This window comes from Pseudomonas sp. 02C 26 (genome assembly GCF_002843585.1).
Lineage (GTDB): Bacteria > Pseudomonadota > Gammaproteobacteria > Pseudomonadales > Pseudomonadaceae > Aquipseudomonas > Aquipseudomonas shirazensis.
On sequence record NZ_CP025262.1, the window covers coordinates 1,192,182 to 1,248,178 of the forward strand.

60 protein-coding genes (2 of these 60 cut by a window edge) are annotated in these 55,997 nt (G+C 61.5%); 50 read left to right on the plus strand and 10 right to left on the minus strand.

Translation table 11 applies throughout. The features are described from left to right. The 16 genes from rseP to ispD all read left to right on the plus strand — a co-directional run. Positions 1-162: the 3' end of a sigma E protease regulator RseP gene (rseP, locus tag CXQ80_RS05415; RefSeq protein ID WP_101317250.1), read on the plus strand. Its footprint begins 1,191 nt before the window's first position; the window shows 162 of its 1,353 coding nt (coding positions 1,192-1,353); its start codon lies beyond the left edge, outside the window; it ends in the stop codon at positions 160-162. Between the two features lie 73 nt (positions 163-235). Further along, complete coding sequence (gene bamA / locus CXQ80_RS05420; RefSeq protein ID WP_101317252.1) at positions 236-2,584, plus strand: outer membrane protein assembly factor BamA; 2,349 nt, start codon at positions 236-238, stop codon at positions 2,582-2,584. A 45-nt stretch (positions 2,585-2,629) separates the two neighbouring features. Further along, positions 2,630-3,133, plus strand: a complete 504-nt coding sequence (locus CXQ80_RS05425) for an OmpH family outer membrane protein (protein ID WP_101317254.1) — start codon at positions 2,630-2,632, stop codon at positions 3,131-3,133. Position 3,134: 1 nt separating this feature from the next. Then, complete coding sequence (lpxD, locus tag CXQ80_RS05430) at positions 3,135-4,190, plus strand: UDP-3-O-(3-hydroxymyristoyl)glucosamine N-acyltransferase (RefSeq protein ID WP_101317257.1); 1,056 nt, start codon at positions 3,135-3,137, stop codon at positions 4,188-4,190. A 115-nt stretch (positions 4,191-4,305) separates the two neighbouring features. Further along, positions 4,306-4,746, plus strand: coding sequence for a 3-hydroxyacyl-ACP dehydratase FabZ (gene fabZ / locus CXQ80_RS05435; protein WP_101317259.1), 441 nt, complete (start codon positions 4,306-4,308; stop codon positions 4,744-4,746). Further along, entirely contained in the window at positions 4,743-5,519 is a 777-nt protein-coding gene (gene lpxA, locus CXQ80_RS05440) for an acyl-ACP--UDP-N-acetylglucosamine O-acyltransferase (protein WP_101317262.1), read from the plus strand. The genes fabZ and lpxA overlap by 4 nt, the downstream gene beginning before the upstream one ends. Position 5,520: 1 nt before the next feature. Next, complete coding sequence (gene lpxB, locus CXQ80_RS05445; protein ID WP_101317264.1) at positions 5,521-6,648, plus strand: lipid-A-disaccharide synthase; 1,128 nt, start codon at positions 5,521-5,523, stop codon at positions 6,646-6,648. Further along, positions 6,649-7,272, plus strand: coding sequence for a ribonuclease HII (gene rnhB, locus CXQ80_RS05450; RefSeq protein WP_101317266.1), 624 nt, complete (start codon positions 6,649-6,651; stop codon positions 7,270-7,272). It begins immediately after the preceding gene. A gap of 112 nt (positions 7,273-7,384) precedes the next feature. Continuing rightward, positions 7,385-10,909, plus strand: a complete 3,525-nt coding sequence (gene dnaE, locus CXQ80_RS05455) for a DNA polymerase III subunit alpha (protein WP_101317268.1) — start codon at positions 7,385-7,387, stop codon at positions 10,907-10,909. Between the two features lie 106 nt (positions 10,910-11,015). Next, on the plus strand, positions 11,016-11,963 hold the full coding sequence (locus tag CXQ80_RS05460; RefSeq protein ID WP_101317270.1) for an acetyl-CoA carboxylase carboxyltransferase subunit alpha: 948 nt from the start codon (positions 11,016-11,018) through the stop codon (positions 11,961-11,963). A 56-nt stretch (positions 11,964-12,019) separates the two neighbouring features. Beyond that, positions 12,020-13,315 (plus strand): tRNA lysidine(34) synthetase TilS, encoded by a 1,296-nt coding sequence (gene tilS, locus CXQ80_RS05465; RefSeq protein ID WP_101317272.1) that lies wholly within the window; start codon positions 12,020-12,022, stop codon positions 13,313-13,315. Positions 13,316-13,585: 270 nt separating this feature from the next. After that, complete coding sequence (locus CXQ80_RS05470; protein ID WP_101317274.1) at positions 13,586-15,214, plus strand: CTP synthase; 1,629 nt, start codon at positions 13,586-13,588, stop codon at positions 15,212-15,214. 3 nt (positions 15,215-15,217) lie between these two features. After that, on the plus strand, positions 15,218-16,063 hold the full coding sequence (gene kdsA, locus CXQ80_RS05475) for a 3-deoxy-8-phosphooctulonate synthase (RefSeq protein ID WP_101317276.1): 846 nt from the start codon (positions 15,218-15,220) through the stop codon (positions 16,061-16,063). A 154-nt stretch (positions 16,064-16,217) separates the two neighbouring features. Next, entirely contained in the window at positions 16,218-17,507 is a 1,290-nt protein-coding gene (eno, locus tag CXQ80_RS05480) for a phosphopyruvate hydratase (RefSeq protein ID WP_101317278.1), read from the plus strand. Between the two features lie 158 nt (positions 17,508-17,665). Further along, complete coding sequence (ftsB, locus tag CXQ80_RS05485) at positions 17,666-17,947, plus strand: cell division protein FtsB (protein WP_101317280.1); 282 nt, start codon at positions 17,666-17,668, stop codon at positions 17,945-17,947. Next, complete coding sequence (gene ispD / locus CXQ80_RS05490) at positions 17,944-18,651, plus strand: 2-C-methyl-D-erythritol 4-phosphate cytidylyltransferase (RefSeq protein ID WP_101317282.1); 708 nt, start codon at positions 17,944-17,946, stop codon at positions 18,649-18,651. Before ftsB ends, ispD begins: the two co-directional genes overlap by 4 nt. A gap of 4 nt (positions 18,652-18,655) precedes the next feature. Here ispD and CXQ80_RS05495 read toward each other — a convergent pair whose 3' ends face one another. Next, complete coding sequence (locus tag CXQ80_RS05495; protein ID WP_178080817.1) at positions 18,656-19,552, minus strand: LysR substrate-binding domain-containing protein; 897 nt, start codon at positions 19,550-19,552, stop codon at positions 18,656-18,658. Between the two features lie 108 nt (positions 19,553-19,660). Between CXQ80_RS05495 and CXQ80_RS05500 the strand changes: the two genes are divergently transcribed. From CXQ80_RS05500 to rpoS, 8 genes are all read left to right on the plus strand, one after another. After that, positions 19,661-20,773, plus strand: coding sequence for an S-(hydroxymethyl)glutathione dehydrogenase/class III alcohol dehydrogenase (locus tag CXQ80_RS05500; RefSeq protein WP_101317286.1), 1,113 nt, complete (start codon positions 19,661-19,663; stop codon positions 20,771-20,773). A gap of 8 nt (positions 20,774-20,781) precedes the next feature. Continuing rightward, entirely contained in the window at positions 20,782-21,636 is an 855-nt protein-coding gene (gene fghA / locus CXQ80_RS05505; protein WP_101317288.1) for an S-formylglutathione hydrolase, read from the plus strand. A gap of 93 nt (positions 21,637-21,729) precedes the next feature. Beyond that, complete coding sequence (gene ispF, locus CXQ80_RS05510) at positions 21,730-22,203, plus strand: 2-C-methyl-D-erythritol 2,4-cyclodiphosphate synthase (RefSeq protein WP_101317291.1); 474 nt, start codon at positions 21,730-21,732, stop codon at positions 22,201-22,203. Then, positions 22,200-23,258 carry a tRNA pseudouridine(13) synthase TruD gene (gene truD, locus CXQ80_RS05515; protein WP_101317293.1) on the plus strand — a complete coding sequence of 353 codons (1,059 nt, stop codon included), beginning with the start codon at positions 22,200-22,202 and terminating at the stop codon, positions 23,256-23,258. Before ispF ends, truD begins: the two co-directional genes overlap by 4 nt. Further along, positions 23,246-23,995, plus strand: a complete 750-nt coding sequence (gene surE / locus CXQ80_RS05520) for a 5'/3'-nucleotidase SurE (RefSeq protein WP_101317295.1) — start codon at positions 23,246-23,248, stop codon at positions 23,993-23,995. Before truD ends, surE begins: the two co-directional genes overlap by 13 nt. Before the next feature lie 38 nt (positions 23,996-24,033). Further along, positions 24,034-24,672 carry a protein-L-isoaspartate(D-aspartate) O-methyltransferase gene (locus CXQ80_RS05525; RefSeq protein ID WP_178080818.1) on the plus strand — a complete coding sequence of 213 codons (639 nt, stop codon included), beginning with the start codon at positions 24,034-24,036 and terminating at the stop codon, positions 24,670-24,672. A gap of 201 nt (positions 24,673-24,873) precedes the next feature. Further along, positions 24,874-25,728: a peptidoglycan DD-metalloendopeptidase family protein gene (locus CXQ80_RS05530; RefSeq protein WP_101317299.1), complete on the plus strand. Its 855-nt coding sequence runs from the start codon at positions 24,874-24,876 to the stop codon at positions 25,726-25,728. 108 nt (positions 25,729-25,836) lie between these two features. After that, the gene (gene rpoS, locus CXQ80_RS05535) at positions 25,837-26,844 is read left to right on the plus strand and encodes an RNA polymerase sigma factor RpoS (protein WP_101317301.1); all 1,008 of its coding nucleotides are present in this window, start codon (positions 25,837-25,839) and stop codon (positions 26,842-26,844) included. Between the two features lie 499 nt (positions 26,845-27,343). On the opposite strand, the gene fdxA is transcribed toward rpoS, so the two are convergent. Both fdxA and mutS read right to left on the minus strand, forming a co-directional pair. Continuing rightward, positions 27,344-27,667: a ferredoxin FdxA gene (gene fdxA, locus CXQ80_RS05540; RefSeq protein ID WP_101317303.1), complete on the minus strand. Its 324-nt coding sequence runs from the start codon at positions 27,665-27,667 to the stop codon at positions 27,344-27,346. Positions 27,668-27,807: 140 nt separating this feature from the next. Beyond that, positions 27,808-30,384: a DNA mismatch repair protein MutS gene (gene mutS / locus CXQ80_RS05545; protein WP_101317305.1), complete on the minus strand. Its 2,577-nt coding sequence runs from the start codon at positions 30,382-30,384 to the stop codon at positions 27,808-27,810. Between the two features lie 176 nt (positions 30,385-30,560). Here mutS and CXQ80_RS05550 point away from each other — a divergent pair, with 176 nt between their 5' ends. From CXQ80_RS05550 to recX, 21 genes are all read left to right on the plus strand, one after another. Next, positions 30,561-31,298 carry an XRE family transcriptional regulator gene (locus CXQ80_RS05550; RefSeq protein ID WP_101317307.1) on the plus strand — a complete coding sequence of 246 codons (738 nt, stop codon included), beginning with the start codon at positions 30,561-30,563 and terminating at the stop codon, positions 31,296-31,298. Between the two features lie 462 nt (positions 31,299-31,760). Beyond that, positions 31,761-32,108 carry a phage holin family protein gene (locus CXQ80_RS05555; protein ID WP_101317309.1) on the plus strand — a complete coding sequence of 116 codons (348 nt, stop codon included), beginning with the start codon at positions 31,761-31,763 and terminating at the stop codon, positions 32,106-32,108. Between the two features lie 2 nt (positions 32,109-32,110). After that, positions 32,111-32,611 carry a hypothetical protein gene (locus CXQ80_RS05560; RefSeq protein ID WP_101317311.1) on the plus strand — a complete coding sequence of 167 codons (501 nt, stop codon included), beginning with the start codon at positions 32,111-32,113 and terminating at the stop codon, positions 32,609-32,611. Then, entirely contained in the window at positions 32,608-33,168 is a 561-nt protein-coding gene (locus CXQ80_RS05565; RefSeq protein ID WP_101317313.1) for a phage baseplate assembly protein V, read from the plus strand. The genes CXQ80_RS05560 and CXQ80_RS05565 overlap by 4 nt, the downstream gene beginning before the upstream one ends. 100 nt (positions 33,169-33,268) lie before the next feature. Further along, entirely contained in the window at positions 33,269-33,595 is a 327-nt protein-coding gene (locus CXQ80_RS05570; protein WP_101317315.1) for a GPW/gp25 family protein, read from the plus strand. Beyond that, positions 33,592-34,473 carry a baseplate J/gp47 family protein gene (locus CXQ80_RS05575; RefSeq protein ID WP_101317317.1) on the plus strand — a complete coding sequence of 294 codons (882 nt, stop codon included), beginning with the start codon at positions 33,592-33,594 and terminating at the stop codon, positions 34,471-34,473. The genes CXQ80_RS05570 and CXQ80_RS05575 overlap by 4 nt, the downstream gene beginning before the upstream one ends. A 1-nt stretch (position 34,474) precedes the next feature. After that, positions 34,475-35,083 (plus strand): phage tail protein I, encoded by a 609-nt coding sequence (locus CXQ80_RS05580; protein WP_101317320.1) that lies wholly within the window; start codon positions 34,475-34,477, stop codon positions 35,081-35,083. Next, entirely contained in the window at positions 35,076-37,517 is a 2,442-nt protein-coding gene (locus CXQ80_RS25240; protein WP_101317322.1) for a phage tail protein, read from the plus strand. Before CXQ80_RS05580 ends, CXQ80_RS25240 begins: the two co-directional genes overlap by 8 nt. A 13-nt stretch (positions 37,518-37,530) precedes the next feature. Next, positions 37,531-37,962 carry a phage tail assembly chaperone gene (locus tag CXQ80_RS05590; protein WP_101317324.1) on the plus strand — a complete coding sequence of 144 codons (432 nt, stop codon included), beginning with the start codon at positions 37,531-37,533 and terminating at the stop codon, positions 37,960-37,962. A gap of 85 nt (positions 37,963-38,047) precedes the next feature. After that, the gene (locus CXQ80_RS05595; protein WP_101317326.1) at positions 38,048-39,214 is read left to right on the plus strand and encodes a phage tail sheath family protein; all 1,167 of its coding nucleotides are present in this window, start codon (positions 38,048-38,050) and stop codon (positions 39,212-39,214) included. Positions 39,215-39,227: 13 nt separating this feature from the next. After that, positions 39,228-39,737, plus strand: a complete 510-nt coding sequence (locus CXQ80_RS05600) for a phage major tail tube protein (RefSeq protein ID WP_101317328.1) — start codon at positions 39,228-39,230, stop codon at positions 39,735-39,737. 10 nt (positions 39,738-39,747) lie between these two features. Then, positions 39,748-40,050 carry a phage tail assembly protein gene (locus tag CXQ80_RS05605; protein WP_101317330.1) on the plus strand — a complete coding sequence of 101 codons (303 nt, stop codon included), beginning with the start codon at positions 39,748-39,750 and terminating at the stop codon, positions 40,048-40,050. Between the two features lie 125 nt (positions 40,051-40,175). Continuing rightward, the gene (locus CXQ80_RS05610) at positions 40,176-42,410 is read left to right on the plus strand and encodes a hypothetical protein (protein ID WP_101317332.1); all 2,235 of its coding nucleotides are present in this window, start codon (positions 40,176-40,178) and stop codon (positions 42,408-42,410) included. A 9-nt stretch (positions 42,411-42,419) separates the two neighbouring features. Then, positions 42,420-43,265, plus strand: a complete 846-nt coding sequence (locus CXQ80_RS05615) for a phage tail protein (RefSeq protein WP_101317334.1) — start codon at positions 42,420-42,422, stop codon at positions 43,263-43,265. Further along, positions 43,240-43,449, plus strand: coding sequence for a tail protein X (locus CXQ80_RS05620; RefSeq protein ID WP_101317336.1), 210 nt, complete (start codon positions 43,240-43,242; stop codon positions 43,447-43,449). The genes CXQ80_RS05615 and CXQ80_RS05620 overlap by 26 nt, the downstream gene beginning before the upstream one ends. A gap of 21 nt (positions 43,450-43,470) precedes the next feature. Beyond that, a complete protein-coding gene (locus CXQ80_RS05625) occupies positions 43,471-44,505 on the plus strand; it encodes a phage late control D family protein (RefSeq protein WP_101317338.1) in 1,035 nt (344 codons plus the stop codon). Positions 44,506-44,588: 83 nt separating this feature from the next. Beyond that, positions 44,589-45,137, plus strand: a complete 549-nt coding sequence (locus tag CXQ80_RS05630; protein WP_101317340.1) for a glycoside hydrolase family 19 protein — start codon at positions 44,589-44,591, stop codon at positions 45,135-45,137. Further along, a complete protein-coding gene (locus CXQ80_RS05635; RefSeq protein ID WP_101317342.1) occupies positions 45,134-45,631 on the plus strand; it encodes a lysis system i-spanin subunit Rz in 498 nt (165 codons plus the stop codon). The genes CXQ80_RS05630 and CXQ80_RS05635 overlap by 4 nt, the downstream gene beginning before the upstream one ends. A 59-nt stretch (positions 45,632-45,690) precedes the next feature. Further along, a complete protein-coding gene (locus CXQ80_RS05640) occupies positions 45,691-46,173 on the plus strand; it encodes a CinA family protein (RefSeq protein ID WP_101317344.1) in 483 nt (160 codons plus the stop codon). A gap of 102 nt (positions 46,174-46,275) precedes the next feature. Beyond that, on the plus strand, positions 46,276-47,337 hold the full coding sequence (recA, locus tag CXQ80_RS05645) for a recombinase RecA (protein ID WP_101317346.1): 1,062 nt from the start codon (positions 46,276-46,278) through the stop codon (positions 47,335-47,337). 3 nt (positions 47,338-47,340) lie between these two features. Continuing rightward, a complete protein-coding gene (gene recX / locus CXQ80_RS05650) occupies positions 47,341-47,811 on the plus strand; it encodes a recombination regulator RecX (protein ID WP_101317349.1) in 471 nt (156 codons plus the stop codon). Between the two features lie 10 nt (positions 47,812-47,821). Here recX and CXQ80_RS05655 read toward each other — a convergent pair whose 3' ends face one another. Continuing rightward, the gene (locus tag CXQ80_RS05655) at positions 47,822-48,940 is read right to left on the minus strand and encodes an LOG family protein (protein ID WP_101317351.1); all 1,119 of its coding nucleotides are present in this window, start codon (positions 48,938-48,940) and stop codon (positions 47,822-47,824) included. A gap of 235 nt (positions 48,941-49,175) precedes the next feature. Between CXQ80_RS05655 and CXQ80_RS05660 the strand changes: the two genes are divergently transcribed. Beyond that, positions 49,176-49,364, plus strand: a complete 189-nt coding sequence (locus CXQ80_RS05660; RefSeq protein ID WP_101317353.1) for a hypothetical protein — start codon at positions 49,176-49,178, stop codon at positions 49,362-49,364. A 19-nt stretch (positions 49,365-49,383) separates the two neighbouring features. On the opposite strand, the gene CXQ80_RS05665 is transcribed toward CXQ80_RS05660, so the two are convergent. After that, positions 49,384-49,803: a quorum-sensing-regulated virulence factor family protein gene (locus tag CXQ80_RS05665; RefSeq protein WP_101317355.1), complete on the minus strand. Its 420-nt coding sequence runs from the start codon at positions 49,801-49,803 to the stop codon at positions 49,384-49,386. A 191-nt stretch (positions 49,804-49,994) separates the two neighbouring features. On the opposite strand from CXQ80_RS05665, the gene CXQ80_RS05670 reads away from it, so the two are divergent. The 3 genes from CXQ80_RS05670 (at position 49,995) to CXQ80_RS05680 (ending at position 51,867) form a co-directional block, all read left to right on the plus strand. Next, entirely contained in the window at positions 49,995-50,705 is a 711-nt protein-coding gene (locus CXQ80_RS05670) for a tRNA-uridine aminocarboxypropyltransferase (RefSeq protein WP_101317357.1), read from the plus strand. 76 nt (positions 50,706-50,781) lie between these two features. Beyond that, positions 50,782-51,432 carry a response regulator transcription factor ErdR gene (gene erdR / locus CXQ80_RS05675; protein WP_101317359.1) on the plus strand — a complete coding sequence of 217 codons (651 nt, stop codon included), beginning with the start codon at positions 50,782-50,784 and terminating at the stop codon, positions 51,430-51,432. Positions 51,433-51,504: 72 nt separating this feature from the next. Then, positions 51,505-51,867: a diacylglycerol kinase gene (locus CXQ80_RS05680; RefSeq protein ID WP_101317361.1), complete on the plus strand. Its 363-nt coding sequence runs from the start codon at positions 51,505-51,507 to the stop codon at positions 51,865-51,867. Here CXQ80_RS05680 and finR read toward each other — a convergent pair. Further along, entirely contained in the window at positions 51,864-52,790 is a 927-nt protein-coding gene (gene finR, locus CXQ80_RS05685; protein WP_101317363.1) for a LysR family transcriptional regulator FinR, read from the minus strand. The genes CXQ80_RS05680 and finR overlap by 4 nt on opposite strands. Before the next feature lie 121 nt (positions 52,791-52,911). On the opposite strand from finR, the gene fpr reads away from it, so the two are divergent. Beyond that, positions 52,912-53,691 carry a ferredoxin-NADP reductase gene (gene fpr / locus CXQ80_RS05690; RefSeq protein WP_101317365.1) on the plus strand — a complete coding sequence of 260 codons (780 nt, stop codon included), beginning with the start codon at positions 52,912-52,914 and terminating at the stop codon, positions 53,689-53,691. 75 nt (positions 53,692-53,766) lie between these two features. On the opposite strand, the gene tsaA is transcribed toward fpr, so the two are convergent. The 4 genes from tsaA to CXQ80_RS05710 all read right to left on the minus strand — a co-directional run. After that, positions 53,767-54,462 carry a tRNA (N6-threonylcarbamoyladenosine(37)-N6)-methyltransferase TrmO gene (gene tsaA / locus CXQ80_RS05695; RefSeq protein ID WP_101317367.1) on the minus strand — a complete coding sequence of 232 codons (696 nt, stop codon included), beginning with the start codon at positions 54,460-54,462 and terminating at the stop codon, positions 53,767-53,769. 6 nt (positions 54,463-54,468) lie between these two features. Continuing rightward, positions 54,469-54,930 (minus strand): DUF1456 family protein, encoded by a 462-nt coding sequence (locus CXQ80_RS05700; RefSeq protein ID WP_101317369.1) that lies wholly within the window; start codon positions 54,928-54,930, stop codon positions 54,469-54,471. A gap of 49 nt (positions 54,931-54,979) precedes the next feature. Continuing rightward, the gene (locus CXQ80_RS05705) at positions 54,980-55,690 is read right to left on the minus strand and encodes an rRNA pseudouridine synthase (protein WP_101317371.1); all 711 of its coding nucleotides are present in this window, start codon (positions 55,688-55,690) and stop codon (positions 54,980-54,982) included. Between the two features lie 79 nt (positions 55,691-55,769). Next, positions 55,770-55,997: the end of a GNAT family N-acetyltransferase gene (locus tag CXQ80_RS05710; RefSeq protein ID WP_101317373.1), read on the minus strand. The gene runs 255 nt beyond the window's last position; 228 of the gene's 483 nt are visible here — the last part of the coding sequence; the start codon falls outside the window, past its right edge; the stop codon is at positions 55,770-55,772.

Genomic DNA, 55,997 nt, shown 5'->3' on the forward strand with positions numbered 1-55,997 from the left:
ATTCCAGTACTGGATGGGGGGCATCTGTTGTTCTACCTGATCGAGTTGGCACGCGGCCGTCCGCTGTCGGATCGGGTGCAAGGTTGGGGGGTCCAGATCGGTATAAGTTTGGTCATAGGGGTGATGTTGCTCGCCCTGATCAACGATCTGGGTCGACTATAAAGCTTCGCTCAATTGCAAACCTGCCGCCTTTTTGCGGCGGGTTGTTTATTGCCAGTTGGAATAAAAGGACTTCATGAAACGTCTGCTGCTAACTGCGGTCCTCTCCGCACTGATGATCGCTGAAGTTCACGCTGAGTCCTTCACAATCTCCGATATCCGCGTCAACGGCCTGCAGCGGGTTTCCGCCGGCAGCGTGTTCGGCGCACTGCCTCTGAACGTGGGCGATCAGGCTGACGACCGTCGCCTGGTGGATTCCACCCGCTCGCTGTTCAAGACTGGCTTCTTCCAGGATATCCAGCTGAGCCGCGACGGCAACGTCTTGATCATCAATGTGGTCGAACGTCCGTCGGTAGCCAGCATCGAGATCGAAGGCAACAAGGCGATCAGCACTGAAGACCTGATGAAAGGTCTGAAGCAGTCTGGTCTGGCCGAAGGCGAGATCTTCCAGCGCGCCACCCTCGAGGGTGTGCGTAACGAACTGCAACGTCAGTACGTGGCCCAGGGCCGCTACTCGGCCGAGGTCGAAGCTGAAGTCGTGCCACAGCCGCGTAACCGGGTTGGCCTGAAGATCAACATCAACGAAGGCACGGTTGCCGCGATCCAGCACATCAACGTGGTGGGCAACACCGTGTTCGATGATGACGAACTCGGCCAGCTGTTCGAGCTGAAAACCACCAACTGGTTGTCGTTCTTCAAGAACGACGACAAGTATGCCCGCGAAAAACTCTCCGGTGACCTCGAGCGTCTGCGCTCCTACTACCTGGACCGCGGCTACATCAACATGGACATCGCTTCTACCCAGGTGTCGATCACCCCGGACAAGAAGCACGTCTACATCACCGTCAACATCAACGAAGGTGAGAAGTACACCGTTCGTGACGTGAAGCTGTCCGGTGACCTCAAGGTTCCGGAAGACCAGGTCCAGTCGCTGCTGCTGGTGCAGCCAGGCCAGGTCTTCTCGCGCAAGGTGATGACCACCACGTCTGACCTGATCACCCGTCGTCTGGGTAACGAAGGCTATACCTTCGCCAACGTCAACGGCGTGCCGCAGGCGCACGATGAAGACCACACCGTCGACATCATGTTCGTGGTCGACCCGGGCAAGCGTGCCTACGTCAACCGCATCAACTACCGCGGCAACACCAAGACCGAAGATGAAGTGCTGCGTCGCGAAATGCGCCAGATGGAAGGCGGCTGGGCTTCGACCTACCTGATCGACCAGTCCAAGACTCGCCTTGAGCGTCTGGGCTTCTTCAAGGAAGTCAACGTCGAGACCCCGCCTGTGCCGGGTACCGATGACCAGGTCGACGTCAACTACAGCGTTGAAGAGCAGGCCTCCGGTTCGATCACCGCCAGCGTCGGTTTCGCCCAGAGCGCCGGTTTGATCCTCGGTGGTTCGATCAGCCAGACCAACTTCCTCGGTACCGGTAACAAGGTTTCGATCGGCCTGACCCGCAGCGAATACCAGACCCGCTACAACTTTGGCTTCGTTGACCCCTACTGGACTGCCGATGGCGTCAGCCTGGGTTACAACGCCTTCTACCGCAGCACCGACTACGACGACCTCGACGTCGACGTGGCCAGCTACGCAGTAGACAGCCTGGGTGCCGGTGTCAGCGTCGGTTACCCGATCAGCGAGACATCGCGTCTGACCTACGGCCTGAGCGTGCAGCAGGACAAGCTGAAGACCGGTCGCTACACCGTTGACGAGATCTTCGACTTCGTCGACAAAGAGGGCGACAACTTCCTCAACTTCAAGGCGTCTGTCGGCTGGTCCGAATCGACCCTGAACAAAGGTGTACTGGCTACCCGTGGTCACTCCCAGAGCCTGACCCTGGAAAGCACCGTGCCGGGCAGCGACCTGTCGTTCTACAAGCTGGACTACCGTGGCCAGCTGTTCAAGCCGCTGTCCAACGATTACACCCTGCGTCTGCACACTGAGCTGGGTTACGGTGACGGTTATGGCAGTACCTCTGGTCTGCCGTTCTACGAGAACTACTACGCCGGTGGTTTCAACTCGGTACGTGGCTTCAAGGACAACACCCTCGGCCCGCGCAGTACGCCGAGCAAGGGTAACCGTCCGGGTACCGCGGCTGACCCCGATCAGGATCCGTTGGCCTTCGGTGGCAACGTGCTGGTCCAGGGTGGTGTCGAGTTGCTGTTCCCGCTGCCGTTCGTCAAGGACCAGCGCTCGCTGCGCACCTCCGTGTTCTGGGACGTGGGTAACGTGTTCGACACCAACTGCGGTTCCAAGCCTGATTGCACCAAGGTCGGCTTCTCGGACATGGCCAGTTCGGTTGGCCTGGGCGTAACCTGGATCACTGCGCTGGGCCCGTTGAGCTTCAGTTTGGCAATGCCGATCAAGAAGCCGGCGGAAGCCGAAACCCAGGTGTTCCAATTCTCTCTGGGGCAGACCTTCTAAGGTCGGCCCCGTGCTTAACGACAACGGATTCTCCAGGAGTGCATCGTGCGTAAGTTGACCCAACTGGCCTTCGTGGCTGCGGCGCTGGTCGCCACCCCCGCTTTCGCCGAAATGAAAGTGGCTGTGCTGAACTATCAGATGGCACTGCTCGAGTCGGACGCCGCCAAGCGTTACGCCGTCGATGCCGAGAAGAAGTTCGGCCCGCAACTGACCAAGCTCAAGGGCCTGGAAAGCAGCGCCAAAGGCATCCAGGACCGTTTGCTCAAAGGCGGCGACAAGATGCAGCAGCAAGAGCGTGAGCGTCTTGAGCTCGAGTTCAAGCAAAAAGCCCGTGACTTCCAGTTCCAGTCCAAGGAACTCAACGAAGCCAAGGCCGTTGCCGACCGTGACATGCTCAAGCAGCTCAAGCCGAAGCTGGACGGTGCTGTTGAAGAAGTGATCAAGAAAGGCGGCTTTGACCTGGTACTCGAGCGCGGCGCAGTGATCGATGTCAAACCGCAGTACGACATCACTCGCCAAGTCATCGAGCGCATGAACCAAGCCCGTTGATATGACCGTGACCATGACGCTCGGCCAATTGGCCGAGGCGCTCGGCGCTACCCTCAAGGGGCCCGAGGCGCTGCAGATTACCGGGCTGGCCACCTTGCAGGAGGCCGGTCCCGGGCAATTGAGCTTTCTCGCCAACCCGCAGTACCGCAAGTATCTGGACAATTCCCAGGCTTCTGCGGTTCTGCTCAAGGCAGCAGACGCCGAAAGCTTCGCCGGCAACGCCCTGATCGTCGCCGACCCGTATCTGGCTTACGCGCGCATCTCTCACCTGTTTGATCCAAAGCCCAAGGCTGTAGCGGGGATTCATCCCAGCGCCGTGGTTGCTGATGACGCTCAGGTCGATGCCAGTGCCAGCATTGGGCCGTTTGCGGTGATCGAGAGCGGTGCGCGCATCGCTGCCAATGTCACCGTGGGTGCGCACTGCTTCATTGGTGCGCGCTGTGTGATTGGCGAAGGCGGCTGGCTGGCCCCGCGGGTCACGCTGTATCACGACGTGACCATTGGTGCGCGGGTGACGATTCAGTCCGGTGCGGTGATCGGCGGCGAGGGCTTCGGCTTTGCCAACGAGAAGGGCGTCTGGCGCAAGATTGCCCAGATCGGCGGTGTGAGCATCGGTGATGATGTCGAGATCGGCGTCAATACTGCGGTAGACCGCGGTGCATTGGCGGATACCCAGATCGGCAACGGGGTCAAGCTCGACAACCAGATCCAGATCGCGCACAACGTGCAGATTGGCGATCACACGGCTATGGCCGCGTGTGTCGGCATCTCTGGCAGTACCCGCATTGGCAAGCATTGCACCATTGCTGGCGGTGTCGGCATGGTTGGCCATATCGATGTCTGCGACAACGTGTTCGTCTCCGGCATGACCATGGTTACCCGTTCGATCACCGAGCCGGGTGCCTATTCTTCCGGCACGGCCATGCAGCCGCTGGGTGATTGGCGCAAGAGTGCGGCGCGGATTCGCCAGCTCGACGATATGGCCAAACGCCTGCAGCAGATGGAAAAACGCTTCGAGACCGTGACCTCAGGTGGCCAGCCGACATCAGAAGGCTGATACCATTTCCTGAGCCAAGAGTGATCCGTTGCTAGCTGGCTCCTCTATTGGATTGCTAAAGGAGCGTGTGGTCAGCACCTGCGCTCCCTATTCTTACTACAGGCTTCCCCCCGAAATGATGGACATCAACGAGATTCGCGAATACCTGCCTCACCGTTACCCGTTCCTGCTGGTGGACCGGGTCACGGAGCTGGACTTCGAGGCCCAGAGCATTCGTGCCTACAAGAATGTCAGCATCAACGAGCCGTTCTTCAATGGCCACTTCCCGGCCCACCCGATCATGCCAGGCGTGCTGATCATCGAAGCCATGGCCCAGGCAGCCGGGATTCTCGGGTTCAAGATGCTCGATGCCAAGCCGGCAGACGGCACGCTGTACTACTTCGTTGGCTCCGACAAGCTACGCTTCCGTCAGCCAGTGTTGCCAGGCGACCAGTTGGTCCTGGAAGCCAAGTTCCTCAGCCGCAAGAGCATGATCTGGAAGTTTGAGTGCCGTGCCCTGGTTGACGGCAAGCCGGTATGCTCGGCGCAGATTACCTGTGCGGAACGCTCCCTATGAATTCAATTGATCCGCGGGCTATCGTCGATCCTTCTGCCAGGCTGGCGGACGGTGTCGAGGTGGGCCCCTGGTCGATCATTGGTCCCGATGTCGAAATCGGGGAGGGCACAGTAATCGGCCCACATGTGGTACTCAAAGGGCCGACCCGGATCGGCAAGAACAACCGTATCTACCAGTTTTCCTCGATTGGCGAAGACACCCCTGACCTCAAGTACAAGGGTGAAGCGACGCGTCTGGTGATCGGCGACCACAACGTGATCCGCGAAGGCGTGACCATTCACCGCGGAACCGTTCAGGACCGTGCTGAAACCACCCTCGGCGATCACAATTTGATCATGGCCTATGCCCACATCGGCCATGACAGCGTGATCGGCAACAATTGCATTCTGGTCAACAACACTGCGCTGGCTGGCCATGTGCATGTGGGCGACTGGGCAATTCTGTCTGGTTACACCCTGGTTCATCAGTACTGCCATATCGGCGCTCACGCGTTTTCCGGCATGGGCACCGCGATCGGCAAGGACGTACCCGCGTTCGTCACTGTATTTGGCAGCCCGGCCGAAGCCCGCAGCATGAACTTCGAAGGCATGCGTCGGCGTGGATTCAGCGATGAAGTCATCCTCGCGCTGCGCAAGGCCTACAAAATGGTCTATCGCCAGGGCCTGACGGCTGACGAGGCTATTAACGAGTTGCAGGAGTTGGCTGCATTGCACCCTGAGGTCGAGCTGTTCCGTGCCTCCATCCAGAGCTCTGCTCGCGGCATCACCCGCTGATATGAGCGAGCTTTGTGTAGCGTTGGTCGCAGGTGAGGCCAGCGGCGATATCCTTGGCTCCGGTTTGATGCGCGCACTCAAGGCGCGCCATCCTGGTGTGCGCTTTATCGGTGTCGGCGGCCCGTTGATGGAGGCCGAGGGCATGCAGTCCTACTTCCCCATGGAGCGCCTGGCAGTGATGGGGCTGGTTGAGGTGCTCGGGCGTCTGCGTGAGCTGCTCAAGCGACGCAAACTGCTGATCGAGACCCTGCTTGACGCGAAGCCCGATGTGTTCATCGGCATCGATGCACCCGACTTCACCCTCAATATTGAACTGAAACTGCGCCAGCACGGCATCAAGACCGTGCACTACGTCAGCCCGTCGGTCTGGGCCTGGCGGCAGAAGCGGGTGCTGAAGATCCGCGAAGGCTGCGACCTGATGCTGACCCTGCTGCCATTCGAGGCGCGCTTCTATGAAGAGCAGGGTGTACCGGTGCGCTTTGTCGGCCATCCGCTGGCCGATACGATTCCGCTGGAGGCTGACCGTCAAGCCGCTCGTGCCGAGCTGGGCCTGCCCGCCGGGCCGCTGGTGGCATTGATGCCCGGCAGCCGCGGCGGCGAAGTCGGCCGGCTGGGTTCGCTGTTCCTGGAGGCCGCCGAGCGTTTGCAGCAGTTGATCCCGGGTGTGCGGTTTGTCTTGCCCTGCGCCAACCAGACCCGCCGTGAGCAGATCGAGCAGATGCTGGCAGGTCGCGACCTGCCGCTGACTCTGCTTGATGGTCAGTCACATCAGGCACTGGCCGCCTGCGATGCAGTGCTGATTGCGTCGGGTACCGCTACGCTGGAAGCGATGCTGTACAAGCGGCCAATGGTTGTCGCCTATCGCCTGGCGCCGCTGACCTACTGGATTCTCAAACGCATGGTCAAAAGCCCCTATGTGTCGCTGCCTAATCTGTTGGCGCAGCGCATGTTGGTGCCGGAACTGCTGCAGGACGCCGCCACCAGCGAGGCCCTGGCGCAGACCCTGGCACCGTTACTTGCCGATGGTCAGCATCAGACTGACAGCTTTGATCAGATTCACCGCACCCTCCGCCGTGACGCCTCGAACCAGGCGGCGGACGCAGTGCTGGCCTTGTTGGAGCGACGCTAGATGCAGCTGGGACTGGATTTCAACCTGGTCGAAGAACTCGTTGCAGGCGTCGACGAAGTTGGCCGCGGGCCACTCTGCGGTGCGGTGGTCACGGCAGCGGTGATCCTCGATCCACGGCGGCCGATCCTCGGCTTGAACGACTCCAAGAAGCTCACCGAAGCCAGGCGCGAAGCGTTGTTCGACGAAATCTGCGAAAAAGCCCTGAGCTTTTGCATTGCGCGGGCTGAGGTTGATGAAATCGACCGGCTGAACATTCTCCATGCCACCATGCTGGCCATGCAGCGCGCGGTCGAGGGCTTGAGCATCACGCCCAAGCTTGCCTTGATCGATGGCAATCGCTGCCCGGTGCTGGCTGTGCCATCCGCCCCAGTGGTGCAGGGCGACGCCAAGGTGCCTGCGATCGCTGCCGCGTCGATCCTGGCCAAGGTCACCCGCGACCGCGAGATGAGCGCCTTCGAGTTGATCTACCCCGGCTACGGCATGGGTGGTCACAAAGGCTATCCCACCCCCGTGCACCTTGAGGCACTTGCCCGGCTTGGGCCTACGCCGATCCACCGGCGCTCCTTCGCGCCGGTGCGGGTGGCCTGGGAAGCGCGCGCGGGCGTGCCTACCTCACTGATCTGATCGCCTGCGCGGGTCGCGCTGCGACCCTGCAGGCCGTCACGTGGCAGCGCAGCCGTTCACATTTGCGGTACAATCCCGCGCTTGTCCGCTGCTCTGCTATAGGCCCCCTTACATGTCGGTTTCTTTCGTTCACCTTCGTGTGCACTCCGAATTCTCCCTGGTCGATGGCCTGGTGCGGATCAAGCCGCTAGCCAAGGCCTTGGCCGGACTGAACATGCCGGCAGTGGCGATTACCGACCAGAGCAACATGTGCTCGTTGGTGAAGTTCTACAAGAGCGCGATGGGCAGCGGCATCAAGCCGATTTGCGGCGCCGATTTGTGGCTGGCCGGGGCTGATCCGGAAGCGCCATTGTCGCGTATCTGCTTCCTGGCGATGAACCCCAAGGGTTATCGCAACCTCACCGAATTGATTTCGCGCGGCTGGGTCGACGGCCAGCGCAATGGCTTGGTGGTCATCCAGCGCGACTGGATAGCCCCGGCCAGCGAAGGCTTGATCGCGCTGTCTGCCGCCCGCGAAGGGGATATCGGCATGGCCCTGCTCAGCGGCCGAAGCGCAGAGGCCGAAGCCTTGCTGCGCGACTGGCTGGGCATGTTCCCCGGGCGCTTCTACGTCGAGCTGCAGCGCACCAATCGTCCTGGTGATGAAGACTACCTGCACGCCGCTGTAGCACTGGCAGACCGGGTTGGCGCGCCGCTGGTCGCGACCAACGATGTCCGCTTCATCAAACAGACTGATTTTGACGCCCACGAAACCCGCGTCTGCATCGGTGAGGGCTGGACCCTCGACGACCCGCGCCGACCGCGCCTGTACAGCGATCAGCAATACCTGAAAAGCCAGGAAGAGATGGTCGAGCTGTTCAGCGACCTGCCCGACGCCGTGGCCAACACGGTGGAAATCGCCAAGCGCTGCAACATCGAGGTGCAACTGGGCAAGCACTTCCTGCCCGACTTTCCGACGCCCAATGGCATGGGCATCGATGACTACCTGCGCCACGTTTCCCACGAGGGCCTGGAAGAACGGCTGACGGTGATCCTGCCCAAGGACACTACCGAGGACTACGAGGCCAAGCGTCAGGTCTATCTGGACCGGCTCAAGTTCGAGCTGGATATCATCATCCAAATGGGCTTCCCCGGTTACTTCCTGATCGTTATGGACTTCATCAAGTGGGCCAAGAACAACGGCGTACCGGTCGGCCCTGGCCGGGGGTCGGGTGCCGGTTCGCTGGTCGCCTACGTGTTGAAGATCACCGACCTGGACCCGCTGGCCTACGACCTGCTGTTCGAGCGCTTCCTCAACCCTGAGCGGGTATCGATGCCCGACTTCGACGTCGACTTCTGCATGGATGGCCGCGACCGAGTCATCGAGTACGTCGCCGACGCCTATGGGCGTAACGCGGTAAGCCAGATCATCACCTTTGGCACCATGGCTGCGAAAGCGGTGGTGCGCGATGTGGCGCGGGTGCAGGGCAAGTCCTACGGGCTGGCTGATCGTCTGTCGAAGATGATCCCGTTCGAAGTCGGCATGACCCTGGAAAAGGCCTACGAGCAGGAGGAGGTGCTGCGCGACTTCCTCAAAAGCGACGAGGATGGCCGCGAGATCTGGGACATGGCCCTCAAGCTCGAGGGCGTCTGCCGCGGTACCGGCAAGCACGCGGGTGGTGTGGTTATCGCACCGACCAAGCTCACCGACTTTTCGCCGATCGCCTGTGACGAAGAGGGCGGCGGCCTGGTAACCCAGTTCGACAAGGACGACGTCGAGGCGGCGGGGCTGGTCAAGTTCGACTTCCTCGGCCTGCGCACCCTGACCATCATCAAGTGGGCGATGGAGACGATCAACCGCGAGCAGGCCAAGGAAGGCTTGCCCGATCTGAACATCGACTTCATCCCGCTGGACGACAAGAAAACCTACGAGCTGCTGCAAAAGGCCGAGACCACTGCGGTATTCCAGCTCGAGTCGCGCGGCATGAAAGAGCTGATCAAGAAGCTCAAGCCCGACTGCCTGGAAGACCTTATCGCATTGGTGGCGTTGTTCCGCCCAGGCCCACTGCAGTCGGGCATGGTTGATGACTTCATCAACCGTAAACACGGTCGCGCCGAGCTGGCCTACCCACACCCGGACTACCAGTACGAAGGCCTGCAGCCTGTATTGGCACCGACCTACGGCATCATCCTGTATCAGGAACAGGTGATGCAGATCGCCCAGGTCATGGCCGGCTACACCCTCGGCGGCGCTGACATGCTGCGTCGGGCGATGGGTAAGAAAAAGCCCGAAGAGATGGCCAAGCAGCGTGGCGGCTTCATCGAGGGTTGTGCCAACAACGGCATCAGTGCGGATCTGGCCGGTAACATCTTCGATCTGGTAGAAAAATTCGCCGGCTACGGCTTCAACAAGTCGCACTCGGCCGCCTACGGCCTGGTTTCTTATCAGACCGCCTGGCTCAAGACGCACTACCCGGCGCCGTTCATGGCGGCCGTACTTTCTGCGGATATGCACAACACCGACAAGGTGGTGGTGCTGATCGAAGAAGTGCGCACCATGAAACTGCGCCTTGACGCCCCGGATGTGAACGCCTCCGAGTTCAAGTTCACAGTCGACGACGATGGCCGCATCATTTATGGCCTGGGCGCGATCAAGGGTGTAGGTGAAGGGCCGGTGGAGGCCATTGTCGAGGCGCGTAGTGCCGGCGGGCCGTTCAAGGATCTGTTCGACTTCTGTGAGCGCATCGACCTCAAGCGGGTCAACAAGCGTACTCTCGACGCACTGATCCGCAGCGGTGCGCTGGATCGCCTCGGGCCGCACTTCCACGACGAGATCAAGGCCTACCAGGCCAACATCGACCGCAACCGGGCAGCGCTGATGTCGGCGCTCGAAGAGGCGGTGAAGTCGGCCGAGCAGACCGCGCGGACCGCCGATAGCGGCCACATCGACCTGTTTGGCGGGCTGTTCGTCGAAGCCGATGTCGACGTTTATGCCAACCACCGCAAGGCGCGCGAGCTGACCCTCAAAGAGCGCTTGAAAGGTGAAAAGGACACGCTGGGGCTGTACCTGACCGGCCACCCGATCGACGAGTACGAAGGCGAAATCCGCCGCTTCGCCCGCCAGCGGATCATCGACCTGAAACCGTCGCGCGAAGTGCAGACGGTGGCCGGGATGATCATTGCCTTGCGCGTGATGAAGAACAAGAAGGGTGACAAGATGGGCTTCGTCACCCTCGATGACCGCTCCGGACGCATCGAAGCCTCGCTGTTCGCAGACTCGTTCATGGCCGCCCAGGCACTGTTGCAGAACGATGCCATGGTCGTGATCGAGGGCGAGGTCAGTAACGATGATTTCTCTGGCGGCCTGCGCCTGCGCGTCAAGCAGGTGATGACCATGGAAGACGCGCGCACGCGGCTGGCCGAGAGCCTGCGCCTGAAGGTCGCCCATGATGCACTCAAAGGTGACCGCCTGCGCTGGCTGGGTGAGCTGATCACCCGCCATCGTGGCGGTTGCCCGATCACCCTTGAATACACCGGTAACGACGCCAAGGCCATGCTGCAGTTTGGTAATGACTGGGCGATCGACCCGGCGGACGGGCTGATTCAAGCCCTGCGTGACCAGTTCGGGCGTGAGAACGTCTTCCTGCAATACCGCTAATGCGATGAATTTTTAATCTCGACCTGAATGCGCCTGATCCTTTAAGGTAGGGCGCCAAACGGATCAACCGGCCGGCCGCCTGGCCGTAGACCCAAGACGGATGCCTATGAACCCGAATTTCCTCGATTTCGAACAGCCGATTGCCGACCTGCAAGCCAAGATTGAAGAGCTGCGTCTGGTTGGCAATGACAACTCGCTGAACATCAGCGATGAGATTGCCCGTCTGCAAGACAAGAGCAGCACCCTCACCGAAAGCATCTTCAGCAATCTGACCAGCTGGCAGATTGCGCGCCTGGCTCGTCACCCGCGCCGGCCGTACACACTGGACTACCTGCAGCACATCTTCACCGAGTTCGAAGAGCTGCACGGCGACCGCCACTTCTCCGACGACGCTGCCATTGTTGGTGGTACTGCGCGTCTGGACGGCAAGCCGGTGATGGTCATCGGTCACCAGAAAGGCCGCGAAGTGCGCGAGAAGGTGCGTCGCAACTTCGGTATGCCGCGTCCGGAAGGCTACCGCAAGGCCTGCCGCCTGATGGAAATGGCCGAGCGCTTCAAGATGCCGATTCTGACCTTCATCGATACTCCGGGTGCCTACCCAGGCATCGACGCCGAAGAGCGCAACCAGAGCGAGGCTATTGCCTGGAACCTGCGTGTCATGGCGCGGCTGAAAACTCCGATTATCGCCACCGTGATTGGCGAAGGTGGTTCGGGCGGTGCGCTGGCCATTGGTGTCTGTGACCAGTTGAACATGCTGCAGTACTCCACCTATGCGGTGATCTCGCCGGAAGGTTGCGCTTCGATCCTGTGGAAAACCGCCGACAAGGCTGCCGATGCAGCCGAAGCGATGGGTATCACTGCCGAGCGCCTGAAGAGCCTGAATATCGTCGACCAAGTGATCGAGGAGCCGCTGGGCGGCGCCCATCGTGATCCAGTCAAGGTTTCGCAAACCATTCGTGGCGAGCTGATTCAGCAGCTGGATATGCTCAGTGGACTGGACCATGACACGCTGCTCAAGCGTCGTTATGACCGCCTGATGAGCTACGGTCTCTGATCTGAGTTGATGCCGTCGGGGTCGCGCAGCGACCCCAGCTTCTCAGTGAGTCACACATGATCGACCTCACCCACAGCCTTTCCCCCTGGCAGCACGCTCCCGCCTGGTATGTCGCCCTCTCCGGCGGCCTCGACTCCAGCGTCCTTCTGCACCTTCTCGCTGACTATACCCGCCGCCACCGCGCGCCCCCCCTGCGTGCCATCCACATCCACCACGGCCTGCAAGCCGCCGCCGACAGCTGGCCAGCCCATTGCCAATCCCTGTGCGACAAGCTCGCCATCGAACTGCAGGTCATCCACGTCACGGTCGCGCCCGGCGCCAGCCTCGAGCAAGCCGCGCGCAATGCTCGCTATCACGCCTTTGCCGACATTCTGCGCCCCGGTGAAGTCCTGTTCACCGGCCAGCACCGCGACGATCAGGCTGAAACCCTGCTGTTCAGGCTATTGCGCGGCGCCGGCTTGCGTGGCCTGGCGGCAATGCCAGCAGCCAGGCCGCTTGGCCAGGGGCAACTGGTCAGGCCATTGCTGGCCCTGTCGCGGCAACAATTGCACAGCTATGCCGAGCAGTCCCAACTGCGCTGGATAGAAGACCCGAGCAATGCCGACACCCACTACGCCCGTAATTTTCTGCGCGGCGAGGCTTTACCGCTGCTGCACCAGCGCTGGCCGCAAGCCAGCCACAGCCTGGCGCGCAGTGCCGATCATCTGGGCGAGGCGCTGAGCCTGCTCAACGAACTCGCCGCTGACGACCTGGCGCTGGCAGGGCAGGGCGCTCCGAGCGCATGGCCTGGGCTGGACTCACTCGCTCTGGAAGCGCTCAAGGCACTCTCGCCCGCCCGTCAGCGCAATGCTTTGCAGTACTGGTTAAGCACTCGCACGCGGTTGCCGGATAGCCGCCATTGGGTCGGTTGGGAAGCGTTGCGCGACGCCGCCGATGACGCGCAACCCATCTGGCACCTGGCCGACGGTCAGTTGCAACGCAGCCACGGCCGCATCTGGTGGCTCGGCGGCGATTGGCTGGCCGCCCCTTCAGGCGAGCTTGCCTGGCCGGATCATGGTCGGCCGCTAGAGTTGCCGGGCAACGGCCGCGTACGCCTGTGCGGTACGTTGCCGCAGGCAGCGCTGCGGATTGCCTATCGTCAGGGCGGCGAACGGCTGGCGCTGCCTGGCCGCGGCCACCGCGACCTCAAGCGCTTGCTCAACGAATATCAGGTGCCACACTTCATTCGGCCAAGGCTGCCGCTGCTGTGGCAGGGCGAGCGCCTGCTGGCAGTGGCCAACCTGCCGCAACTGGCCCAGGGCGACTGTACCTTGGAGTGGCGGATGCCGAGCAACGCGCAAGGTTTGAGCTGAGGATTAGATTCCGGTAGACTACCCTCCCTTCTTGATACAACTTCTGTGGCTTCATCGAAAACACAGCAGTTGCCGATTACCAAGCAGTTTTTTGCTGGGCTGATTTCCTAAAATGACGAGCGAGCTCCATGCCGGGTATGCACCTGGTCTGTACAGACGCGGCAGTTTTTCGAGATGCACTGTGATTGACGCAGGTGATCGGGGGCTTCGGCCTTCCTTCGCTTTCTCCGGCGGCGCTAGCCGCTTTAACGCAGACTTCTAGGGTTTTTCATGACGCGCTACATATTCGTCACGGGCGGTGTTGTTTCTTCATTGGGGAAAGGCATTGCCTCGGCTTCCCTGGCGGCCATCCTGGAAGCGCGGGGGCTTAAGGTCACCATGCTCAAACTGGATCCGTACATCAACGTCGATCCAGGCACCATGAGCCCGTTCCAGCATGGTGAGGTGTTCGTCACCCATGACGGCGCCGAGACCGACCTTGACCTGGGCCACTATGAGCGGTTCATCCGCACCACGATGACCCAGAACAACAACTTCACCACTGGCCGTGTCTACGAGCACGTGCTGCGCAAAGAGCGCCGTGGTGATTACCTGGGCGCGACCATTCAGGTCATCCCGCACATCACCGACGAAATCAAGCGCCGCATCATCAAGGGTGCTGGCGACGCTGACGTTGCCCTGGTCGAAATCGGTGGCACGGTCGGCGACATCGAGTCGCAACCGTTCCTCGAGGCGATCCGCCAGTTGCGCTTCGAAGTCGGCGCCAAGCGCGCGATGCTGATGCACCTGACGCTGGTGCCGTACATCGCCACTGCTGGCGAGACCAAGACCAAGCCGACTCAGCACTCGGTCAAGGAACTGCGCTCGATCGGCCTGCAGCCTGACGTGCTGGTGTGCCGCTCCGATCACCCGATCGACAACTCGTCGCGCCGCAAGATCGCCCAGTTCACCAACGTTGAAGAACGTGCGGTGATCGCGCTGGAAGACGCCGACACCATCTACAAGATCCCGGGCATCCTGCATGCACAGGGTCTGGACGACTTCGTCACCGAGCGCTTTGGCCTGCAGTGCGACAGCGCTGACCTGTCCGAGTGGGACAAGGTGGTCGACGCCAAGCTCAACCCTGAGCATGAAGTTACCATCGCCATGGTCGGCAAGTACATGGAGCTGCTGGATGCGTACAAGTCGTTGATCGAAGCGATGAGCCACGCCGGTATCCAGAATCGCACCAAGGTCAACCTGCGTTACATCGACTCCGAAGACATCGAGAACCAGGGCACCAGCCTGCTCGAAGGTGCTGATGCCATTCTGGTCCCGGGCGGCTTCGGTCTGCGCGGTGTCGAAGGCAAGATCAAGGCGGTCCAGTTCGCTCGCGAGAACAAGGTGCCGTACCTGGGTATCTGCCTGGGCATGCAGGTTGCCGTGATCGAGTTCGCTCGTAACGTAATGGGCTGGGCCGACGCCAACTCCACCGAGTTCGACCGCAACAGCGAGCACCCGGTGGTGGGTCTGATCACAGAGTGGGCCGACAACACCGGTTCCGTCGAAACCCGTACCGAAGCCTCCGATCTGGGCGGCACCATGCGTCTGGGCGCCCAGGAATGCCAGCTGATCGGCAACTCCAAGGTCCACGATTGCTACGGCAAGGACGTCATCGTCGAGCGTCACCGCCACCGCTACGAGGTCAACAACAACCTGCTGCCGCAGATGATTGAAGCTGGCCTGCAGATTTCCGGGCGTTCCGGTGACGGCGCGTTGGTCGAAGTGGTCGAGTCGAAGGACCATCCGTGGTTCGTTGCTTGCCAGTTCCACCCCGAGTTCACATCCACCCCGCGTGACGGTCATCCGCTGTTCAGCGGCTTCGTCAAGGCGGCACTGGTCCAGAAGAACAAGGCCTGATCCATGACCCAGAAGATCATTCGCGTCGGTAACATCGAGATCGCCAACGACAAGCCGTTCGTTCTGTTCGGTGGCATGAACGTGCTGGAGTCGCGTGATCTGGCCATGAAGGTTTGCGAAGAGTACGTGCGGGTTACCGAAAAGCTCGGTATCCCTTACGTGTTCAAGGCCAGTTTCGACAAGGCTAACCGCTCTTCGGTCAGCTCCTACCGCGGCCCGGGCATGGAAGCAGGGCTGAAGATCTTCGAAGAGATCAAACAGACCTTCAACGTGCCGGTCATCACCGACGTGCACGAGCCGTATCAGGCTGCACCGGTTGCCGAAGTCTGCGACATCATCCAGTTGCCGGCCTTCCTCTCGCGTCAGACCGATCTGGTCGTGGCGATGGCCAAGACCGGCGCAGTGATCAACATCAAGAAAGCCCAGTTCCTTGCACCTCAGGAGATGAAACACATCCTGGCCAAGTGCGTCGAGGCGGGTAACGATCAGTTGATCCTGTGCGAACGTGGCTCGAGCTTCGGCTACAACAACTTGGTTGTGGACATGCTCGGCTTTGGCCTGATGAAGCAGTTCGAGTACCCGGTGTTCTTCGACGTGACCCATGCCCTGCAGATGCCGGGTGGTCGCTCGGACTCTGCCGGCGGCCGCCGCGGCCAGGTCACCGACCTGGCCAAGGCTGGCATGAGCCAGGGTCTGGCCGGGTTGTTCCTGGAAGCACACCCGGACCCGGACAACGCCAAGTGCGATGGTCCATGCGCGCTGCGCCTGGACAAACTGGAGCCATTCCTGGCCCAGCTCAAGCAATTGGACGACCTGGTGAAAAGTTTTCCGACGGTAGAAACCGCGTAACACTCATTTCTCGGGTAAAGTACCGCCCGTTCTACCCCTGACCCTCGGGTCAGGGGCTCCCCTTCGCCAGGTCTGCCCTCTGCATATTCGCCTGGTGAAAGGCTCGAATTCCCTAAGCTGCGTTGTTTTCGTCAATTCTGGAGTGCTTACAACAATGGCAAAGATCGTCGACATCAAAGGTCGTGAAGTTCTCGATTCGCGTGGCAACCCCACCGTGGAAGCCGATGTACTGCTCGACAACGGCATCATCGGCAGCGCGTGCGCGCCGTCCGGTGCTTCCACCGGCTCGCGCGAAGCGCTGGAGCTGCGTGATGGCGACAAGAGCCGTTACATGGGCAAGGGCGTACTCAAAGCCGTTGCCAACATCAACGGCCCGATCCGCGACCTGCTGCTGGGCAAGGACCCGGTTGACCAGAAAGCCCTCGACCGCGCCATGATCGAACTGGACGGCACCGAGAACAAGGCCAAGCTGGGCGCCAACGCTATCCTCGCCGTGTCGCTGGCAGCTGCCAAAGCCGCCGCACAGGACCAGGACCTGCCGCTGTACGCGCACATTGCCAACCTCAACGGCACTCCAGGCCAGTACTCGATGCCAGTACCGATGATGAACATCATCAACGGCGGCGAGCACGCCGACAACAACGTCGACATTCAAGAGTTCATGGTCCAGCCGGTTGGCGCCAAGACCTTCTCCGACGGCCTGCGCATGGGCACCGAAATCTTCCATCACCTCAAAGCAGTGCTCAAGGCCCGTGGCCTGAACACCGCAGTCGGTGACGAAGGTGGTTTCGCACCAAACCTGGCCTCCAACGAAGACGCTTTGGCAGCCATCGCCGAAGCCGTTGCCAACGCTGGCTACAAGCTGGGCACCGATGTCACCCTGGCCCTGGACTGCGCTGCCAGCGAATTCTACGAAGACGGCAAGTACAACTTGTCCGGTGAAGGCAAGTCGTTCGACTCCGAAGGCTTTGCCGAGTACCTCAAAGGCCTGACCGAGCGCTTCCCGATCATCTCCATCGAAGACGGTCTGGACGAGTCCGACTGGGCTGGCTGGAAGATCCTCACCGACAAGATCGGCGAGAAGATCCAGCTGGTTGGCGATGACCTGTTCGTCACCAACACCAAGATCCTCAAGGAAGGCATCGACAAGAGCATCGGTAACTCGATCCTGATCAAGTTCAACCAGATCGGCTCGCTGACCGAAACCCTCGAAGCCATCCAGATGGCCAAGGCTGCCGGCTACACCGCAGTGATTTCGCATCGCTCCGGCGAAACCGAAGACTCGACCATCGCTGACCTGGCTGTCGGCACTGCCGCTGGCCAGATCAAGACCGGCTCGCTGTGCCGTTCCGACCGCGTCTCCAAGTACAACCAGCTGCTGCGCATCGAAGAGCAACTGGGCGCCAAGGCGGTGTACCGTGGTCGCGACGAGTTTCGCGGCTAAGCAAGAGATGGTAAAAAGGCAGCTGCCGAGGCTGTCTGAGCGTTCTTACTGAGCTTTCAGACACCTCCTACGGGTTTCTGTCAACGAAGCCTGGCCTCGGCCAGGCTTCGTGCTATCGGAAGCCCCGCAGCGGCGGCCTTTTAATCCTGGATACTTTGATGCGCAGTCCTTATTGGTTGTTTCTCATCTTGCTCCTGTTGCTGGGTGGCCTGCAGTACCGCCTTTGGGTGGGCAGTGGCAGCCTCGCGCAAGTGACCGAGCTCAAGCAGCAGATCGACGAACAGCACGCCGAAAACGAACGGCTGCTGGAGCGTAATCGCGTGCTCGACGCAGAAGTCATGGAGTTGAAGAAAGGTATGGAGACCGTCGAGGAACGGGCCCGTCACGAATTGGGCATGGTCAAAGAGGGCGAAACCCTCTTCCAGTTGCCACAGAAATGACCTCGCCACTGCCGGCCTTCTGGGCCGTGATCCCCGCTGCCGGGGTCGGTGCGCGAATGGCTGCCGACCGTCCCAAGCAGTACCTGCAGTTGGGCGGGCGGACGATTATCGAGCACAGCCTCGACTGTTTTCTAGGCCATCCCTCGCTCAAAGGGGTGGTGGTCAGCATTGCTGCCGACGATCCGTACTGGCCAGGCCTGGCCTGCGCCAACGATGCGCGTATCCAGCGTGCTGCCGGCGGGCGCGAGCGGGCCGACTCCGTGCTCAATGCCTTGTTGTTGCTGCACGCTCAAGGCGCGGCAGATGGCGACTGGGTGCTGGTACACGACGCCGCACGGCCGAACCTGGCTCGCAGTGACCTCGACCGGTTGCTGGCGGAACTGGCTGACGATGCGGTGGGCGGCTTGCTTGCAGTGCCGGCCCGCGACACCCTCAAGCGCGCCGACAGCAATGGCCGGGTCAGCGCTACGGTTGACCGCAGCACCATCTGGCAAGCCTTCACGCCGCAGATGTTCCGCCTCGGTGCCCTGCACCGGGCACTGGCCGAATGCCTGGTATCCGATGTGACGGTGACCGACGAGGCGTCGGCGATGGAGTGGTCGGGATTGGCCCCGCGCCTGGTGGAAGGGCGCAGCGACAACATCAAGGTTACCCGCCCTGAAGATCTGGAGTGGTTACGCCAGCGTTGGTCGGCACGCGCCTGACACCTCAGGCAATGCCTGCGTATTCTGGCAACTGTCCAAGCTCCGCCTTCAAGTAATCCACCAGTCTTCTGACCTTGGGCGAGAGATGCCGCTGCTGCGGATACAGCGCCCACACTGCGGTATTGGGCGGCTGATGCGCTTCGAGCAGCGATACCAGTGCGCCGCTACGCAAATGCTCCTGCACGTAATAGTCCGGCAACTGACACAATCCAATCCCCTGCAGTGCGGCATCCAGCACTGCCTGACCACTGTTGCAGCGCCAGTTGCCCTGCACCCGCTGGCTCAGTTCACGACCTTCCTGTTTCAACGCCCAGACATCACTGCTGCCAATCAGGCAGTTGTGCCGAGCCAGTTCCGATAGGCTGTGCGGCCGGCCGTAGCGCTCCAGATAAGCCGGCGAGGCGCACAGGTACATCTGTCGCGGTGCCAGGCGTGTGGCGACCAGACGTGAGTCCTGCAGGCGGCCCAGGCGGATCGCCAGGTCCATGCCCTCGTGGAGCAAGTCCAGGGTGCGATTGCTCAACTCGACCTCGACCCGCAGCTGCGGGTACTGGGTCATGAAGCGCGTCACCAGTGGCACGATGAAACGCTCGCCATAGGCCACGGCGCAGGTCATGCGCAACAGCCCCTTTGGCTCGCTGGCAAGATCGCCCATCGCCCGCAGAGCCTCCTCGTGGCCATCCTGCAAGCGCTGGCAGTGCTGCAGGAAAGTCTGCCCGGCCTCGCTCAAGGTTACCCGGCGGGTGCTGCGGTAGAGCAAGCGGGTCTGCAAGCGTTCTTCGAGGCGAGCGATTTGGCGGCTGACATGCGAGGACGATACGCCCAGGCGCTCCGCCGCGGCGGTGAACTGGCCAAGCTCGGCCACGGCCACGAATTCATCGATGCCTTCCCAGCGATTGATCATTGATTATCCCTGTATGGCAATAATGTTTTGTCTTGGTCAGGATTATTAATCAAAGTGCGCTGAATTACACTGAATGGATTGCCCACCACTCGCTGGAGATCCCTGATGATCAAGTCCCGTGCCGCCGTAGCCTTCGAGGCCAACAAACCGCTGGAAATCGTTGAAGTCGATGTCGCCATGCCCAAGGCCGGTGAAGTGCTGGTGCGCATCGTTGCCAGCGGTGTCTGCCATACCGACGCCTACACCCTGTCGGGCGCTGACCCGGAAGGCATCTTTCCGTCGATTCTCGGCCATGAAGGTGGCGGTATTGTCGAGGCAGTAGGCGAGGGCGTGACCTCGGTTGCCGTAGGCGATCATGTGATCCCGCTGTACACCCCAGAGTGTGGCCAGTGCAAGTTCTGCCGTTCTGGCAAGACCAACCTGTGCCAGGCAATCCGTGCGACCCAGGGTAAAGGCCTGATGCCTGATGGCACTACGCGCTTCTCCTACAAGGGCCAGCAACTGTTCCACTACATGGGCACCTCGACGTTCTCCGAGTACACCGTGTTGCCGGAAATATCCGTGGCCAAGATCCAGAAAGAAGCGCCATTGGAAAAAGTCTGCCTGCTCGGCTGTGGCGTGACCACCGGCATCGGCGCCGTGCTCAATACCGCCAAGGTCAAAGAAGGCGACACCGTGGCCATCTTCGGCCTGGGCGGTATCGGCCTGTCGGCGATCATCGGTGCGGCCAAGGCCAAGGCCGGGCGCATCATCGCCGTCGATATCAATCCGAGCAAATTCAAGATCGCCCGCCAGTTGGGTGCCACCGATTGCATCAATCCGAAGGACTATGACCGGCCTATCCAGGAGGTCATCGTCGACCTCACCGATGGCGGTGTGGATTACTCGTTCGAGTGCGTCGGCAACGTGCAACTGATGCGAGCGGCGCTGGAATGCTGCCACAAGGGCTGGGGCGAGTCGGTGATCATCGGCGTGGCCGGTGCCGGCCAGGAAATCGCCACCCGTCCGTTCCAACTGGTGACCGGGCGCGTCTGGCGCGGTTCGGCGTTCGGTGGCGTGCGTGGTCGCAGCGAACTGCCAAGCTACGTCGAGATGTCGCAGCAGGGCGAGATCCCGCTGGATACCTTCATCACCCACACCATGGGCCTGGAAGACATCAACAAAGCCTTCGACCTGATGCACGAAGGTAAAAGCATCCGCAGCGTGATCCACTTCTGAGGTCAGCCATGAGCCTGGAAAACATCTCCTGCCAGAAAAGCTTCGGCGGCTGGCACAAGCGTTACCGGCATCAGTCCAAGGTGCTCGGCTGCGACATGGTGTTTGCCGTGTACCTGCCGCCGCAGGCCGAACAAGGTGCCAAGCTGCCGGTGCTGTACTGGCTGAGCGGCCTGACGTGCAACGACGAGAACTTCATGCAGAAGGCTGGGGCCCAGCGCCTGGCTGCCGAGCTGGGGCTGATCATCGTTGCACCCGACACCAGCCCGCGGGGCGAGCAGGTGCCGGCTGATCCCGATGGCGCCTGGGATTTCGGCCTCGGCGCAGGTTTCTACCTGAATGCCACTCAGCAGCCCTGGGCGCAGCACTACCGCATGCATGACTACGTGGTCGAGGAACTGCCCGCGCTGGTCGAGGCGCACTTCCCGGCGTCGGATCAACGCAGCATCAGCGGCCACTCCATGGGCGGCCACGGTGCGCTGGTGTGCGCCCTGCGCAACCCTGGCCGCTATCAGTCGGTGTCGGCGTTTTCGCCGATCTGCAACCCGATGGACTGCCCGTGGGGCGAGAAGGCGTTCTCCCGTTATCTGGGCGAAGACCGCGCCCGCTGGCGCGAGTGGGATGCCAGCGTGCTAGTGGCCGAAGCCCCGGCCGGGCAATGCCCGCCGTTGCTGATCGAGCAGGGGGATCGGGATGATTTTCTCGCCACCCAGCTCAAACCCGAGGTGCTCGAGCAGGCCGCCCGCAAGGCTGGTCATGCGCTGACCTTGCGCCTGCAGCCTGGCTACGATCACAGCTACTACTTCATCGCCAGCTTCATCGATGACCACCTGCGCCACCATGCCGCTGCGCTGGGTCGCCTGTAACTGCTACGTGGGCCGCACTGCGGCCCAACAACTGCGCCCAAGCCTGTGCAAAGCAGGTAGAATCCCGCCCTGACTTTATCAGGGCGTTTTTCTATGCGTATTGGCCATGGCTACGATGTGCACCGGTTTACCGACGGTGATTTCATTACCTTGGGTGGGGTGCAGATTCCTCACAAATACGGCCTGCTGGCCCATTCCGATGGCGACGTAGTGCTGCATGCACTGAGCGACGCCTTGCTCGGCGCCGCTGCGCTGGGTGACATCGGCAAGCACTTTCCGGATACCGACCCGCAGTTCAAGGGCGCCGACAGCCGCGTGCTGTTGCGCCACGTGCTGGCTGTGGTCCAGGCCAAAGGCTGGAAGGTCGGCAACGTCGACGCCACCATTGTTGCTCAGGCGCCGAAAATGGCCCCGCATATCGAAACCATGCGCCAGTTGATCGCCGCCGACCTGCAAGTCGAGCTCGACCAGGTCAACGTCAAGGCCACCACCACCGAGAAGCTCGGTTTCACTGGCCGTGAGGAAGGGATCGCCGTGCATGCGGTAGCCCTGCTGCTGGCGCTATGACCGAATTGGAACTGCTCGGGCCACGCGCTTCGAGTGAAGCGCTGGGCAGCGCTGTGCTCAAGGCAGTCGCGGAAGACTTCCAGGTCGATGAAGTGCTCGACATTCCGTTGAGCGGGCAGGGTGAACACCTCTGGCTGTGGGTCGAGAAACGCGACCTCAACACCGAAGAAGCCGCCCGCCGCTTGGCCCGCGCCGCCGGTGTGCCACTGCGCGCGATCAGCTATGCCGGCCTCAAGGACCGTCAGGCCTTGACCCGCCAGTGGTTCAGCCTGCACCTGCCGGGCAAGGCCGACCCTGACCTGAGCCGCGCCGAAGACGACACCCTGCGCATCCTCAAGCGCGACCGGCACCTGCGCAAGCTGCAGCGCGGCGCGCATTCGGCCAACGGTTTCACTCTGCGCCTGACAGCGTTGACGGCTGACCATGCCGCACTGGATGCGCGCTTGCAGCAGCTCAAGGCCCAAGGCGTGCCCAACTACTTCGGTAGCCAGCGCTTTGGCCATGGCGGCGGCAATGTCCAGGATGCGCAGAGCTGGGCCGAGCGTGCCGCCCTGCCCGAGCAGCGCAATGTGCGTTCGCGGCTGCTCTCGGCCGGACGCAGCTACCTGTTCAACCAGGTGCTGGCAGCGCGGGTCGCCGACGGCAGCTGGCAGCGGGCACAGGTGGGCGACCTGCTGGCGTTCACTGATAGCCGCAGCTTCTTCCCGGCGGGCGAGGCCGAGTGCGCCGATCCGCGTCTGGCCATTCTCGACCTGCACCCGACCGGTCCGCTGTGGGGGGAGGGGCCTACGCCAACCACCGGCGCCACCGCCGAACTGGAATCCGCTGTCGGTGCACAACATGCTGCATTGGGACATTGGCTGGCGCGGGCGGGCATGAGTCACGAACGGCGCATCCTGCGGCTCCCTATTGGCGGCCTGACGTGGCATTATCCCGAGCTTGATATCCTGCAACTGGAATTCGTCCTGCCGGCCGGATGCTTCGCCACCGTCGTGGTGCGCGAGCTAGTCGATCTGGTGCCGGTAGGGCAGACGGACAGCCCATGCGTATTCTGATTTCCAACGACGACGGTGTTACCGCCCCGGGCCTCGCCGCGCTGTATGCAGCGCTGGCGGACTATGCCGAGTGCGCGGTGATCGCCCCGGACCAAGACAAGAGCGGCGCCGGCAGTTCGCTGACGCTGGACCGGCCACTGCATCCGCAGGTTCTGGCCAATGGCTTCATCAGCCTCAATGGCACGCCCACCGATTGTGTCCACCTGGGGCTCAACGGGCTGTTGCCGCAAACGCCGGAGATGGTCGTCTCGGGGATCAACCTGGGCGCCAATCTGGGCGATGACGTGCTGTATTCCGGCACCGTCGCCGCTGCGCTGGAAGGGCGTTTTCTCGGTGGCACCTCGCTGGCGTTCTCGCTGGTGTCGCGCCAGCCCGACAACCTGCCCGCTGCCGCCCATATTGCCCGGCGCCTGGTCGAGGCGCAGTCGCGCCTGCAGTTGCCGCCGCGCACCGTGCTCAACATCAATATCCCCAACCTGCCGCTGGAGCATATCCGCGGTATTCAGGTCACCCGGCTGGGCCATCGTGCACGTGCGGCGGCGCCCACCAAGGTGGTCAACCCGCGCGGCAAGGAAGGCTACTGGATCGCCGTGGCCGGGGACGCCGAGGATGGCGGCCCGGGTACCGACTTCCATGCCGTTATGCAGGGCTATGTGTCGATCACCCCGCTGCAGCTCGACCGCACCTTCAACGATGCCTTCGACCAGCTCAGCGGCTGGCTGGAGGGCGTCCTCTGATGCGCGAACAGGACGATCTGCAGCGCCGCGGAATTGGCATGACCTCGCAACGTACCCGCGAACGGCTGATCCAGCGTCTGACCGAAGAGGGCGTATCCAACCCCAAGGTGCTTGACGTGATCCGCCGTACGCCGCGTCATCTGTTCGTCGATGAAGCACTGGCGCACCGCGCCTACGAAGACACGGCGCTGCCGATCGGGCACAACCAGACCATCTCCCAGCCGTTCATGGTTGCGCACATGAGCGAGCTGCTGCTCGAGGCCGGCCCCTTGGACAAGGTGCTGGAAATCGGCACCGGCTCGGGATACCAGACGGCGGTGCTGGCGCAGTTGGTCGAGCGAGTGTTCTCGGTAGAGCGGATCAAGGTCCTGCAGGACCGGGCCAAGGAGCGGCTGCTCGAACTCAACCTGCGCAATGTCGTGTTCCGCTGGGGTGACGGCTGCGATGGCTGGCAGGCGCTGGCGCCTTACAACGGCATTATCGTGACGGCCGTGGCGCCTGAGGTGCCGCAAGCGCTGCTCGATCAACTGGCACCTGGCGGGCGCCTGGTGATCCCGGTTGGCCCCGCTGGCGAGCAACAGCAGCTGTTGATGATCGTCCGTGAAGAGCACGGCTTCTCTCGACGAGTCATGGGTACGGTGCGCTTTGTGCCGCTGCTCAATGGCCCGCTGGCCTGAGTCACAGGGAATATTTGCAGCTGCAACGAATTCCTGTGGCGTGTACCTGTCTATGTGGCGGGCGAGTGCTGAAAAAACCAAGCACGTCCTGAAAGACTTTTGATGTTTTGCCTGCGCGCCCACACTTCAGTGGGCTCGGTTATAATTGCAACATTATTGCATTTTGTTTAGTCGGTTTTCGGCACCATGAGGGGAGCGCGGGTGGGTCACACAATCAGTCTGCAGCGCAAGGATCGGTCGTTTTTCAAGCTCCTGGTGGTGGCACTGGCCATGGGCACGCTGCTGACGGGCTGTTCCAGTACCGGCTCGAGCAGCGCCCGGGTGGTGGACCGCAACAACGCAGCGCCCAAGCGGCCGACCGTGACCACTGGTCAATACATCGTCAAACCGGGCGACACGATGTTCTCGATCGCCTTCCGTTACGGCTGGGACTACAAGGAGCTGGCAGCGCGCAACAACATTCCGGCGCCTTACACCATTCGCCCAGGTCAGCCGATCCGCTTCAGCAGTGGTTCGACCGGTAGTACCACCGTGGTTTCCAGCCCTTCGTCCTCGAGCAAGACCACCGTTACCCGGCGCCCGGTGGGCACACCTGTACCGTCCGTCAGTGGTGGCAAGGTGATAACCAGCGCCCCATCGAGCACCACCACGACCGTTACCACAGTCCCCGCCGCAGAGCGTACGGCTGGCGGCTGGACATGGCCCGCCAACGGCGTATTAATTGGAAAATTTGCTTCAAACGGTAGTTTGAATAAAGGCATTGATATCGCCGGTGATTTGGGACAGCCTGTTTTTGCTGCGTCTGGTGGTGCAGTGGTATACGCCGGGAGTGGATTAAGGGGCTACGGCGAACTGATCATCATCAAACACAGCGATACCTACGTCAGTGCCTACGGTCACAACCGCAGGCTGTTGGTACGGGAAGGGCAGCAGGTCAAGGCAGGGCAGGCTATTGCTGAAATGGGGTCCACGGGCACTGACCGGGTGAAACTGCATTTTGAAATCCGCCGTCAGGGCAAACCCGTCGATCCGCTCCAGTTCTTGCCACGTCGTTGAATGTTGCACCCGGCCTGTTCCTTGGATGTAGAGGGGACAGGCTCCAGCGCTGCCACGGAATCAGGTGCCGCTAGAGTCTGAGTTCGAACTCAGCAAAGGACTATAACAATGGCTCTCAGCAAAGAAGTGCCGGAGTTTGACATCGACGATGACCTTCTCCTGATGGAGACCGGCATCGTTTTGGAAACGGATGTGGTGTCAGACGAACCTGCTGTATCTGCGGTTCGGACCAAGGCCAAATCGGCCTCATCGCTCAAACAGCACAAGTACATCGACTACACTCGGGCACTCGATGCGACTCAGCTGTACCTCAATGAGATCGGCTTCTCGCCGTTGCTCTCTCCCGAAGAGGAAGTGCATTTCGCACGGCTTTCTCAAAAAGGCGACCCTGCAGGTCGCAAGCGCATGATCGAAAGCAACCTGCGTCTGGTTGTAAAAATCGCCCGTCGTTACGTCAATCGCGGCTTGTCACTGCTCGATTTGATCGAAGAAGGCAACCTTGGCCTGATTCGCGCGGTAGAGAAATTCGACCCAGAGCGTGGCTTCCGTTTCTCCACCTACGCCACTTGGTGGATACGTCAGACCATCGAACGCGCCATCATGAACCAGACGCGCACCATTCGCCTGCCGATCCATGTGGTCAAGGAACTCAACGTCTACCTGCGCGCTGCGCGTGAGCTGACGCAAAAGCTCGATCACGAGCCGTCCCCCGAAGAAATCGCCAACCTGCTCGAGAAGCCGGTTGCAGAGGTCAAGCGCATGCTCGGGCTCAACGAGCGGGTGTCTTCGGTCGATGTTTCCCTGGGGCCTGACTCCGACAAGACCCTGCTCGATACCCTCACCGATGATCGCCCGACCGACCCTTGCGAACTGCTGCAGGACGATGATCTGTCGCAGAGCATCGATCAGTGGCTGGGTGAGCTGACCGACAAGCAGCGTGAAGTGGTGGTACGCCGCTTTGGTCTGCGCGGCCATGAAAGCAGCACCCTTGAAGATGTCGGCCTGGAGATTGGCCTGACCCGTGAGCGGGTTCGGCAGATTCAGGTCGAGGGGCTCAAGCGTCTGCGCGAGATTCTCGAGAAGAACGGCCTGTCCAGCGAGTCGCTGTTCCAGTAGCGCTGACTGCGTCGAACAACGCCCCGATTTCTCGGGGCGTTTTTTTTTAGCCTTGAGAATGTTGTAGTTGCCACCCTTGTTGCAGCCAGCGTACGAGATTGCTTACGGCCAGCGTAGGAGATTGGCCTATGGGTAAGTAAATCATTGTCGTTTTCAGTAGTTATGAATTCTTAAGTAGCTGATAAATAAAGAATTATTAGACATGTGGAAATATGTCCGCTGTAACAATCAGAGAAATCTCCACGTTGTCTCTTCCGCTGAAATCGCTAGTATCTGAACTGTGCCAACGGACAGGCACAGGCTTTCAGGATGAAGGCCAAGGACATCGCAGGACGCGATTCATCAGGATGATGTACAGGGACAAGCAGGGACTACGGAAAAAAATGTGGGCGGTTCATACCGCCCCTTTTTTTGCCTGCGATTTGAGCTCGCGATTCTCGCCGGGCACAAAAAAAGCGACCCGGGGGCCGCTTTGTTCGAACCAGATGCGCCAAGCGTATCAGCGTTCCAGATCAGCAATCTTGCCAGGCTTGCCATCCCACTCTTCAGCGTCGGCCATGGCATCTTTGCGCTCGGTGATGTTCGGCCAGATCTCCGCCAGCTCGGCGTTCAACTCGATGAAGTTCTCCATGCCGGCAGGCACTTCGTCTTCCGAGAAAATCGCCTGTGCCGGGCACTCTGGCTCACACAGCGCGCAGTCAATGCACTCGTCCGGATGAATGACCAGGAAGTTCGGGCCTTCATAGAAGCAGTCCACCGGACACACTTCCACACAGTCGGTGTATTTGCACTTGATGCAGTTGTCGGTGACGACGAAGGTCATTCTAATTTTCTCCTCAGGCAACGGCTGCATGCCCTTCCTTGCAGGGCAGCACGGTTCACAGGTATATGGCTGCAGGCCAGGCTAATAACCTGCAGCACCAGCAAACCGCGCGGGATTCTACCAGCTTGCGCAGGCAGCCGTTATAACAGGTTCTTCAGTTGATATAGCATTTCGATAGCTTGACGCGGGGTCATGTCATCCAGGTCGAGCTTGCCCAACTTGTCGATGGCAGGATGCGGCAGGCTGGCAAACAGGTCGCTCTGGTGCGGGACATGCGGGTCATGCACAGCTTTGCCTGGGCTGGTTACAGCCTCGCCAGGCAGGCTGGCAGTTTCCAGTCGGCTCAGGTGCTCGCGTGCACGTTGAATCACCGGGCCGGGTACGCCGGCCAGTTGCGCCACCGCCAGGCCGTAACTCTGGCTGGCAGGGCCTGGCAGGACGTGGTGCAGGAAGACAATGCGTTCGTTGTGCTCGGTGGCGTTCAGATGCACGTTGGCCACCAGCGGCTGGCTCTCGGGCAGTACCGTCAATTCGAAGTAATGCGTGGCGAACAGGGTATAGGCGCGCAGTTGCGCCAGGCGCTCGGCGGCGGCCCAGGCCAGCGACAGGCCGTCGAAGGTGCTGGTGCCACGGCCGACTTCATCCATCAGCACCAGGCTGCGGTCGGTCGCGTTATGCAGGATGTTGGCAGTCTCGCTCATCTCGACCATGAAGGTCGAACGGCCGCCGGCCAGATCATCACTGGAGCCGATACGGGTGAAGATGCGGTCGACCAGCGACAGCTCGCAGCGCGCCGCCGGGACGAAACTGCCAATGTGCGCCATCAGCACGATCAAAGCGGTCTGGCGCATGTAGGTCGATTTACCGCCCATGTTCGGGCCGGTGATGATCAGCATGCGCGTGCTGTCGTCCAGGCCCAGGTCGTTGGCCACGAACGGCGTGGTCAACACCTGCTCGACCACGGGGTGGCGGCCTTGCTCGATACGCAGGCAGGGCTCGTCAACAAAGCTTGGGCAGTTCAGGTCGAGGGTCAGAGCGCGCTCGGCGAGGTTGCTCAGCACGTCCAGCTCGGCCAGTGCAGCGGCGCTGTCCTGCAGCGGCGCAAGGTGGCCGATCAAGTTTTCCAGCAGCGCATCGTAGAGCATCTTCTCGCGCGCCAGGGCCCGGCTCTTGGCCGACAGCGCCTTGTCTTCGAAGGCTTTCAGTTCTGGCGTGATGAAGCGCTCGGCGCCCTTGAGGGTCTGCCGACGGATGTAGTCGGCAGGCGCTTGTTCGGCCTGCTTGCTGGGCAGCTCGATGAAGTAACCATGCACCCGGTTGTAGCCCACCTTGAGGTTGGGCAGGCCGGTGCGGGCTTTTTCCCGCACTTCCAGGTCAATCAGGAACTGGCCGGCGTTTTCGCTCATGGCCAGCAACTCGTCGAGCTCGCTGTCGTAGCCGGTCTTGAGCACACCACCGTCGCGGATAACTGCGGGCGGGTTGTCGATAATGGCTCGCTCGAGCAGGCTGGCCAGCTCCGGGTAAGTGCCGGTGATGGCCGCCAGGCGGGCCAGGTGCGACGCCTCCAGATCTGCCATGGCATTTTGCAGCTCAGGCAGGGCGGCGAGGGCGTCGCGCAGTCGCGCCAGGTCGCGCGGACGGGCGTTACGCAGGCCGATCCGGGCCAGGATCCGCTCCAGGTCGCCAATCTCTTTGAGTTGCGGCTGCAGCTTTTCATAGCGATAGCCGTCGAGCAGGCAACGGATCGACTCCTGACGCGCTTGCAGCACCTTCTGGTCGCGCAGCGGGCGGTTCAGCCAACGGCTCAGCAGGCGGCTGGCCATGGCGGTCTGGCAACGGTCGATGACCGATTGCAGAGTGTTGTCACGGCCACCGGCCAGGTTGATGTCCAGCTCCAGATTGCGCCGGCTGGCGCCATCGAGGATCACCGTGTCGTCCATGCGCTCGTGGCGCAGGCTGCGCAAGTGCGGCAGGGTGGTGCGCTGGGTTTCCTTGGCGTAGGTCAGCAGGCAGCCTGCGGCACCGATCGCCAGGGTCAGCTTGTCGCAACCAAAGCCCTTGAGGTCCTTGGTCGCGAACTGCTGGCACAGGCCCTTGCGCGCCGAATCGCGATCGAAGTCCCACGGGGCGCGGCGCCGGCAACCGCGGCGCTTCTCGGCCGGCAGGTCGCGTGGCCAGTCATCCGGGATCAGCAGCTCGACCGGGTTGATCCGCTCAAGCTCGGCCAGCAGATTTTCCCAGCCTTTGATTTCCTGCACGCTGAAGTTGCCGCTGGTAATGTCCAGCACGGCCAGGCCGAACAGCCGCTCATCGCCGAGCACGGCGGCAATCAGGTTGTCGCGGCGCTCATCGAGCAGCGCCTCGTCGCTCACCGTGCCAGGAGTGATGATACGCACCACCTGACGCTCGACCGGGCCCTTGCTGGTCGCCGGATCACCGATCTGCTCGCAGATCACCACCGACTCGCCGAGCTTGACCAGCTTGGCCAGGTAGCCCTCGGCCGAATGGAACGGTATCCCGCACATCGGGATCGACTGGCCGGCCGACTGACCGCGCGCGGTCAAGGTGATGTCCAGCAGCTTGGCGGCTTTCTTCGCGTCTTCGTAGAAGATCTCGTAGAAATCGCCCATGCGGTAGAACATCAACTGGTCCGGGTGCTGATTTTTCAGCCGCCAGTACTGTTGCATCATTGGAGTGTGCGCGGAGAGGTCAGACATTCGGGGCCTTACAGCGTGATTCGGTGGGCGATTTTGAAACCGGCAATGTTACAGACTTTTGCCCGGCGATGCAGGGACGATACGCCATTGGATTGTCGCGCTCTGCCAAGCGCAGGCTGGCCGGTGCGCTGCCGCATCAATTGCATTTGCGCACAACTCGTTGCATTATGCGGCTTATGCAAAAGCGCAACGTAGCCTCCGTACTCAAGACCTTGCTCGACCGCCACGGCCTGTCTCCGACGGAGCTGCACCGGCGCACGGGCGTTCCCCAATCCACGCTTTCGCGGATTCTCAGCGAAAAGATCGTTGATCCGTCAGACAAGCACGTCTCCAAAATCGCCGAGTATTTCGCCGTCAGCACCGACCAGTTACGTGGCCGCGCCGAACTCGGCGAGTCGCGTGAAGCGGCGCAGCCGACTCATGGTCATGCCGACATGAGCGATATCAGCCTGTGGGACGATGAAACCCCCGTCGAGGACGACGAGGTCAGCGTGCCCTTTCTTCGCGAGGTCGAGTTGGCAGCAGGATCAGGAAGATTCGTCATCGAAGAGAGCGAGCGTGCGCGCCTGCGTTTCGGCAAGCGCAGCCTGCGCCACAATGGCGTCCAGTTCGACAACGCCAAGTGCGTGACCGTGCGCGGCAACAGCATGCTGCCGGTGCTGCGTGATGGCGCCACGGTAGGGGTCAATACCGGTAAATGTGCGATCGGCGATATCGTCGATGGCGACCTCTATGCCATCAATCACAACGGCCAGTTGCGTGTAAAGCAGGTGTATCGCTTGCCAACCGGCATCCGCCTGCGCAGCTTCAACCGCGATGAGCACCCCGACGAGGACTACACTTTCCAGCAGATGCAGGATGAGCAGATCAGCCTGCTGGGCCACGTCTTCTGGTGGGGGATGTACGCCCGCTGAGTGAACATCGTCAGAACAAACCCGCTTCGGCGGGTTTTTTTTCGCCTGCAGAAAAGTCCTACAGCCAGCGTGATGCATGGCCTTCATGCATATCAGCAAATCCTCATGTGAAGTTCTATGAATAAATGCATTGACTGCATATGCATATGCGCATAACGTGTTTCTCAAGCCGGGCAGAAACCGGTTGTTGCAAAGGCAGCGATGAACAGGCCTCAACTGTTCAGAGGGTTGGCAACTGGCCCGGGTGTGCAGCGTAAAGCACCACGAACAGTTTTCCGGCGGGCAGGCGGCCGCGGTCGGAGTTAACAGTTTTGGACATGACCGCAGGTGTCACCAGTAGTGGCCTGCGGTTGACCACGCATTACTGAAAAGCCGGCGATGGCGGGCTTTTTGGAATGCCGAGTTTAAGCGTAAACCGACCTGTCGACAGTCGTCGGCGGGCATCACACAGGAGATAGGGCAGTGACGAACGAGCAACAAGCGTTACTGGAAATGCCGCTCTGGCTGGTAATCGTCCTGGCGTTGCTGGGCGGTGTTTCCGGCGAAATGTGGCGGGCCGACAAGGCTGGAGCAAAAGGCTGGTCGCTGGTGCGCCGGCTGGCGCTGCGTTCCGGGGCATGCATGATCTGTGGCGTGTCGACGGTGATGCTGCTGTACGCCAGCGGCATGTCGATCTGGAGCGCCAGCGCCTTTGGCTGCCTGACGGCGATGGCGGGAGCCGATGTTGCCATCGGCCTTTATGAACGCTGGGCAGCCAAGCGGCTTGGGCTGCGCGACGGCGCGCGGGCAGATGTGCGAGAGGAGCCCTGAACATGAGCGAACTGACAACCTTACACGCGGCAGTAACCGCAACCATTCGTAAGGCGATCCCGGAACTTGCGTCAGTCGATGCATATTCATCTGTAGGAAATAGCACGGCATTACCCGCACTGCGCCATGGCGTGGTGCGCATGACGGCCGACCCTGCCCCCCGCGATGGGCGCTCGGTGCTGCTCGCCAGTTTCGAGGCGGACATTACCGCCGCGGATAGCGCCCAGGCCGAGGCGCGCCTGCAAGGCAGCCTCCTGGCAGCGCAATTGATCGACGTGCTGCGCCAGCAGTTCTGGGAGCTGGATTTCGTCGAAGCGAGCCGCAATGTCGAGGCTCAGTTCGACGGTAGTGGCTGGACGGTGCGCTGGGACCAGCCGGTGCTGCTCGGCGAGCCACGCTGGGATTGGCCCGACCAGCCGCCTGGGCAGTTGATGCTGGGGATCAGCCCGGAAACCGGCCCTGGCAACGAGGGCAATTACTTCCCTGCACAGGAACTGTCATGAGTTACTCAAGTTCAATGCACGACCGCATGTTGGCCTGCCTGGTCATCCCTTGCCGCGTCGTGGCGGTGGACCCTGCCGCTGCGCGGGTACGGGTCTCGGATGGCAGCGGCTGGAGCAGCGCCTGGTTGCGCTGGCATGCACTGGCGGCAGGCCAGGCCCGCCACTGGCGCGCGCCAAGTATTGGCGAGCAGGGCGTGCTGTTGAGTCCCAGCGGCGAGCCGGCCCAGGGCACGTTCTTCCCGGGGCTGTATGGCAATGCGGGGAGCCCACCAGATAACCGTGACCATCTTGAAGTGTGGCATTTCGCCGATGGCGGCTCACTGGCCTACGACTGGCAAGCACGGCGTTACGACATCCACTTGCCGACCGGCAACGCCAGCATCCGGGTCGGGGCCAGCACGCTGCAGGTCAGCGACGGCGCCATCAGCCTTGACGCAGCGGCGATCACCCTCACCGGTAGCGTCTCGATCAAGGGCCCGCTGGTGGTCAGCGGCGACATCAATGGTGGCGGCCAGATCATCGACACGGCCGGCAACACGGCCAATCACAAACATTAACAGACCCGCCGATGCGGGTTTTTTTCTGTCAGGAGACTGCTATGCAAACCTGCCCATGGGGCTCGACCATTGCTGTCCGGCCCTCGCCTGGAGGTGCGCCATGATCGGTATGGACCGGCGCACCGGCCAGCCGTTGGCCGGCATCGCCCACCTGCGTCAATCGATTGAAGACATCCTTTCTACCCCCCTCGGCAGCCGCCGCATGCGCCCGGAATACGGCAGCCAACTGCGCCGCTACGTCGACCTGCCGGTCAACGAAGGTTGGAAAAGCGCCGTACAAGCTGAAGTCGCCCGTGCTCTGGGACGTTGGGAACCGCGTTTGCAATTGGAGCGAGTCAAGGTGATTGCGGTAATCGGCGGTCAGGTCAGCATGAGCCTGCGTGGCCGTTACCTGGGCACTGAAGCCATGCTCGAGGTGCAGGTATGAGCCAAGTCGATCTGGCCCAGTTGCCAGCACCTCAGTTGCTCGAAGACCTCGATTACGAGGCCTTGTATCAGGCTGATCTGCAGACCTTTCGCGCGCATCTGGGGGACGCTTGGACCGCACAGCTTGAAAGTGACCCGGTCTGCAAGCTGCTGGAAGTCGGGGCCTACCGCAAATTGCTCAACCGGGCACGCATCAACGACGCGGCCAAGGCACTGCTGTTGGCTTACGCTCAAGGCAGCGACCTCGACCAACTAGCGGCCAATGTCAGCCTGCAGCGTTTGCTCATCCAGGCTGAAGACCGGACTCAGGTACCGCCGCTCGAGGCACTGTTCGAGTCTGACGCGGCACTGCGCGAGCGGGTGCAGTTGGTCTACGAGGGGCTCACCACTGCCGGGCCGCGCAACAGTTACATCCTGCACGCTCGCAACGCCTCGGGACTGGTCGCTGACGCAACCGCCGAGAGCCCGTCGCCCGCGGTCGTCGATGTCACTGTGTTGAGCCTGGAGGGCAACGGTGTAGCAGATGCGCAGTTGCTGGCCCAGGTGGCCGCGTACCTCAATGACGATGACATTCGCCCGGTAGCCGACCGCGTCAGCGTGCGTAGCGCCGAGGTCTTGCCCTACCGCATTGATGCCACCCTTTACATCGCTGACAGCGGCCCTGAGTCGGAGGCGGTGCTCGCCGAGTGCCGTCGTCGGCTGCAAGCCTGGATCAACCCGCGTCGACGCCTGGGCGTCGAAGTTGCACGCTCCGGGATCGATGCACAGCTGCACATTGGTGGGGTCAGTCGGGTTGAGCTCGGCGGCTGGGCCGACATCCGCCCGAGCAAGTCCCAGGCTGCGTGGTGCACGGGCTTCGATCTGAAGCGGGGCGGCTGATATGGACAGCCTGCTGCCGCTCAACCGCACCGCGCTGGAATGCGCCATCGAAGCCGCAGGCGATGAAGATCTCAAGGTCGACTTGCGCCTGCTCTACAGCCCCGAAAACTGCCCGCCGCACCTTCTCTATCAACTTGCCTGGGCCTGGTCGGTCGACCGCTGGGACGACAGTTGGAGCGACCCGATCAAGCGCTCGGTGATTCGCTCGTCGTTCTTCGTACATGCCCACAAAGGCACCCTTGGCGCACTTCGGCGAGTGGTCGAGCCATTTGGCTACCTGATTGAAGTGGAGGAGTGGTGGCAGGCCAAGCCGGCTGCTGTGCCTGGAACCTTCGCTTTGAAGATTGGCGTTTCCGATGCGGGCATCAGTGAGCAGACGTATGCCGAGTTGTCGGCGCTGATTGATGACGCTCGGCCGGTCAGCCGGCATATGACGGGGCTCGCCATCAGCTTGGAAAGCAGGGGCGCGTTATGCCTGGCTACAGCCGTCTTCGACGGCGAAACACTCGACGTATACCCGCCGCAGGCTGTTGACCTTGATGTCAGTGGCGAGATTGGTCGTGGCGGTCGTGATCACACAATTGACTATCTGGACGTTAACTATGGTTGACCAGACTTCGCAGTTTTACGCGATCCTGACTGACGTCGGGGCCGCCAAGCAGGCCAACGCGGATGCCTTGGGCATTGCTTGGACTTTTTCGCAAATGGGGGTAGGTGACGGAAATCCTACCGGCTTGGACAACCCGGCGTTGCCCATGCCGAACTCAAGTCAAAAAGCGCTGCTGAACGAGTGGCGCCGCGCGCCGCTGAATCAGTTGAAGGTCGACCCCAATAACGCGGCGGTGATCATCGCTGAGCAGATCATTCCCGCCGACGTGGGCGGTAAGTGGATTCGCGAAATCGCTCTGTATGATTCGGATGGCGACATGGTGGCGGTGGCCAACTGCCCGCCGACCTTCAAACCGCTGATGAGTCAGGGGTCTGGGCGTACGCAGGTATTGCGCCTGAATTTGTTGGTCACAAGTGCCAGCAACGTGCAGCTCAAGATAGACCCAAGCGTTGTCTTGGCGACCCGAGAGTGGGTAACCGAGGAGCTGGCACGTCAGGACTTCAAATATTCTGTGCTGGCGGCTACCACTGCTCCCATTACCCTCAGTGGTCTGCAGACGGTCGACGGTGTGTCGCTCACGGCAGGGGCACGGGTGCTTGTAAAAAATCAGGCCGCCGGTAAGGACAACGGCCTTTACTTGGTCGTCGCCAGCGGCGTTTGGAAGCGCTGCGCCGACGCTGACACCAGTAGCAAAGTGACGCCGGGGTTGTTGGTCCTGGTTGAGCGCGGCACTCTCAATGGCGATAGCGCCTGGCAGCTGGTAACGGATGCGACCATCACCCTGGGCGTAACGGCTCTGGTCTTTGAAATGGCCTTCGGGCGCACTGGTGTGGCCGCCGGTACTTATCGCAGTGTGACGGTCGATGCTTATGGTCGGGTTACAGCTGCGAGCAACCCGACTACTGTTGCCGGCTACGGCCTGACTGATGTCTACACCAAGGCCCAAATAGACCAAGCGTTGGCCCTAAAGGCGCCGCTTGAGAGTCCCAACTTCACCGGTGACCCTAAGGTGCCTACAGTTGCAGCGACCGACAATGATACGTCTGCAGCTAGCACGGCCTTTGTACGATCGGCAATGGCATTGTTTGGTATTGGGGGTAGCTCACCCGTCGTGTCAGGCAGTCTCGACAGTATCGAATACGGCGGCCTGTATAGCGTCGGCAGCACGACTGTGGGCGGACTGCCTACGGTGACGCCTGCTGTGCCTCAAGGGTCGCAAGTGCTGCACATGAGCTACACCGACGGCCCGTCGCGCAGTGAGGTTCAACTGCTGATTGATCGGATTTATGACCGTCTCTTTTTCCGACGCTGCGATTCGGGTACGTGGAAAGCTTGGGTGCCGATATGGAACGGTGTAGACACGCCGAAGCAGTCAACCATGACCGACCAAACTGCTGGAGCCATCCTCACCGTCGGATCGTTCGGTGTTGGCGCTGGCATCCTTAGTACTGAAGCGAACCTCAATAACTACGTCATTCCGGGTAACTTCATCACGCCCCTCATTGGACTCACCAATCTGCCAGACGGCTGGTCCCCTTCGGCTCGTTATGTGGTGATTGTTGAAGGGTTTAATGCTCAGAACTATCTGATTCAGCGGATCACTGGTGGTTTGGCGAATGGTCAGACGCCGGTTTACGCAAGGCGGACCATGTCCAGCTCCGGCACTTGGACGAGCTGGCGTGATGATTGGCATTCCGGCAACACGCCCAAGCAGGCGAGTCTGGTAGACCCAACGGCAGGAGCAATGCTTACGGTCGGTTCGTTTGGCTGGGGCGGTAGTTCTTTTAACTTCACCGGGAATATCGACTCAATCACAGCAAGTGGGTTGTACATGATCAGCGCTGGCACGCTGGGCACCAAGCCTTTATCAGCAGCCGGCGGGACAGTCGCGGCGGGAACGATTTTCCACATTGAGCGCGGTAGTAGCGTGATGGCTACTCAGATTTGGGACTCGCTCATTGGTAGCGGATCTACAACGCTCTGTTTCATTCGTACCAAAACGGGTTCCGGGTGGACCGACTGGGCCGAGTTGGTGACGACAAATCATCTAGGCACCCAGGCCGAGGTCGACGCGGGAGTCATAGATACCAAGTTCGTGACCCCCAAAAAAATGCGCTTTGGTTTTGCTGCTAGTTTCAGCCAGAACGGTTACATCGCATTGCCGAGCTGGCTCGGAGGGTTTGTTTTGCAATGGGGCTTCATGTCTAGCGCTAGTGCAGCCAGCGGCACCGTCTCCTATATCTTAGAGTTCCCCACAGCGTGTTACGGCGGAATGCTCCAAAGACAATACACAACCAGCGATGGGGGGAGTTTTACGCTCCGAAACCCATCCGTTGGCGCTAACGGATGGACTCAATCGCGGACGGGGTTCACATGGGATTCCACTCAGACGGCGCGTAGCCTCTCGTTTAACTGGCTTGCTATCGGCAAATAATTAAGGAGATTCCATGGAACGTTTCTATAGTCAGTCGACTGGTTGCACTTATTTGAAGTCTCTACACGCCGTAATGCCGGAGGATGTTGTACTGATTGATGATGAGCGTTACGACACGGTTATCGCCAACCCCGAACCCTTGAAGGTGCGCGCGCACGACGGCGAGGGTCGGCCGATATTGATCGATGCGGCGCCACTGGGTGCCATCGAATTGGCAGAGCAGGAGCGCGCATGGCGTGACGGCGAGCTGGCTACACGGCAGTGGCTGCGCGACCGTCACCGCGACGAGCAGGATTTGGACCGCGAAACCACCCTGTCAGCCGACCAGTTCGCCGAGCTGCTGGCCTACCTGCAGGATCTGCGCGACTGGCCCCAGTCAGATCAATTTCCCGTCGTCGAGCACAGGCCGGTCGCGCCGTCCTGGATCGCCGACCAATCCCAATAACGCCCCGCACCGACGGGGCGTTTTCTTTTCCGCTGTTCCCCTAATGGCCTCGCTGACGCGGGGCCTTTTCATATCTGGAGAATCTATGTCTGGCTTCTTTCACGGCGTTACCGTAACAAACGTCGACACCGGCGCGCGCACCATTGCCTTGCCGTCGTCCTCGATCATTGGTTTGGTCGACACCTTCACCCCGGCGCCAGCGCTCGCCGCGCAGCCTAATGACCTGATGCTGATCACCAGCGAGCGCGAGGCGATTGCCGCGTTCGGCCCTGACGCGGCAATCACCAAGGCTTGCCAAGCTGTCTTCACCCGTGCCAAGGCGGTGATTGTCGCCTGCGGCGTGGCCAAGCTCGAGGACGCTGCCGAGCAGACCTCGGCGATCATCGGCGGCACCTTGGCGGACGGCAAGCGGACCGGCCTGCAGGCACTTCTCGATGGCAAAAGCCGCTTCAACGCCCAGCCGCGCCTGCTGGTCACCCCCAAGCACAGCGCGACCCAGGCGGTCGCTACTGCCCTGGTGGCGCTGGCTGACAAGCTGCGCGCAATTGCCATCATCGACGGCCCCAACACCACCGATGAAGCGGTCATCGCCTACGCTGGCGAGTTCGGCGCCAAGCGCGCCTATATGGTCGATCCGGGTGTGCAGTACTGGGACACCAGCAAAAACGCCATGGTCGACGCGCCTGGCTCGGCCTATGTGGCCGGGCTGTTCGCCTGGACCGACGCGGAGTACGGCTTCTGGGCCTCGCCATCGAACAAGGAGTTCGTCGGTATCACCGGCACCGGTCGTCCGATCGAATTCCTCGACGGTGACGAAACCTGCCGAGCCAACCTGCTAAACAACGCCAACATCGCCACCATCATTCGCGACGACGGCTTCCGCTTGTGGGGCAACCGCACCTTGTCGGCCGACGCGAAGTGGGCCTTCGTCACCCGTGTGCGGACCATGGATATTGTCATGGACGCGATCCTCTATGGCCACAAATGGGCGGTCGATCGCGCCATTACCGCGACCTACGTCAAGGATGTGACCGAGGGCCTGCAGGCCTTTATGCGCGACCTGAAGAACCAGGGCGCGATCATCAATTTCGAGGTGTTCGCCGACCCTGAGCTGAACACTGCCAGCCAGCTCGAGCAGGGCAAGGTGTACTGGAACATCCGCTTCACCGACGTCCCACCTGCTGAAAACCCCAACTTCCGCGTTGAAGTCACCAATCAGTGGCTGACCGAAGTCCTCGATTCCGTCGCTTAAGGAGCGCATTTAAATGGCAATGATTCCCGAAACCCTGGCCAACCTGAACCTGTTCGTCGATGGCGTCAGCTTCCAGGGCGATGTACCCAGCCTGACCCTGCCCAAGCTCACCCTGAAAATGGAAGAGCACCGCCCAGGCGGCATGGACATGCCGGTCGAAATGGACCAAGGCATGGAGAAACAGGAAGCGGCGTTCACCACCACCGGCGTGCGCCGCGACGCCCTGAAGTTCTTCGGCCTGGCCGATGGCAGTGGCTTCAACGGCACCTTCCGCGGCGCCTTCAAAGGCCTCAAGGGCAAGATCAATCCGGTGGTAGTGACGCTGCGCGGCGCCCTCAAGGAAGTCGATATGGGCGACTGGAAGTCCGGTGACAAAGCTGAAATCAAGCACAGCGTGGCCGTGACCTACTACAAGCTCGAAGTCGATGGCCGGCTGGTCTACGAGATCGATGCGCTGGGTATGAAGCGCGTGATCAATGGTGTCGATCAACTGACTGCGCAACGCATTGCGCTCGGCCTTTAAGGAGAAGCCCATGGCTCAAGCGAAAAAACTGCCGCAATGGCTGACCCTGAGCGCTGAACGCGTCAGCGTGCAGCTGTCCCGGCCCAGCCAGGCCAACGGCGTCCAGGTCGATAGCCTGTCGTTGCGCGCACCCACCGTGCGCGATATCCGCAACGCCCAGGCGGGCGGCGCCAATGATGACGAACAGCGTGAGCTGAACCTGTTCGCCTCGCTGGCCGAGGTCGGTATCAAGGACCTCGAAGGCCTGGCCCTGAAGGACTACAGCCGTCTGCAGGCGGGCTATTTTCGCCTGGTGCAGGACGACGAACTTTGACCCGGCCCGGCACAAGGCCGCTGCCAAGCGGCTGGCCAAGGAGCTGAACTTTTCCGCGAGCGAAATCATGACCATGTCGTACAGCGACATGGTCTGGTGGCTTTCGGAATGAGCAGGAGTAAGCCATGGCAGAGACAATAGGGCCATTCAACCTGGGGCTCAGCGTCAACTTCAGCCCGCCGTTGGGGGCTGCGCTTGACGCGCTGCGCATCAGCATCGATCTGTTACGCAAGCAAATGGATACCACCCGGCTCGGTCTGATCATCGGCGCGTGGACCGGTGTCGGGCCTGTGCTTGAACCGGGGCGCCGAATCGGCAGCTCGACCGAGCCGAACCCTTCGCAGGGGTCAGAGGCACAGCGTCTGACGCTAGCGCCTGTGAACGATCAGCTGGGTCGCCTGCATCAAAACCTGACCCGGTTGGACCAGGTGATATCCGGCCTGATCTGGGTCAAGCGGCAGGATCAGCCAGCGCAGTGGCGCGCGCCTTTGAAATATCCCCTTGGGACGAGTGCCTCACCCGTGCCAGAGCAGCGCTCCGCTGAGGGGGCGCCGAATCTCGAAACGCCTAAAGTAAGTGGGTCTTTCAGCCCGCCGCTGGGGGCTGCGCTTGACGCACTGCGCATCAGCATCGATCTGTTACGCAAGCAAATGGATACCACCCGGCTCGGTCTGATCATCGGCGCGTGGACCGGTGTCGGGCCTGTGCTTGAACCGGGGCGCCGAATCGGTAGTTCGACCGAGCCGGATCATTTGCAGGGGCCAGGCGCACAGCGTCTTAAGCTAGCTCCTGTGAACGATCAGCTAGGTCGCCTGCATCAAAACCTGACCCGGCTGAACCACGCAATTTCTGGACTGGCTTTGGTCGATCAGCGGACATCCAGCTCGCCGGCGGATGACTCATCCAAGTCGCAGCAGCGCTCCGCTGCGGGAGCGGAGGAACTCGCACCGGCTGCGGCGGGAGAGGCTGAACAAGCCAATACGCTGCCAGTGTATGCGGCAGTTGCCACCATTGTTGCTGGCGTAGGCCATGTATTGAGCCAACAAGCTCCCGCAAAGGATCAACAGCAGGCGGTAAAGGCCGGGAAAAAAGTTTTCAAGGACAACGCGTTCGAGGCTTTGCTCGGTGTTGGCAAGGCATGGGCCACAGGCGAGGATGGCAAGGAGCAAGCCGAAGAGGTTGGTGCAGTTGCGGGAGGGTTCGGCGGGAAATTAATCGGAACAGCATTGGGAGTCCTCTTTTCCAAGAAAGAGCGAGTTCAACAGCGCTCCGCGTCGGTCGGCAGCGCCTTGGGTGAGGTGTTGGGTCGACTGGTAGGCCGCGACGTGTTCAATTCTTTCCAGGACCAGCCAAAGTCGGCTGCTGCCAAAGCCCAAGCAGCCGCGCAAGCAGATGAAGCAAACCCCGCAGTTGCAGGGCAACAGGGACAGGAGCCACACGATAAGAAAGTTGAGAGGAATACGACGTCACCGAAACTTGACTGCAGTTGTCTAGGCCGCCTGGGTCAGTCTGCAGTTGTTCCTACTGCCGTTACATTTGGCCGTTCGTCCGCCCGGCCGCGAGCAGCTGGACTTGGTCGGGCGCTCAGTCTTGCGGCAGCAACAGCATTCAGTGTGATGCCAGTCAAAGATCGGCCCGCTGCAACACCTGCTCGTTCAAACAAAAAGCGTGGCCGGAAAAGTGCTTCAGGTACTGCGCCAGGCCGGTCGCGACGTGGCGCTGCCAAGGTCGGCACTAGCTCACCTCTCGGCCTGCCACAGACAGTCTTGAAAAAGCTGCCAGGCCTGGCGCTGCTGGGCACCACCCTTCAACTCGCCGACACCTACAGCAGTAATGCCACGCCTGAGCAGAAGCTCGAAGGCTATGGCACTGCTCTGGGCGGCTTGGGCGGAGGCTTGGCCGGCGCTGCAGCGGGCGCTGCAATCGGCTCGGTGGTGCCGGTGATCGGCACTGCTATCGGCGGGCTGGTCGGCGGCGTTTTGGGGAGCATGGGTGGCGAGCAGGTTGGCGGCTGGTTGGCCAGGCTCGTGACCTCAGACACCCCCCCAGCAGAGCAGGCTGCGGCCCATCGCGAATCCGACCCGGCGACATCACTTGGAGACGCATCCCGATCGTTGGCCGAGTGTGCCAAGCAGCCAACGCTGTTGACCGATCCCGCACAGACCGCGCCAACAGCACCCACTCCCACTATCAATCAGCAAGTCACCTTCACCGCCAATATGCCGGTCACCTTCAACAACAGCCTCTATGACCCCAGCACGCTGCACCAGTTGGAGGCGATAGCCCGTGGTCAGCTGGAAGAGCTGATGCGTCAGGCCCGCGCAGTGCAGATGTTTGAAACACCCCACGTTTCAATTTGAGGACCACTCATGAACTATCAGGAACAGCTGCAGGCTGGCCTGCACGCGCTGGTCAAGGCGGGCGAAGCGGGGCGTCGGCGGGCCGACGCCATGCTCGAGCCGATGGATCAGGCCATCGACCATGTACAAGGCGCCGTCGCCAGCCTGGAGGGTCTGCCGGTAGTGGGGCCGGCGATCGGTGCGCGCCTGCAACGCAGCTTGCGCGCAATCACCTCGGCCCAGGCCAAGGTGGCCAAGGTCATCGACAAATACGATCAGACCCTCAGCGTGGTGCGCCAGGTGCGTGATCGCCTCGGCACCTTCGCCGAGCAAGTGGACAAAGCCGGGGCCGCGGTGCGTCGGGTGGTGGGGGGAGTGCGCGCGGCAGTTACCGGCGCACTCTCGACCCTAGGCTTCGCCCCCGACAGCACCCCGGCAGCGGAGGCGGTCAAGCCGTTTGCCCACCTGCTGGTGTTGCAACCGCTCAAGCCCGGCGCCGCGGCGTACTACTTCAACCTGGATACCGCCGCGTTCGACCAACTGCGGCGGCAGACTCGCTTTCGCTGGGCGGGCCAGGAGCGCCTAAGCCGCGCCAGCGCGCAACAGGCGGTGGGCCTCGGCGAGGAGACCATCAGTATCCGTGGGGCGATCTTCCCCACCTTCAAAGGCGGGCTCGGCCAGTTGCAGGCACTGCGCAGCATTGGTCGGCAATTGCTGCCGCTGTCGTTGATCAGCGGGTACGGCGAGGTGCTTGGCAACTGGTGCCTGACCAGCGTTGAAGAAGAGCAGAGCAGCCTGCTGGCCGGCGGAATCCCGCGTAAACAAACCTTCTCACTGGAGTTCATCAGCTATGGGCAAGACCTGCATGACGTCTGAGGGGGACCTACTCGACAGCCTCTGCCAGCACTATTACGGCCACCTCAACGGCAGCGTCGAGGCAGTCCTGGCGGCCAACTACGGCTTGGCAGATGAGACTCAGCCGTTTGCCGGCGGGGTGCTGATCAGTCTGCCAGACCTCCCGCACGCCGCTGCCGGCACAACGGTCCAGTTGTGGGACTGACCCTGCTTCGGAGCCACCCCCATGCAACCAAAGTTTCGTATCGTTGCCGACGGCAACGACATCACCACGCTGATCAACCAGCGCCTGCTACTGCTGCGCACCAGCGACAAGCCGGGCATGCAGTCAGATGATTTCGAACTGCGTCTCGACGCCCGCGACGGCGCACTTGCATTACCTTCCCGAGGCGCCTCGATCGAGGTTCATCTCGGCTATGCCGGGCAACCGCTGACCCGGCTTGGACGCTTTACGGTCGATGAAGTCGAGCTGTCCGGCCCGCCTGACACCCTCGTCATCCGCGGCAAGGCCAGCGACCTTTGCGGCAGCGGCAAGACCACCCGCAGCGGCAGTTGGGAAGCACTGCCGCTGCAACGGATCGTCAGTGAAATTGCTGCGCGTAACGGCTGGCAGGCGGTGTGCCCGCTGACCGTGCTGGTCGCGCGGGTCGACCAGTACGCGGAGTCTGATCTGGCCTTCATCACGCGTCTGGCGCGGCTCTACGATTGCACCGCCAAACTTGCCAACGGCCAGTTGTTGGTGCTGCCTCGCCAGGCTGGCAAGAGCGCCAGCGGCAAGCCGCTTGGCGTGCTCACGCTTGACCGCAGCATGGTCAGTAAATGGCAGTTTCGGCTGGATGACCAGCAGACCCACAAGGCCGTACGTACCCGTCACCAGGACCCTGCCAGCGGCGCGCTGCAGGTGGTCGAGGTGGCTAACAGCGCGGTGTCGCCGGACGACCAGCCGGTGCATACCGACCGCCACGTCTACCCCAATCGCGCCGCTGCCGAACAGGCCGCCAGGGCGCGGCTGGCCAGTTTCAACCGTGGCACCGCCAGCCTGCGCCTGGAGATGGCCGGACGAACCGATCTGTTTGCCGAGCGCAGCATCGAAACCAGCGGCTTCTGCGCCGGGCTGGACGGGCTGTACCTGATCGATTCGGTTGAACAGCTGTTCACCAACAGCGGTTGGCAGACCACGGTGCACTGCAATGGAGGCCGCGAGGGCAAATCCAACAAAAAGGGCGTCGCGCCGCGGCGAGGCACGGCTATCAAGGTCTGAGCAACGTGTGCGCGGCTCATCGTTGCGGCTCATGCCCAAGACCTCGTCCTGGGCTTTTTTTTTGTTAAACAAGGAGGTGCAGCATGCTTACCGAAGGCCAACTCAGCCAGATATTTCCCCTCGCCGGCCAGCGGGTCGGCACCTTTCTCGCAGCGCTCAACGAAGCTTTGCCGCGTTGGCAAATCGATCATCCGAGGCGCATCGCGGCGTTTCTCGCACAGATCGGCCATGAATCCGGCCAACTGCGCTATGTGAAGGAGCTGGGTGGCGATCGCTACCTCTCCCGTTACGACACCGGCAGCCTTGCGCGGCGTCTGGGTAATACGCCGCAGGCTGACGGTGATGGCCAGCTGTACTGCGGTCGCGGCCTGATTCAGATCACCGGCCGCAACAGTTATCAGGCCTGTAGTCGGGCCCTGTTTGGCGACGAGCGCTTGCTGGCGCAGCCGCAGTTGCTCGAACAACCGCGCTGGGCCTGCGAGTCGGCGGCCTGGTTCTGGCATTCACGCGGGCTCAACGCGCTGGCGGATCGCGGCGAGTTCAACCGCATCACCCGTCTTATCAATGGCGGCCTGAATGGCCTGGACGATCGCCTGGCGCTGTGGGCGCGAGCACGCGAGGTGCTCTGTTGAGCCGCAGCTGGCTGGGGCTCTGCCTGCTGCTCATGCTTGCATCCGCTTTGCTGGCCTGGCAGGTCCAGGGATGGCGTTACGGTCGGCAGTTGGCCGACCAGGCTACCCGCCACGCCCAACAGATGCGTCAGCAGGCTGATGCACTGGCCGATCAGCTGCTCGCCGAGCGCGCCCGACAGCACGACCTGCAGCAGCGTCTACAGGTCAGCGAATCGCGATATTTTCAGGAGCTTTCCGATGCCCAACAAATTCAGGCTCGCCTGCGTGATCGGCTTGCCACTGCTGATCTGCGGTTGTCGGTCCTGGTCGAGCGCGACAGCGCTTGCGCCACTGTGCCCGCCGCCGGCGCCCCCGGCAGCGTGGATCATGGCGCCGTACGCGCCCGACTTGAGCCAGCGCATGCTCGACGAATTATCGCCATCAGCGATTTCGGCGACCGCGGATTGATCACATTGCGTGCCTGCCAGGACTACGTCCGCGAACTCACACGCTGACCCCTTGTCTGACCCTCTCAGGGTGATAGGGTAGGGCGCATTCCCGTCAGGAGCCGACCATGGACCCGATCACCGTTCTTTCAAGCAGTCTGGGCGAGCACCTGCAGCAGCTCAATGCGCAGGTCACCACCGCCGAATCTTGCACCGGTGGCGGCATCGCCGAGGCCATCACGCGGGTTGCCGGCAGTTCGGCGTGGTTCGAGGCCGGCTACGTGACCTATTCCAATAGCCAGAAGACTCGCCAGTTGGGCGTGCCAGCGCAGTTGTTCGAGCAGGTGGGCGCGGTTAGCCGCGAGGTTGTCGAAGCCATGGTGCGTGGCGCGCAAGCCGCCAGTGGCGCGCGCTTTGCCGTGGCCGTCAGCGGTGTGGCCGGGCCAGGCGGCGGTTCAGCAGAGAAACCGGTCGGCACCGTCTGGCTGGCCTGGGCTGATGGCGACCGCGTCAGCAGTGTGCGCAAGCACTTTGCCGGCGACCGTGAAGCGGTGCGCCGACAAACGGTGATCGCCGCGCTAGACGGCTTGTTACAGCTTGGCACCGAGTAAATTGCCAACAGGGGTTTGCTCAGGCGCCTTGCTGTGGAATAATACTGGCTACTTATACAGTTATTCGGGCCATCAGGGCCAGTCGATCACGTGAGGATTTCAATGGACGACAACAAGAAGCGCGCCTTGGCTGCGGCCCTGGGTCAAATCGAACGTCAATTCGGTAAAGGCGCGGTCATGCGCATGGGCGATCAGGATCGCCAAGGCATGCCTGCTATTTCCACCGGCTCGCTGGGCCTGGACATCGCGCTGGGCATTGGCGGTCTGCCGAAAGGCCGTATCGTCGAAATCTACGGCCCAGAGTCTTCGGGTAAAACCACGCTGACCCTGTCGGTCATCGCTGAAGCGCAAAAAGCCGGCGCCACCTGCGCCTTCGTCGATGCCGAGCACGCGCTGGATCCAGAGTACGCCGGCAAGCTGGGTGTCAACGTCGAAGACCTGCTGGTCTCGCAGCCGGACACCGGCGAGCAAGCGCTGGAAATCACCGACATGCTGGTGCGTTCCAACGCAGTAGACGTGATCATCATCGACTCCGTGGCAGCGCTGGTACCCAAGGCTGAAATCGAAGGCGAAATGGGCGACATGCACGTGGGTCTGCAGGCACGTCTGATGTCTCAGGCGCTGCGCAAGATCACCGGCAACATCAAGAACGCCAACTGCCTGGTCATCTTCATCAACCAGATCCGGATGAAGATCGGCGTGATGTTCGGCAGCCCGGAAACCACCACAGGTGGTAACGCGCTGAAGTTCTACGCTTCGGTACGTCTGGACATTCGCCGTACCGGCGCGGTCAAGGAAGGCGACGAAGTGGTCGGCAGCGAAACCCGCGTCAAGATCGTCAAAAACAAGGTTTCGCCGCCGTTCCGTCAGGCCGAATTCCAGATTCTGTACGGCAAGGGTATCTACCGTAACGGCGAGATCATCGACCTGGGCGTTGCCCACGGCATGATCGAGAAATCCGGTGCCTGGTACGCTTACCAGGGCAACAAGATCGGTCAGGGCAAGGCCAACGCCGCCAAGTACCTGCAAGACAACCCGGCCGTTGGTGCAGACCTCGAGAAGCAGATCCGCGACAAGCTGCTCAACCTGGGTGCTGTTGCTGCAGCCGGCAAAGCAGCCGCTGCTGCCGAGCCAGCGGGTGCCGACGCCGACGCAGAAGCTTGACCCATGCCCGCCGTACTCGACACCCCGGTTGCGGTTCGGCGGACAGCCATGGACCTGCTCGCGCGCCGCGAGCATGGTCGCGTGGAGCTGACGCGCAAGTTGCGTCAGCGCGGTGCTACAGATGACCTGATCGAGCCTGCGCTCGATCGGCTCACCGAAGACGGCTTACTCAGTGAAGCCCGTTATCTCGAGAGTTTCATTGCCTATCGTTCCAACGCCGGTTATGGCCCTGCACGTATTCGTGAAGAGCTGACCCAGCGTGGCCTCAACCGTGCTGATGTCGAGCAGGCCCTGCGTGACAGCGGGGTGAACTGGGCTTCACGGTTGCAGGATGTCTGGCAGCGCAAGTTTGCCGGGCAGCTCCCTCATGATCCGCGCACTCGCGCACAGCAAACCCGCTTTCTGGTCTACCGTGGCTTTGCCATGGACATGGTCGGCCGCCTGTTGAACGGCCGAGACCTGGACGACTACTGAATCTCCCTGATCAACTGGCTTTCAGCGCTTGGCGGGCTCGTTGAGTGGTTTGTATCGGCTCTGGCCTGGCCCAGTTTTCGCTAAGGTTGATAAAGTCGATCAGCTCCCGCAAGCGTCCCTGGTCACGCCCGGTAAAGGCGAAGGTGAGCCGGGTCAGATGATCAAAGCTATCCACTTCGTGCTCTGCGCTGGCATCGGCTTGCTGCTGGAATGTGCCGCTCAGACGTAGATCGGCAAATGCCTCCTGGGCGTCGAACAGCGCGGCCTCGCTGAGCGGGTGATGCATGCGAATGACGAATTGATTCTTCAGCCAGCGGCTGGAGTGGTAGTTGTTATAGAACTGGGTGATCTGTTCCACCGCCTCGTCAGCGCTGTGCACCAGCCGCACCAACTTCAGGTCACGGGGCAGAATGTAGTGGTTCTCTTCAAGTTGCCGGCTGATAAACGCCAGGCAATCTCGCCAGAACGTCCCTCCGGGAGAGTCCAGCAGCACTACCGGCACCAATGGGCTTTTGCCGGTCTGGATCAGGGTCAGGACTTCCAGTGCCTCATCGAGCGTGCCGAAGCCGCCGGGGCAGAGCACCAAGCCGTCCGCTTCCTTGACGAAGAACAGCTTGCGGATGAAGAAGAAGTGGAACGGCAGCAGTTTGTCGGTGCCATCGACGGTGGCATTGGCGTGTTGCTCGAAGGGCAGGGTGATATTGAATCCCAGGCTGTTCTCGGTGCCGGCACCCTCGTGTGCCGCGGCCATGATGCCGCCGCCGGCACCAGTGATCACCATCAGCTCATTGCGCGTCAGGCTGGCACCCAGCTCGCGGGCGAGGGCGTACATCGGGTGCTCCAGCGGCGTGCGCGCGGAGCCGAAGACCGTGACTTTGCGCCGACCACGGTAGCGCTCGAGGGTGCGGAAGGCGTGGTCGAGTTCGCGCAGGGCCTGCAGGGTGATCTTGGCGTTCCAGCGGTTGCTGTCGTCCTGTGCCATGCGCAGCACGGTCAGCATCATGTCGCGGTAGAGCGGTAGGTTGGCGCTGTTGGGAGCCACCTGTTGTAGCTGTAGGTCGATGTTGCTCAGATCGATGCCGCTGTCCTTGAAGTGGGTCAACAGAAGCTCGTTGGCTTGGTAGGGCATACAACTCCTCCTTGTGCAGCAGGACCTTCAGTGCCGGTTTCTGCCAGGCGGCGGACTGGCCGGGCTTGGCAAAAAGGCACAAGGGCTGAATAACAATTTAGACGTTGTGGCGTGATTGTGCTGGAGCAGTCCGCTGGTCGGGACGCGAGCCACTGCCAGTGCGATGCTGTTCACTTGAAGTGCGGGGCAGTCACTTGCAACCAGCAGCACAGCGCCAGGCGCGGGAGGTGGCCAGATGCATCGTTTGGTTATCGAAGTCGACCAACAGCTATACCGGCTGCTGGAAAACGCTGCGCGCGCGCATCACTGGAGTCTGGAAGTCGAGTGCCGGCGCCGGTTGGGCGGCGCAGAAGGGCACTCGAGGTATCTGCAGGCGTTGCTGGCAGAGTTGCGCGCCGAAGACGAGCAGCGGCGCGCCAAGTGAGGCCGTCAGCGGCAGACGATCACTTCTTCTTGTTGCCGGCCGTGCAGCTGGCAGCATCAAAGGCCTGGTCCATGACCGGGCTGTTGCTCTTGTACACCGTGAAGCGGTAAACCAGCACCGCGCCTTTGGACAGCAACTGACGGTAGCCGTTGTTGCGGCAAACGCTGTCGCCCAGTTGGCTGCGCACCTGCTGCGGGTTGCTCTGCATGCGCTCGGCATGCTCCTGGCGTACGCTCAGGTGGTTGATCAGCGCTTTACCTTCAACGGTGTAACCCTGATCGAGGATGTCTTCGTTGATAGCGCGAGGGGTGCCGACGCTGCTTTCCTTGGCGACCTTCTGCAACAACTGAGTCAACTCATACTCTTGCTTGGACGCAGCCTGGGCTGCGATGGGCAACATGAGCAGCAGGCTCAAGGTCGGGACGATAACACGCAGCATGGATCTCTCCTGATTCAATGACTGGCGCTTTGACCGGCACCTGCGGCTGGCGTTCCGTTGGCGCCGAGTGCTTGATTATAAGGCGCGCAGGCGCTGCACGGCAAAACAGCGCTGCTCTGATAGACTGGCGCCTTCGATTTGTGCCGAGTTGTTGAAGTGATCATCGTTAATCTGTCCTGCGGTGTGGCCTCGTGAGCCATGCGGTGGCGCGGCTGCGCGCCGAGCGCCTGGCCCGTAGCGTCAAACCCTTTGTAGCCCGTGGTTCGCGCGCGGTGCGCTGCGCCCACTGTCGGGTCATTGCCAGTCACTGCCTGTGTGCGCTGAAGCCTGCCGTCACGGCTGAAGCGGGCGTGTGCCTGCTGATGCATGACACCGAGCCATTGAAACCGACCAATACCGGTTGGTTGATCGCTGATTTGATCGAAGACACCTCGGCCTTTGGCTGGCAGCGCACGGCGGTCGATCCCGCCTTATTGGCGCTGCTGGAACAGCCGCAGTGGCAACCCTACATCGTCTTCCCCGGCGAGTTCGTCGCCGAGCAGCGGGTGGTCAATGAGGTCAGCCTGCCGCCCGGCAAGCGTCCGCTGTTCATCCTGCTCGACGCGACCTGGACCGAAGCGCGCAAGATGTTCCGTAAAAGCCCGTATCTGGACCGCTTCCCGGTGCTCAGCCTGGAAGCCGAACAGATGTCGCGCTACCGGCTGCGCCGCTCCAAGCGCGATGATCACTTCTGCACTGCCGAAGTGGCGGCGATGTGCCTGGAACTGGCTGGTGACGTGCGTGCGGCGCAAGCACTGGATGCCTATCTGGACGTGTTCAGCTTGCATTACCTGAGCGCCAAGCGGCATCTGCCGCTGGACCTGCAGGATGAACCGCATCAGCGCTTGCATACCTTTCTATAGTCCAAGGGGCAGCCGGCCGGGTTTGCTTCATAATGACGAGCACCGTGCCTCGGCACAGAACAGGATCGATTGATCGATGGCCACTTACGAAATCCTCATCGCTGATGACCACCCGCTGTTTCGCAGCGCCTTGCGCCAGGCGGTCACGCTGGGCCTGGGCCCGGACGTGCGGCTGGTCGAGGTGGCGAGCATCGCCGAGCTGGAAACCCACCTCGGCGACAAGTCCGACTGGGATCTGGTCCTGCTCGACCTGAACATGCCAGGCGCTTATGGCTTCTCCGGCCTGGTTCTGCTGCGCGGGCAGTATCCGCAGATTCCGGTAGTGATGGTCTCGGCCCAGGAAGAAGCGGCGGTGGTGGTCAAGTCGCGCGAGTTTGGCGCCAGTGGCTTCATTCCCAAGTCGAGCACCCTCGAGCAGATCCAGGACGCCGTGCAAAAAGTTCTTGATGGTGAGGTGTGGTGGCCGCCACAGGCATTCGAGAAAGTCGATGTTTCAGCCGAAGCCAAAGCCGCCAGTGAAGGCCTGGCAAGCCTCACGCCGCAGCAGTTCAGGGTGCTTACCATGGTTTGCGAAGGTTTGCTGAACAAGCAGATTGCCTACGAGCTGAGCGTCTCCGAGGCGACCATCAAGGCCCACGTCACGGCGATCTTCCGCAAGCTCGGCGTGCGTACCCGGACCCAGGCCGCGCTGCTGCTGCAACAGCTTGAATCAGTTGCCAGCAATTAAAACCTGCGGCTTCACGCTTTTTTGACCCGGCTCCGGCTAGCCTTCTGGCCTTTTTCTCGTGAAGTGACACCCATGTCGCCATTCAAAGGCCAGACCGGCCTTAAACGTATCTTCAACGCCGCCGGCTATTCGCTGGATGGGCTGCGCGCAGCATTCAAAGGCGAAGCGGCCTTTCGCCAACTGGTGCTGCTCAATGTGGTGCTGGTGCCAACTGCCTTCTGGCTGCCGGTCAGCCGCGCCGAGCGGGCCATCATGATTGCCGTGTGCATGCTCGGGCTGATCGTCGAGCTGTTCAATTCGGCGATCGAAGCGGCCATCGACCGCATCTCGCTGGACCGCCACCCGCTGTCGAAAAACGCCAAGGACATGGGTAGCGCTGCCCAGTTCGTGTCGCTGTTGATGGTGGCGCTGGTCTGGGGCGTGATCCTGCTCTAGGCAATCGGTGGTAGGACGATCTCGTCGCTGCGACGCACACCGGCGGTGAAGTTGCGGCACAGTTCAAGAAACTCGCGCATGGCTGAGGTCTGGTACTTCTGCTTGTGCCAGATGAAGTAGAACTGCCGCGACAGATCCAGCTCCGGTGTTTCCACGGCGACCAGGCTGCCACGGCGAAATGCATCGCGCAGGGCCAGCCGCGAGATGCAGCCAATGCCCAGCCCCGACTCGACTGCGCGCTTGATCGCTTCGGTGTGTTCAAGCTCAAGGCGGATGTTCAGGTTGGCGCGATGGTGGCGCATTTCCTGATCGAACGTCAGCCGCGTGCCCGAGCCCTGCTCGCGCAGGATCCACGCCTCTTGGGACAGTGTGGCAATGTCTGCCCGGCCAGCCTTGGCCAGAGGATGCTGCGGCGCGCAGAACACCACCAGCTCGTCCTCGACCCACGGTTGCACCTCAAGGTCGGGATGATTGCAGTCACCTTCGATCAGACCCAGGTCAATTTCGTAGTGGGCAACCTGTTGCACAATGTGCGCAGTGTTCTGTACATGCAGTTTGACCTGGCTCTCCGGATGCATCTGCATGAAGCTACCGATCAGCAAGGTTGCCAGGTAATTGCCGATGGTCAGGGTTGCCCCCACCGACAGCGAGCCGAAACCGGACTTGCCGTTGAGCAGGTCTTCGATTTCCTTGGCCTGGTCGAGCAGGGCCACTGCCTGGGGCAGCAATTGGTGGCCCAGTGCATTGAGGCTCAGGCGTTTGCCGGCACGGTCGAACAACTGGCAGCTGGACTGGCGCTCCAGTTCGGTCACCGAAGTACTGGCCGCCGATTGCGACAAGGCCAGTACGCCGGCGGCTTTGGACACGCTCTGGTGCTGGGCTACCGCGACAAAAACCTGCAGTTGACGAAGTGTAAAACGCATATCTATATAACCGATAAGACATATCTTGATAATCAACTTAACAGATATCGTCGCTGCCCCTAAACTATTGCGTAACTGTGCGCTTGGTCCGCGCTGCGTCTTTCTTCAGGAGCCACCTTAGATGAGCAACATGAACCACGAACGTGTCCTCAGTGTTCACCACTGGAATGACACCCTGTTCAGCTTCAAGTGCACCCGCGATCCGGGCCTGCGCTTCGAGAACGGTCAGTTCGTGATGATCGGTCTGCAGCAAGAAACCGGCCGTCCGCTCATGCGCGCCTATTCGATTGCTTCGCCGAACTGGGAAGAGCATCTGGAGTTCTTCAGCATCAAGGTGCCGGATGGCCCGCTGACCTCGCAGCTGCAGCACCTCAAGGAAGGCGATGAGATCATCATCAGCAAAAAGCCTACCGGCACCCTGGTACTGGATGACCTGAACCCGGGCAAGCACCTGTACCTGCTCAGCACCGGCACTGGCCTGGCGCCGTTCATGAGCGTCATTCAGGACCCGGAAACCTACGAGCGCTTTGAAAAAGTGATCCTGGTTCACGGTGTGCGCTACGTGAATGAAGTCGCCTACCGCGAGTTCATCACCGAGCACCTGCCGCAGAACGAGTTCTTCGGTGAGGCGGTACGTGACAAGCTGATCTACTACCCAACCGTTACCCGCGAGCCGTTTGAAAACGAAGGCCGCCTGACCGACCTGATGCGCAGCGGCAAGCTGTTCAGCGACATCGGTCTGCCACCGATCAACCCGCAGGACGACCGTGCGATGATCTGCGGTAGCCCAAGCATGCTCGACGAAACCAGCGAAGTGCTCGACAGCTTCGGTCTGAAGGTTTCGGCGCGGATGCGCGAGCCGGGTGACTACCTGATCGAGCGCGCTTTCGTCGAGAAGTAAGGCGAGCGCGACAAAAAACGCAGACCGAGGTCTGCGTTTTTTTATGCCTGAGATTTGCCCGGTGGCCGCCTGCGGTCAGCTGTCGAGGGTGACTTCCAGCACCTGGATCCGGTCCAGTTGCGGGTAGTGCCAGCGTACCTGTACATCCCAGAACTTGACCCCGTAGACGCGCTCCGGTGGCGGTACCTGGTAGGCCGGACGCGGGTCCTGGGCCAGACACTGCTCAATCAGCTCAACCAGCGGCTCACCCAGGCGCAGCGCGTGCTCACGGGCTTGCAGCAAGGCCGCGTCAGCCCAGGCCACGCTGATCGGTGCAGGCGCCGCGCTGGCCATCAGGTTGATCGCATCGCTGACGCAATCTGCGTAGGGCACGTACGGCTTGATATCCAGCACTGGCGTGCCGTCGAGCAGGTCGATCCCGGACAGCAACAAGCGCCCAGGCTCTACCCCTTCCAGACGCACCACTGACTGGCCGATACCGTTGGGCCGATGCGTGGCGCGGGTGGCGAACACGCCCATGCTCTTGTTGCCGCCCAGGCGGGGAGGGCGGACCTTGAGCCGTGGCTTGTCTTCCAGCGCCTGGTGAAACAGAAACAGCAGCCAGACATGGCTGACCTGCTCCAGGCCTGCCACCGCATCACCCTGATCGAACGGCGGCAACAGCTCGAGCACGCCACGCGCCGCCGGTGCCAGCTGAGGCTGGCGGGGGATGGCGAACTTCTCCTTGAAGCAGGAGCGGACAATGCCAACCGGCGCAACGCTATGCTGCATGCTCACTCAGCCGTGCACGCGCTGGGTCAGGCCCTTGAGGAAATTGCGCAGCAGTTGGTCGCCGCACGGGCGGTAATTGTCATGGCCAGCCTTGCGGAACAAAGCGCTCAGCTCTGGCTTGGTCACCGGGAAGTCGACCGACTTCAGAATCGCGTGCATGTCGTCTTCTTTAAGCTCGAAGGCGACCCGTAGTTTTTTCAGGACGGCGTTGTTAGTCACCGGTACTTCGATCGGCTGCGGTGGGCGCGACTCGTCGCGGCCGCGGCGATGGATCACCAGGCCATCGAGGAAGTGCGCCATGACTGCGTCCGGGCAACGCACATAGCCTTCCTCTTCTTCTTTCTTCATGTAGCTTGCGACTTCGTCGGCGGACACGGTAAGGCCGGACAGGCCGACGATCTCGATGATCTTGGCGTCATTGACCTTGAGCATGTAGCGCATGCTGCGCAGGACGTCATTGTGGTTCATTGTTGCAAATCCTGTTCAAAGCCGCGTCGAGCTGGCGCGGCGGTATTCCTTAGAAACGTTCGGTTGCTGCTACGTAGCGCCATTGGCCCAGCGGCAGCTTGCCCATCGACACACCGCCGACACGGATGCGGCGCATGCTGACGATCTCCAGCTTCAGGCTGGCGCACAGGTCGCTGATATCGCCGCGCTGCGGGTTCTTCACAACCATGCGCAGGTGGGTTTCGTTCTGCCAGCTGGCCTTGGCCTTGGGCAGTTCGCGATCATTGCGCGACACGCCACGGGCAAGCCGCTCAAAGGCTTGCGGGGTGGCTTCACCGCGCACCTCGATGATGAATTCCTGCTCGAGCTTGCGCAGGTCGCGCTCGATCTTGCCGCTGACCTTCCAGTCCTGGGTGAACAACTGCAAGCCGCTGACGCCGCGCTCCAGCGGCGCCATGCAGGTCAGCCGGGTGAAGTGGCTGTGCAACGGGCGCACATCCTGGCTGTGGGCTTCGCTGAGGGTAGCCATGACCATGCTCGCGCGGGCGCTTTCCGGGTCCATCCCGGCGGGTTGATTGAGCAGCAAGGTCACCAGTGCCGGCGCCTCGGCGCGGGCCCCTGGCAGCAGGGCGACCTGCTGGCCCTCGACCTTGAACTGGGGCTGCTCGACGACCACGCCATCCACCGTCACCCAGCCGCCTTCGATGTACTGCTCGGCCTCGCGGCGGGAGCAGCCGAGTTGCTCGATGAGGCGTTTGGACAGGCGTACGGGTTCAGACATGGAGACGATTCGCTAAAGGCAGATTAAGACCTGCCATTGTACCTGCCCGCGCGTTGTTGAGGGCCGGGAATCTGCTGCTTTAACGGTGTTTGTCAGCACCGTGGTCGCCACTGCGGTCGCGCAGACGAAGGTGCAGCAAGGGATACGGCTGACCGAGGCCGTCCTGCTCCGAGCGTCCGATAATTGCAAAGCCCTCGTGCAGGTAGAAGCCCAGCGCCTGCGGGTTCTGCTCGTTGACGTCCAGATGGTCGGCGTTCAGTTCGCTGATGGCGTGGCGCAGCAGGCGCTTGCCGACACCTTTGCCGCG

Coding starts and splice junctions, on each gene's coding strand:
- rpoS (WP_101317301.1), top strand. CDS start 25,837: ATGGCTCTCAGCAAAGAAGTGCCGGAGTTTGACATCGACGATGACCTT.
- CXQ80_RS05565 (WP_101317313.1), top strand. CDS start 32,608: ATGAGTTACTCAAGTTCAATGCACGACCGCATGTTGGCCTGCCTGGTC.
- CXQ80_RS05590 (WP_101317324.1), top strand. CDS start 37,531: ATGGAACGTTTCTATAGTCAGTCGACTGGTTGCACTTATTTGAAGTCT.
- lpxD (WP_101317257.1), top strand. CDS start 3,135: ATGACCGTGACCATGACGCTCGGCCAATTGGCCGAGGCGCTCGGCGCT.
- CXQ80_RS05630 (WP_101317340.1), top strand. CDS start 44,589: ATGCTTACCGAAGGCCAACTCAGCCAGATATTTCCCCTCGCCGGCCAG.
- ftsB (WP_101317280.1), top strand. CDS start 17,666: ATGCGCAGTCCTTATTGGTTGTTTCTCATCTTGCTCCTGTTGCTGGGT.
- fghA (WP_101317288.1), top strand. CDS start 20,782: ATGAGCCTGGAAAACATCTCCTGCCAGAAAAGCTTCGGCGGCTGGCAC.
- CXQ80_RS05605 (WP_101317330.1), top strand. CDS start 39,748: ATGGCTCAAGCGAAAAAACTGCCGCAATGGCTGACCCTGAGCGCTGAA.
- CXQ80_RS05665 (WP_101317355.1), bottom strand. CDS start 49,803: ATGCTGCGTGTTATCGTCCCGACCTTGAGCCTGCTGCTCATGTTGCCC.
- fpr (WP_101317365.1), top strand. CDS start 52,912: ATGAGCAACATGAACCACGAACGTGTCCTCAGTGTTCACCACTGGAAT.
- dnaE (WP_101317268.1), top strand. CDS start 7,385: ATGTCGGTTTCTTTCGTTCACCTTCGTGTGCACTCCGAATTCTCCCTG.
- mutS (WP_101317305.1), bottom strand. CDS start 30,384: ATGTCTGACCTCTCCGCGCACACTCCAATGATGCAACAGTACTGGCGG.
- tilS (WP_101317272.1), top strand. CDS start 12,020: ATGATCGACCTCACCCACAGCCTTTCCCCCTGGCAGCACGCTCCCGCC.
- CXQ80_RS05500 (WP_101317286.1), top strand. CDS start 19,661: ATGATCAAGTCCCGTGCCGCCGTAGCCTTCGAGGCCAACAAACCGCTG.
- CXQ80_RS05595 (WP_101317326.1), top strand. CDS start 38,048: ATGTCTGGCTTCTTTCACGGCGTTACCGTAACAAACGTCGACACCGGC.
- recA (WP_101317346.1), top strand. CDS start 46,276: ATGGACGACAACAAGAAGCGCGCCTTGGCTGCGGCCCTGGGTCAAATC.
- CXQ80_RS05570 (WP_101317315.1), top strand. CDS start 33,269: ATGATCGGTATGGACCGGCGCACCGGCCAGCCGTTGGCCGGCATCGCC.
- surE (WP_101317295.1), top strand. CDS start 23,246: ATGCGTATTCTGATTTCCAACGACGACGGTGTTACCGCCCCGGGCCTC.
- fabZ (WP_101317259.1), top strand. CDS start 4,306: ATGATGGACATCAACGAGATTCGCGAATACCTGCCTCACCGTTACCCG.
- CXQ80_RS05470 (WP_101317274.1), top strand. CDS start 13,586: ATGACGCGCTACATATTCGTCACGGGCGGTGTTGTTTCTTCATTGGGG.
- CXQ80_RS05600 (WP_101317328.1), top strand. CDS start 39,228: ATGGCAATGATTCCCGAAACCCTGGCCAACCTGAACCTGTTCGTCGAT.
- CXQ80_RS05460 (WP_101317270.1), top strand. CDS start 11,016: ATGAACCCGAATTTCCTCGATTTCGAACAGCCGATTGCCGACCTGCAA.
- CXQ80_RS05610 (WP_101317332.1), top strand. CDS start 40,176: ATGGCAGAGACAATAGGGCCATTCAACCTGGGGCTCAGCGTCAACTTC.
- CXQ80_RS05680 (WP_101317361.1), top strand. CDS start 51,505: ATGTCGCCATTCAAAGGCCAGACCGGCCTTAAACGTATCTTCAACGCC.
- CXQ80_RS05640 (WP_101317344.1), top strand. CDS start 45,691: ATGGACCCGATCACCGTTCTTTCAAGCAGTCTGGGCGAGCACCTGCAG.
- CXQ80_RS05560 (WP_101317311.1), top strand. CDS start 32,111: ATGAGCGAACTGACAACCTTACACGCGGCAGTAACCGCAACCATTCGT.
- kdsA (WP_101317276.1), top strand. CDS start 15,218: ATGACCCAGAAGATCATTCGCGTCGGTAACATCGAGATCGCCAACGAC.
- lpxA (WP_101317262.1), top strand. CDS start 4,743: ATGAATTCAATTGATCCGCGGGCTATCGTCGATCCTTCTGCCAGGCTG.
- ispD (WP_101317282.1), top strand. CDS start 17,944: ATGACCTCGCCACTGCCGGCCTTCTGGGCCGTGATCCCCGCTGCCGGG.
- CXQ80_RS05705 (WP_101317371.1), bottom strand. CDS start 55,690: ATGTCTGAACCCGTACGCCTGTCCAAACGCCTCATCGAGCAACTCGGC.
- erdR (WP_101317359.1), top strand. CDS start 50,782: ATGGCCACTTACGAAATCCTCATCGCTGATGACCACCCGCTGTTTCGC.
- finR (WP_101317363.1), bottom strand. CDS start 52,790: ATGCGTTTTACACTTCGTCAACTGCAGGTTTTTGTCGCGGTAGCCCAG.
- CXQ80_RS05580 (WP_101317320.1), top strand. CDS start 34,475: ATGGACAGCCTGCTGCCGCTCAACCGCACCGCGCTGGAATGCGCCATC.
- CXQ80_RS05525 (WP_178080818.1), top strand. CDS start 24,034: ATGACCTCGCAACGTACCCGCGAACGGCTGATCCAGCGTCTGACCGAA.
- rnhB (WP_101317266.1), top strand. CDS start 6,649: ATGCAGCTGGGACTGGATTTCAACCTGGTCGAAGAACTCGTTGCAGGC.
- CXQ80_RS05655 (WP_101317351.1), bottom strand. CDS start 48,940: ATGCCCTACCAAGCCAACGAGCTTCTGTTGACCCACTTCAAGGACAGC.
- bamA (WP_101317252.1), top strand. CDS start 236: ATGAAACGTCTGCTGCTAACTGCGGTCCTCTCCGCACTGATGATCGCT.
- fdxA (WP_101317303.1), bottom strand. CDS start 27,667: ATGACCTTCGTCGTCACCGACAACTGCATCAAGTGCAAATACACCGAC.
- lpxB (WP_101317264.1), top strand. CDS start 5,521: ATGAGCGAGCTTTGTGTAGCGTTGGTCGCAGGTGAGGCCAGCGGCGAT.
- CXQ80_RS05550 (WP_101317307.1), top strand. CDS start 30,561: ATGCAAAAGCGCAACGTAGCCTCCGTACTCAAGACCTTGCTCGACCGC.
- ispF (WP_101317291.1), top strand. CDS start 21,730: ATGCGTATTGGCCATGGCTACGATGTGCACCGGTTTACCGACGGTGAT.
- CXQ80_RS25240 (WP_101317322.1), top strand. CDS start 35,076: ATGGTTGACCAGACTTCGCAGTTTTACGCGATCCTGACTGACGTCGGG.
- tsaA (WP_101317367.1), bottom strand. CDS start 54,462: ATGCAGCATAGCGTTGCGCCGGTTGGCATTGTCCGCTCCTGCTTCAAG.
- CXQ80_RS05620 (WP_101317336.1), top strand. CDS start 43,240: ATGGGCAAGACCTGCATGACGTCTGAGGGGGACCTACTCGACAGCCTC.
- recX (WP_101317349.1), top strand. CDS start 47,341: ATGCCCGCCGTACTCGACACCCCGGTTGCGGTTCGGCGGACAGCCATG.
- CXQ80_RS05625 (WP_101317338.1), top strand. CDS start 43,471: ATGCAACCAAAGTTTCGTATCGTTGCCGACGGCAACGACATCACCACG.
- truD (WP_101317293.1), top strand. CDS start 22,200: ATGACCGAATTGGAACTGCTCGGGCCACGCGCTTCGAGTGAAGCGCTG.
- CXQ80_RS05660 (WP_101317353.1), top strand. CDS start 49,176: ATGCATCGTTTGGTTATCGAAGTCGACCAACAGCTATACCGGCTGCTG.
- CXQ80_RS05700 (WP_101317369.1), bottom strand. CDS start 54,930: ATGAACCACAATGACGTCCTGCGCAGCATGCGCTACATGCTCAAGGTC.
- eno (WP_101317278.1), top strand. CDS start 16,218: ATGGCAAAGATCGTCGACATCAAAGGTCGTGAAGTTCTCGATTCGCGT.
- CXQ80_RS05575 (WP_101317317.1), top strand. CDS start 33,592: ATGAGCCAAGTCGATCTGGCCCAGTTGCCAGCACCTCAGTTGCTCGAA.
- CXQ80_RS05615 (WP_101317334.1), top strand. CDS start 42,420: ATGAACTATCAGGAACAGCTGCAGGCTGGCCTGCACGCGCTGGTCAAG.